Origin of the sequence: Streptomyces sp. NPDC057271 (assembly GCF_042668715.1) — a bacterium.
In the GTDB taxonomy this organism is placed as follows: domain Bacteria; phylum Actinomycetota; class Actinomycetes; order Streptomycetales; family Streptomycetaceae; genus Streptomyces.
On sequence record NZ_JBHUYJ010000018.1, the window covers coordinates 40289 to 95709 of the forward strand.

At 71.3% G+C, this 55421-nt stretch carries 52 protein-coding genes, 3 tRNA genes and 3 pseudogenes; 21 read left to right on the top strand and 37 right to left on the bottom strand.

Annotated elements, in window-relative coordinates; genetic code table 11:
- Together ACFUJR_RS11715 and ACFUJR_RS11720 are read right to left on the bottom strand one after the other, a co-directional pair.
- A partial coding sequence (locus ACFUJR_RS11715; RefSeq protein WP_383450344.1) for a PAS domain-containing protein occupies positions 1 to 2432 on the bottom strand: 2432 nt, incomplete at its 3' end.
- 161 nt (positions 2433 to 2593) lie between these two features.
- Entirely contained in the window at positions 2594 to 3034 is a 441-nt protein-coding gene (locus ACFUJR_RS11720; RefSeq protein WP_383163745.1) for an SSI family serine proteinase inhibitor, read from the bottom strand.
- A gap of 206 nt (positions 3035 to 3240) precedes the next feature.
- Between ACFUJR_RS11720 and ACFUJR_RS11725 the strand changes: the two genes are divergently transcribed.
- Together ACFUJR_RS11725 and ACFUJR_RS11730 are read left to right on the top strand one after the other, a co-directional pair.
- Positions 3241 to 3331, top strand: a tRNA-Ser gene (locus ACFUJR_RS11725).
- A gap of 349 nt (positions 3332 to 3680) precedes the next feature.
- Positions 3681 to 3753 (top strand) — tRNA-Arg (locus ACFUJR_RS11730).
- 88 nt (positions 3754 to 3841) lie between these two features.
- On the opposite strand, the pseudogene ACFUJR_RS11735 reads toward ACFUJR_RS11730, so the two are convergent.
- Positions 3842 to 4195, bottom strand: a pseudogene (locus ACFUJR_RS11735) (site-specific integrase); the annotation flags it as partial.
- Between the two features lie 161 nt (positions 4196 to 4356).
- Positions 4357 to 5292, bottom strand: a pseudogene (locus ACFUJR_RS11740) (transcriptional regulator); the annotation flags it as partial.
- On the opposite strand from ACFUJR_RS11740, the gene ACFUJR_RS11745 reads away from it, so the two are divergent.
- From ACFUJR_RS11745 to ACFUJR_RS11800, 12 genes are all read left to right on the top strand, one after another.
- Positions 5179 to 6504, top strand: a complete 1326-nt coding sequence (locus ACFUJR_RS11745; RefSeq protein WP_383177609.1) for an asparagine synthase-related protein — start codon at positions 5179 to 5181, stop codon at positions 6502 to 6504. The pseudogene ACFUJR_RS11740 and the gene ACFUJR_RS11745 overlap by 114 nt on opposite strands.
- A 26-nt stretch (positions 6505 to 6530) precedes the next feature.
- Positions 6531 to 7241, top strand: coding sequence for a class I SAM-dependent methyltransferase (locus tag ACFUJR_RS11750; RefSeq protein WP_383177612.1), 711 nt, complete (start codon positions 6531 to 6533; stop codon positions 7239 to 7241).
- Between the two features lie 87 nt (positions 7242 to 7328).
- Positions 7329 to 7640, top strand: a complete 312-nt coding sequence (locus tag ACFUJR_RS11755) for a hypothetical protein (RefSeq protein WP_383177615.1) — start codon at positions 7329 to 7331, stop codon at positions 7638 to 7640.
- Between the two features lie 167 nt (positions 7641 to 7807).
- Positions 7808 to 8650: a DUF2797 domain-containing protein gene (locus ACFUJR_RS11760; RefSeq protein WP_383177639.1), complete on the top strand. Its 843-nt coding sequence runs from the start codon at positions 7808 to 7810 to the stop codon at positions 8648 to 8650.
- 108 nt (positions 8651 to 8758) lie between these two features.
- Positions 8759 to 9094 (top strand): antibiotic biosynthesis monooxygenase family protein, encoded by a 336-nt coding sequence (locus tag ACFUJR_RS11765; RefSeq protein WP_383177618.1) that lies wholly within the window; start codon positions 8759 to 8761, stop codon positions 9092 to 9094.
- Positions 9081 to 9974 (top strand): amidohydrolase family protein, encoded by an 894-nt coding sequence (locus ACFUJR_RS11770; RefSeq protein WP_383177621.1) that lies wholly within the window; start codon positions 9081 to 9083, stop codon positions 9972 to 9974. The genes ACFUJR_RS11765 and ACFUJR_RS11770 overlap by 14 nt, the downstream gene beginning before the upstream one ends.
- A gap of 40 nt (positions 9975 to 10014) precedes the next feature.
- On the top strand, positions 10015 to 10752 hold the full coding sequence (locus ACFUJR_RS11775) for a response regulator transcription factor (RefSeq protein WP_383177624.1): 738 nt from the start codon (positions 10015 to 10017) through the stop codon (positions 10750 to 10752).
- 110 nt (positions 10753 to 10862) lie between these two features.
- Positions 10863 to 12467, top strand: a complete 1605-nt coding sequence (locus tag ACFUJR_RS11780) for a sensor histidine kinase (protein ID WP_383177627.1) — start codon at positions 10863 to 10865, stop codon at positions 12465 to 12467.
- A gap of 26 nt (positions 12468 to 12493) precedes the next feature.
- Positions 12494 to 13753: a glycosyltransferase gene (locus tag ACFUJR_RS11785; protein WP_383177630.1), complete on the top strand. Its 1260-nt coding sequence runs from the start codon at positions 12494 to 12496 to the stop codon at positions 13751 to 13753.
- Positions 13750 to 15990, top strand: coding sequence for an ArnT family glycosyltransferase (locus tag ACFUJR_RS11790; RefSeq protein ID WP_383177633.1), 2241 nt, complete (start codon positions 13750 to 13752; stop codon positions 15988 to 15990). Before ACFUJR_RS11785 ends, ACFUJR_RS11790 begins: the two co-directional genes overlap by 4 nt.
- Positions 15991 to 16063: 73 nt before the next feature.
- Complete coding sequence (locus tag ACFUJR_RS11795) at positions 16064 to 17575, top strand: MFS transporter (RefSeq protein ID WP_383177636.1); 1512 nt, start codon at positions 16064 to 16066, stop codon at positions 17573 to 17575.
- Positions 17576 to 17618: 43 nt separating this feature from the next.
- Positions 17619 to 18404 (top strand): TetR/AcrR family transcriptional regulator, encoded by a 786-nt coding sequence (locus ACFUJR_RS11800; RefSeq protein ID WP_383177642.1) that lies wholly within the window; start codon positions 17619 to 17621, stop codon positions 18402 to 18404.
- A 212-nt stretch (positions 18405 to 18616) separates the two neighbouring features.
- Here the strand turns inward: ACFUJR_RS11800 and ACFUJR_RS11805 are convergent, their stop codons facing one another.
- Together ACFUJR_RS11805 and ACFUJR_RS11810 are read right to left on the bottom strand one after the other, a co-directional pair.
- On the bottom strand, positions 18617 to 20248 hold the full coding sequence (locus ACFUJR_RS11805; protein ID WP_383170485.1) for an MDR family MFS transporter: 1632 nt from the start codon (positions 20246 to 20248) through the stop codon (positions 18617 to 18619).
- A 15-nt stretch (positions 20249 to 20263) separates the two neighbouring features.
- On the bottom strand, positions 20264 to 20707 hold the full coding sequence (locus ACFUJR_RS11810; protein WP_383170483.1) for a MarR family winged helix-turn-helix transcriptional regulator: 444 nt from the start codon (positions 20705 to 20707) through the stop codon (positions 20264 to 20266).
- A gap of 236 nt (positions 20708 to 20943) precedes the next feature.
- On the opposite strand from ACFUJR_RS11810, the gene ACFUJR_RS11815 reads away from it, so the two are divergent.
- Complete coding sequence (locus ACFUJR_RS11815) at positions 20944 to 21177, top strand: hypothetical protein (RefSeq protein WP_383170481.1); 234 nt, start codon at positions 20944 to 20946, stop codon at positions 21175 to 21177.
- Positions 21178 to 21260: 83 nt separating this feature from the next.
- Here the strand turns inward: ACFUJR_RS11815 and ACFUJR_RS11820 are convergent, their stop codons facing one another.
- Both ACFUJR_RS11820 and ACFUJR_RS11825 read right to left on the bottom strand, forming a co-directional pair.
- Entirely contained in the window at positions 21261 to 23249 is a 1989-nt protein-coding gene (locus ACFUJR_RS11820) for a calcium-binding protein (RefSeq protein ID WP_383170479.1), read from the bottom strand.
- A gap of 164 nt (positions 23250 to 23413) precedes the next feature.
- A complete protein-coding gene (locus ACFUJR_RS11825; RefSeq protein WP_383170477.1) occupies positions 23414 to 24091 on the bottom strand; it encodes a formylglycine-generating enzyme family protein in 678 nt (225 codons plus the stop codon).
- A 108-nt stretch (positions 24092 to 24199) separates the two neighbouring features.
- On the opposite strand from ACFUJR_RS11825, the gene ACFUJR_RS11830 reads away from it, so the two are divergent.
- The gene (locus ACFUJR_RS11830) at positions 24200 to 24538 is read left to right on the top strand and encodes a DoxX family protein (RefSeq protein WP_383170476.1); all 339 of its coding nucleotides are present in this window, start codon (positions 24200 to 24202) and stop codon (positions 24536 to 24538) included.
- 30 nt (positions 24539 to 24568) lie between these two features.
- On the opposite strand, the pseudogene ACFUJR_RS11835 reads toward ACFUJR_RS11830, so the two are convergent.
- Together ACFUJR_RS11835 and ACFUJR_RS11840 are read right to left on the bottom strand one after the other, a co-directional pair.
- Positions 24569 to 24673 (bottom strand): annotated as a pseudogene (locus ACFUJR_RS11835) (DUF397 domain-containing protein); the annotation flags it as partial.
- A complete protein-coding gene (locus tag ACFUJR_RS11840) occupies positions 24642 to 25589 on the bottom strand; it encodes a Scr1 family TA system antitoxin-like transcriptional regulator (protein WP_383170474.1) in 948 nt (315 codons plus the stop codon). The pseudogene ACFUJR_RS11835 and the gene ACFUJR_RS11840, both read right to left, overlap by 32 nt.
- A 117-nt stretch (positions 25590 to 25706) precedes the next feature.
- Here ACFUJR_RS11840 and ACFUJR_RS11845 point away from each other — a divergent pair, with 117 nt between their 5' ends.
- Positions 25707 to 26108 carry a hypothetical protein gene (locus ACFUJR_RS11845; RefSeq protein WP_383170471.1) on the top strand — a complete coding sequence of 134 codons (402 nt, stop codon included), beginning with the start codon at positions 25707 to 25709 and terminating at the stop codon, positions 26106 to 26108.
- On the opposite strand, the gene ACFUJR_RS11850 is transcribed toward ACFUJR_RS11845, so the two are convergent.
- The 9 genes from ACFUJR_RS11850 to ACFUJR_RS11890 all read right to left on the bottom strand — a co-directional run bounded on the left by ACFUJR_RS11850 (position 26089) and on the right by ACFUJR_RS11890 (position 31563).
- Positions 26089 to 26850 carry a hypothetical protein gene (locus tag ACFUJR_RS11850; protein ID WP_383170470.1) on the bottom strand — a complete coding sequence of 254 codons (762 nt, stop codon included), beginning with the start codon at positions 26848 to 26850 and terminating at the stop codon, positions 26089 to 26091. The two genes, ACFUJR_RS11845 and ACFUJR_RS11850, sit on opposite strands and share 20 nt — an antisense overlap.
- A gap of 50 nt (positions 26851 to 26900) precedes the next feature.
- Positions 26901 to 27803, bottom strand: a complete 903-nt coding sequence (locus ACFUJR_RS11855; protein ID WP_383170468.1) for an RNA polymerase sigma factor SigF — start codon at positions 27801 to 27803, stop codon at positions 26901 to 26903.
- Between the two features lie 235 nt (positions 27804 to 28038).
- Complete coding sequence (locus ACFUJR_RS11860) at positions 28039 to 28914, bottom strand: RNA polymerase sigma factor SigF (protein ID WP_383170466.1); 876 nt, start codon at positions 28912 to 28914, stop codon at positions 28039 to 28041.
- A 190-nt stretch (positions 28915 to 29104) separates the two neighbouring features.
- On the bottom strand, positions 29105 to 29398 hold the full coding sequence (locus tag ACFUJR_RS11865; protein WP_383170464.1) for a Dabb family protein: 294 nt from the start codon (positions 29396 to 29398) through the stop codon (positions 29105 to 29107).
- Between the two features lie 23 nt (positions 29399 to 29421).
- Positions 29422 to 29586 carry a hypothetical protein gene (locus ACFUJR_RS11870; RefSeq protein WP_175439350.1) on the bottom strand — a complete coding sequence of 55 codons (165 nt, stop codon included), beginning with the start codon at positions 29584 to 29586 and terminating at the stop codon, positions 29422 to 29424.
- 380 nt (positions 29587 to 29966) lie between these two features.
- A tRNA-Ser gene (locus ACFUJR_RS11875) sits at positions 29967 to 30051 on the bottom strand.
- A 68-nt stretch (positions 30052 to 30119) separates the two neighbouring features.
- Complete coding sequence (gene tadA, locus ACFUJR_RS11880) at positions 30120 to 30548, bottom strand: tRNA adenosine(34) deaminase TadA (protein WP_383170489.1); 429 nt, start codon at positions 30546 to 30548, stop codon at positions 30120 to 30122.
- Positions 30549 to 30607: 59 nt separating this feature from the next.
- Positions 30608 to 31135, bottom strand: coding sequence for a hypothetical protein (locus tag ACFUJR_RS11885; protein ID WP_383170462.1), 528 nt, complete (start codon positions 31133 to 31135; stop codon positions 30608 to 30610).
- A gap of 215 nt (positions 31136 to 31350) precedes the next feature.
- Positions 31351 to 31563 carry a hypothetical protein gene (locus ACFUJR_RS11890; protein ID WP_383170461.1) on the bottom strand — a complete coding sequence of 71 codons (213 nt, stop codon included), beginning with the start codon at positions 31561 to 31563 and terminating at the stop codon, positions 31351 to 31353.
- Positions 31564 to 31649: 86 nt separating this feature from the next.
- On the opposite strand from ACFUJR_RS11890, the gene upp reads away from it, so the two are divergent.
- Positions 31650 to 32285 carry a uracil phosphoribosyltransferase gene (gene upp, locus ACFUJR_RS11895; protein ID WP_361435637.1) on the top strand — a complete coding sequence of 212 codons (636 nt, stop codon included), beginning with the start codon at positions 31650 to 31652 and terminating at the stop codon, positions 32283 to 32285.
- A 19-nt stretch (positions 32286 to 32304) separates the two neighbouring features.
- Here the strand turns inward: upp and ACFUJR_RS11900 are convergent, their stop codons facing one another.
- The 8 genes from ACFUJR_RS11900 to ACFUJR_RS11935 all read right to left on the bottom strand — a co-directional run bounded on the left by ACFUJR_RS11900 (position 32305) and on the right by ACFUJR_RS11935 (position 40428).
- Positions 32305 to 32937: a LytR C-terminal domain-containing protein gene (locus tag ACFUJR_RS11900; protein ID WP_383170458.1), complete on the bottom strand. Its 633-nt coding sequence runs from the start codon at positions 32935 to 32937 to the stop codon at positions 32305 to 32307.
- Between the two features lie 106 nt (positions 32938 to 33043).
- On the bottom strand, positions 33044 to 33340 hold the full coding sequence (locus ACFUJR_RS11905) for a type II toxin-antitoxin system VapB family antitoxin (RefSeq protein ID WP_260230859.1): 297 nt from the start codon (positions 33338 to 33340) through the stop codon (positions 33044 to 33046).
- Between the two features lie 237 nt (positions 33341 to 33577).
- Complete coding sequence (locus tag ACFUJR_RS11910) at positions 33578 to 33703, bottom strand: hypothetical protein (RefSeq protein WP_383170491.1); 126 nt, start codon at positions 33701 to 33703, stop codon at positions 33578 to 33580.
- 88 nt (positions 33704 to 33791) lie between these two features.
- Positions 33792 to 35354, bottom strand: coding sequence for a M28 family metallopeptidase (locus ACFUJR_RS11915; protein WP_383170457.1), 1563 nt, complete (start codon positions 35352 to 35354; stop codon positions 33792 to 33794).
- Between the two features lie 115 nt (positions 35355 to 35469).
- Positions 35470 to 36072, bottom strand: a complete 603-nt coding sequence (locus tag ACFUJR_RS11920; protein ID WP_383170455.1) for an HhH-GPD-type base excision DNA repair protein — start codon at positions 36070 to 36072, stop codon at positions 35470 to 35472.
- 96 nt (positions 36073 to 36168) lie between these two features.
- Positions 36169 to 37314: a hypothetical protein gene (locus ACFUJR_RS11925; protein ID WP_383170453.1), complete on the bottom strand. Its 1146-nt coding sequence runs from the start codon at positions 37312 to 37314 to the stop codon at positions 36169 to 36171.
- A 95-nt stretch (positions 37315 to 37409) separates the two neighbouring features.
- The gene (locus tag ACFUJR_RS11930; protein ID WP_383170451.1) at positions 37410 to 37970 is read right to left on the bottom strand and encodes an RBBP9/YdeN family alpha/beta hydrolase; all 561 of its coding nucleotides are present in this window, start codon (positions 37968 to 37970) and stop codon (positions 37410 to 37412) included.
- Between the two features lie 157 nt (positions 37971 to 38127).
- Positions 38128 to 40428 (bottom strand): ATP-binding cassette domain-containing protein, encoded by a 2301-nt coding sequence (locus tag ACFUJR_RS11935; RefSeq protein WP_383170449.1) that lies wholly within the window; start codon positions 40426 to 40428, stop codon positions 38128 to 38130.
- Positions 40429 to 40527: 99 nt separating this feature from the next.
- Here ACFUJR_RS11935 and ACFUJR_RS11940 point away from each other — a divergent pair, with 99 nt between their 5' ends.
- Complete coding sequence (locus ACFUJR_RS11940; RefSeq protein WP_383170447.1) at positions 40528 to 41328, top strand: TetR/AcrR family transcriptional regulator; 801 nt, start codon at positions 40528 to 40530, stop codon at positions 41326 to 41328.
- Here ACFUJR_RS11940 and ACFUJR_RS11945 read toward each other — a convergent pair.
- A complete protein-coding gene (locus tag ACFUJR_RS11945; RefSeq protein ID WP_383170445.1) occupies positions 41288 to 42061 on the bottom strand; it encodes a TetR/AcrR family transcriptional regulator in 774 nt (257 codons plus the stop codon). The genes ACFUJR_RS11940 and ACFUJR_RS11945 overlap by 41 nt on opposite strands.
- Before the next feature lie 173 nt (positions 42062 to 42234).
- Here ACFUJR_RS11945 and wrbA point away from each other — a divergent pair, with 173 nt between their 5' ends.
- Entirely contained in the window at positions 42235 to 42843 is a 609-nt protein-coding gene (gene wrbA / locus ACFUJR_RS11950; protein ID WP_383170443.1) for an NAD(P)H:quinone oxidoreductase, read from the top strand.
- Between the two features lie 238 nt (positions 42844 to 43081).
- Here the strand turns inward: wrbA and ACFUJR_RS11955 are convergent, their stop codons facing one another.
- From ACFUJR_RS11955 to ACFUJR_RS11980, 6 genes are all read right to left on the bottom strand, one after another.
- Positions 43082 to 45145: a TerD family protein gene (locus tag ACFUJR_RS11955; RefSeq protein WP_383170441.1), complete on the bottom strand. Its 2064-nt coding sequence runs from the start codon at positions 45143 to 45145 to the stop codon at positions 43082 to 43084.
- 165 nt (positions 45146 to 45310) lie between these two features.
- Positions 45311 to 46519, bottom strand: a complete 1209-nt coding sequence (locus ACFUJR_RS11960; protein WP_383170439.1) for an RNA polymerase sigma factor — start codon at positions 46517 to 46519, stop codon at positions 45311 to 45313.
- 2 nt (positions 46520 to 46521) lie between these two features.
- Complete coding sequence (locus ACFUJR_RS11965) at positions 46522 to 46947, bottom strand: YciI family protein (RefSeq protein WP_383170437.1); 426 nt, start codon at positions 46945 to 46947, stop codon at positions 46522 to 46524.
- 492 nt (positions 46948 to 47439) lie between these two features.
- A complete protein-coding gene (locus ACFUJR_RS11970; protein WP_383170435.1) occupies positions 47440 to 48495 on the bottom strand; it encodes an aldo/keto reductase in 1056 nt (351 codons plus the stop codon).
- Positions 48496 to 48557: 62 nt separating this feature from the next.
- Positions 48558 to 49454: an alpha/beta fold hydrolase gene (locus ACFUJR_RS11975; RefSeq protein WP_383170433.1), complete on the bottom strand. Its 897-nt coding sequence runs from the start codon at positions 49452 to 49454 to the stop codon at positions 48558 to 48560.
- The gene (locus ACFUJR_RS11980; protein WP_383170431.1) at positions 49451 to 50482 is read right to left on the bottom strand and encodes a DUF5937 family protein; all 1032 of its coding nucleotides are present in this window, start codon (positions 50480 to 50482) and stop codon (positions 49451 to 49453) included. Before ACFUJR_RS11980 ends, ACFUJR_RS11975 begins: the two co-directional genes overlap by 4 nt.
- A gap of 71 nt (positions 50483 to 50553) precedes the next feature.
- On the opposite strand from ACFUJR_RS11980, the gene ACFUJR_RS11985 reads away from it, so the two are divergent.
- The gene (locus tag ACFUJR_RS11985; RefSeq protein WP_383170429.1) at positions 50554 to 51744 is read left to right on the top strand and encodes an MDR family MFS transporter; all 1191 of its coding nucleotides are present in this window, start codon (positions 50554 to 50556) and stop codon (positions 51742 to 51744) included.
- Between the two features lie 135 nt (positions 51745 to 51879).
- Here the strand turns inward: ACFUJR_RS11985 and ACFUJR_RS11990 are convergent, their stop codons facing one another.
- The 3 genes from ACFUJR_RS11990 to ACFUJR_RS12000 all read right to left on the bottom strand — a co-directional run bounded on the left by ACFUJR_RS11990 (position 51880) and on the right by ACFUJR_RS12000 (position 55307).
- Positions 51880 to 54165, bottom strand: a complete 2286-nt coding sequence (locus ACFUJR_RS11990) for an FtsX-like permease family protein (RefSeq protein WP_383450348.1) — start codon at positions 54163 to 54165, stop codon at positions 51880 to 51882.
- The gene (locus tag ACFUJR_RS11995; protein ID WP_383170427.1) at positions 54162 to 54821 is read right to left on the bottom strand and encodes an ABC transporter ATP-binding protein; all 660 of its coding nucleotides are present in this window, start codon (positions 54819 to 54821) and stop codon (positions 54162 to 54164) included. Before ACFUJR_RS11995 ends, ACFUJR_RS11990 begins: the two co-directional genes overlap by 4 nt.
- A 66-nt stretch (positions 54822 to 54887) precedes the next feature.
- Positions 54888 to 55307, bottom strand: coding sequence for a hypothetical protein (locus tag ACFUJR_RS12000; protein WP_383170426.1), 420 nt, complete (start codon positions 55305 to 55307; stop codon positions 54888 to 54890).
- Positions 55308 to 55421 lie beyond the last annotated feature (114 nt).

Below are 55421 nucleotides of genomic sequence, written 5' to 3' on the forward strand. Positions count from 1 at the left end.
GGTTGGGGGGGGGGCGGGGCAGAGGGCGCGCTGGGGACCGTCGCGGCTGCCGTGATGAATGCGGGAGCTGGGAGGTCTTCGTGGGGGCGGCGCCCGGTGGGCTGCGGCGCGCCCGTCTCCTCGCCGCCCGCCGCGGGCAGGGCCCTGGCCAGCGCGGGAGCCTCGGCGGGAGCGCCCTGGGCGGGCACGGGCACACCCTGCGGGGGCACGGCGGCGCCCAGCGCGGCCCGGCCCTGCGCGCCCTCGGCGGCGGTCACCACGGAGCCCTCGGCGGGCCGGCCGCGGCGGCGCCCGGTCGGCTCGACGGCCCCAGGGGTTCCGGGGGTCCCAGGGGTCGCGAGGGTCCCAGGGGTCCCAGGGGTCGCGAGGGTCCCAGGGGGCGCGGGGGTCCTGGGGGCACCAGAAGCCCCAGCGGTCCCGGGGGCCGTGGTACCGCTCTCGGCCGTACCGTCCGCCGTGCCCGCGTTCTGGGCCGGGATCAGCTCGGCGGGACCGGCCGGAGCCTGCTCCGTACGACCTCGGCGCCGGCCGGTCGGCTCGACGGCGCCGGCGTTGCCGCCCTCGGCGGTCACCGGACTCCCCAGGAAGGCGTCGGTGGACGCCCGCCGGGCGCGCCGCCGTCCGCCGCCGTTCGTGTCCGAGGCCTGCGCGGGCAGGGCGAGCGCGGCCCCGTCGGACGGCGCGGCCTCCGGCTCGGAGGCGGTGGAGGCGGAGGCGGCGGAGGCGGAGGCGGCGGAGGCGGGGGTGGCGATCGAGGCGGGGATGGCGGGGGTGGCGGGGGTGGCGATCGCGGCGGACGAGTCAGGCACAGCGGAGGGCGTGGGCGGGGCGGGCGGGGGCGTGATCGTCCCCTTCCCGGCGCCCAGCGGCACCTCCAGTACGTACGCGCTGCCACTCATCCCCGGCACCTCGTGCGTCTGCACCACACCGCCGTGCGCGGCCACGATGCCGCGGACGATGGGCTGGTGGACGGGGTCGCCGCCGGCGTAGGGTCCGCGGACCTCGATCCGTACGACGTCACCGCGCTGCGCGGCGGCCACCACGATCGTCGAGTCGGCGTACCCGGCACCCGGTACGACGCGGGCCTTGCCGGTGGAGTCGACCCCGGCGACGTCGGCCACGAGATGCGCGAGCGCGGTCGCGAGCCGGCCCGCGTCCACCTCGGCCTCGATCGGCGGGGCGTGCACGGCGAACTGCGCCCGGCCGGGCCCGATGAGCTCCACGGCCCCGTCGACGCCGGCCGTGACGACCGCGTCGAGCAGGGCGACGGACTTGCCGAGCGTCTCCGTCCCGGCGTCCAGCCGCTGGTAGCCGAGGACGTTGTCGACGAGGGTGGTCATCCGGGCGTACCCGGCGGCCAGGTGGTGCAGGAGCTGGTTGGCCTCGGGCCATAGCTGTCCGGCGTCGTCGGCGGCGAGGGTGGAGAGTTCGTTCCGCAGCTCCTCCAACGGCCCGCGCAGCGACTCGCCGATGACGGCCGTCAGCTGCTCGTGCCGGGCGGCCAGCGCCTCGTACCGCTCCTTCTCCGCCGCCGCCCGCTCCTCGTGGCTCTTCTTCAGCTCGGCGAGCTCGGTCGCGTGCTTCGTGGCGAGCGTGGCGACCTCGGTCGCGCGCTCCTCGGCGAGCTGCTCGTACGGCCGGCGGTCGGTGAAGGTCATCACCGCGCCGACGAGCTGGTCCCCGTCCCGTACGGGCGCGGTCGTGAGGTCGACCGGTACCTGGGAGCCGTTCTTCGCCCAGAGCACCTGGCTGCGGACGCGGTGCTTGCGTCCCGACTTGAGGGTGTCGGCGAGGGGCGACTCCTCGTACGGGAAGGGCTCGCCGTCCGCGCGGGAGTGCAGGATCAGCGGGTGCAGTTCCTTGCCGCCGAGGTCGCTCGCGCGGTAGCCGAGGATCTGCGCGGCGGCGGGGTTGACGAGGACGACCCGCCCGTCGGTGTCCGTACCGACGACACCCTCGGCGGCCGCGCGCAGGATCATCTCGGTCTGACGCTGCGAGCGGGCGAGCTCGGCCTCGGTGTCGAGCGTGCCGGTGAGGTCGCGGACGACGAGCATGAGCAGCTCGTCGCCGGTGTAGGCGGTGTACGAGTCGTAGGCCTCGCGGCCGTCCTCCAGGCTGGCGCTGGTCACCTCGACGGCGAACTCGCCGCCGTCCGTCCGGCGCGCGATCATCCGGGTCGGCTTCGTACGGCCCTGTTCGTCGGTGCCCTCGGGGCGCCGCATGGAGCCGGGGATCAGGCGTGAGTCGAACCCCGGCAGCAGGTCGAGCAGCCCGCGTCCGACGAGAGCGGTGCCGGGGGTCTCGAACATGCCGAGGGCGATGGTGTTGGCGTTGACGACCGTGCCGTTGCAGTTGACGAGCACGAGACCGTCGGGGAGGGCGTCAAGTATGGCTGCGAGGCGAGCAGCGCCTCGGGATGGCCTGCTGCTCACGACGACGCTTCCTCCCTGACCACTGCACCTTGCCCGGCTGGCCGGCCCCATCTTGCCCTCCGGACCGCAGCCTGTCACTGAGAGGGAGTCTAAAGGCAGGCCCGGCGGTCTCGGGGTGCGGTCGCGTGCCCCGGCGACATCCCGACGGCATCCTCACCTCATCACCGCACGTGGGGCAGTACGGGCTCCAGGTTCTCCCACCGCTCGATCTCGCATCCGTCGGCCCGGGAGAAGCGGGCGTCGACGGTGCGGCCACGCCACTGTCCGGTGATGCGGGCCGTGGCGGGGCCGCCGTGCTGGAGGGAGCAGATCCGGTCCTTGGCGACGGGCGCGAAGGGGTTCCTCCCCGCCTCGGCGTGTCCGTCGAGGCGGGCACAGGCGCGCGCGGCGGCCGGGTGTGTCCCGCCGGGCTTCTCGCCGCACTCGAGCTCGAAGGTGCCGTCGGCGTTGCGGTGGCCGCTCCTGGTGATCGTCACGGTGAGCGTGTCGGGCGAGGAGAGCAACGGCAGGGACGGCAGGGGCCCGAGGCCGCCGACGCCACCGAGGCCGGCGGCGGTGGTCGTGGTGGCGGCGAGGGTGGCGAGGACGAGGCTGTGCAGCATGCGAACTCCAGGAAGGCGGATGGGGGCCGTCTGGCGCGGGCCCGTCTTCTCTAACGCTCCGTACTGCCGTTCGTTGCGCAACCGGGGTGCGCCGAGGGGCTTTGCTCTCCGCCCCGGAGGGCTAGTACGGTGAGAAGCGATTGGTGACACCAGGCTCGGCTGTGTCATCATCTGCACGCACCACTCACGCCCGCGTGAAGGTGCATGGAGGCGTCGCCTAGTCCGGTCTATGGCGCCGCACTGCTAATGCGGTTTGGGCCTTAAAGCCCATCGAGGGTTCAAATCCCTCCGCCTCCGCCCCACCCCGAAGCCCCGGCCCCACAGGCCGGGGCTTCGGCCGTTCCCCGGGCCGGCGCCACGGCCCCGGGCTTCGACCGTTCCCGGACCCGGCGCCACGGCCCGGCGCTTCGGCCGATCCGAGCCCGGGCCCCGCGCTCCGGACCGCGGCCGTTCCGGGACCCGGATCGACGATTCGTCGCGGATCGGAGGTCCCCCACCTGGCGGTACCGCGGAACGGAGGGAACCCCTCAGGATGGCGTTTCCGCAGGTCAGAGTGGGTCTGGCTAATGGATTTCGCGCTACGGCGCAGGTCATGTAATGTTGTCCACGCAACGCCGACCGGCAAGAAAAAAGCCGAGAAGCACAAGCACTCGTAGCTTAACGGATAGAGCATCTGACTACGGATCAGAAGGTTGCAGGTTCGAATCCTGCCGAGTGCACAGCAGGCAAGAGGCCCGGACGAGAGTCCGGGCCTCTTGCGTTTCCGGGCCGTACAGCAGCGAAGTACAGCAACCGCGCTGATCGCCGTCAGCCGGTGGTGCCGCCCATGGCATCGGACAGCTTGCCGATCGCGGCGCGTACAGCTTCCTCGCTCGCCTCGGCGCAGACCTCCATCGTCGTGGCGATCTGCGAGTGCCGCAGGATCCGCTGTGCCACCTTCGGGTGGACCTTGAGGACCACCAGGAGCGAGCTGCACGTGTGCCGGGTGTTCCGGAGCGGGATCACACGGAGTCCGGCGCGGCGGGCCCGCAGGGCGAACATGCGGGTGAGGTTGCCGGGCCCGATCGGCGTCCCGTACTTCGTCGTGAAGATCAGGTCACGGCCGTCCTGCCAGAGCTCCCCGGCAGCATTCCGGTCGCCGAGCTGCTGGGCGTGGCACATCAAGACGAGGCCGGCGGCAGCGCTCAGGATGAAACGGAGCCGAGGCCGTGACGGATTGGGGGCCGGTGGGTGGTTGCTGGAAACCCACGGCGGCGGGTGCTCGGCCGACGCACCCGCCGCCGTGGCTGACTTTCGGTGGCTGGAGTCGCCAACGGTCCGAGTCAGCTGACCAGAGAAGGCGGCGCGATCGTTCGTGCGCGGTCGTAGAGGTCCCTCGTGATGGCGTTCTTGAGGTGGGGGCGGAGGAGGCCGAACATGGTTCTGATCCGGTCGTCGGCTCGGCCGGACTGCACCATGGGGTAGTCGTCGAGCGCCTGGTGCCAGGTGTCGCAGGCCGCTTCCAGGTGGCCGATCTCCAGTTGCCGTTCGGCCAGCACGGCGCGGTGTCGGACGCGGGCGCGGCGGTAGACGCTGTAGCGCACCTTGTCGGACTGCCGCATGGCTTCGATGGCGCCGGAGACATCGCCGAGTTCGTAACGAACCTGGCTGATGTGGTAGTTGAGCGACGCCGGGTCGTACGAGCCGAACGCCTTGCCGCGGGACTCGGCACGGTCCATGGCCGTCTCGGCCTCCCGGATGTATCGCAACGCTCGAGTCCGGTTCCCGGTCTGTGCGGCGGCGTGTGCTTGCTGGCCGGCGAGGAAGGCCAGCATGCGAGGGCCTGCCTTGGGGGAGGCGGCTGCTGCGGCGTCTGCCAGTTCCATGGCCTTCGCCCCGTGGCGAAGGTCGATGGCCTGGACGCTCATGCCGCGCAGGGTGGTGCAGTAGGTCAGGTGATCATCGGCGGCGCCTGCCAGCTCCAGCGCCTTGACGTAGTAGCGCTGCGCCAGGCCGTGCAGTCCCTCGTCCACGGCCATGTAGCCGGTTAGGTACAGCATGTCCGAGGCTGCGGAGAGCATGGCCTTCCGTACGTCGTCGGGGGCGTCGGCGCGCAGGTAGGACGCCACGGTGTTCACCATGAACGAGGCGGCCATGGGGCGTGCGTGGCGACCGCCGAACTGGTCGTCCAGTTCCGAGACGCGCTCGGTCATGGCGATGACCATGTCCACTTCGTCCATGCCGATCCGGCGGGCGTCTTCGGCACGGCCCCGCTGTACCTGCTGGAGAAGGCCGGCGAGCTGCACGCGTCATGGGACGTGACAGCACTGGGTCCGCATCTGTCGACTGATCGCCTGGCACCGCGTGTCGTGGCGCGGACGCTGACCAGGCAGCACCGCTACACGTCCGAGACGCTGTTCAAGGGTGTCTATCGCCTGACTGAGCGGGCGTCCGCCACGTTCACCGCTTCCGGACTCGGCATCCACTACCCGGATCCCGCCGAACACGTCCTGGAGCCGCGCACGCTACGTCCCGGTGTCGATCCACTCGCCATGCTCGACGAGTTGCTGACCGACGTGATCCGTGAAGCGCCGAGCGCTACGGGGTGTGTGGGCGTCGAACTGTCGGGCGGCGCGGACTCCGGGAACGTCGCCCTGGCCGTGAAGGCAGCGCGCTTTGCGCACGTGCACAGCTTCGGCTTACTGGTCGGGGGAAGCACCGGCAGGCAGCAGCGCGAGCGCCGCCAGGCGTACGCGGATCACTGCAGCTTCCGAGACGTGGCCATTCCCGCTGTGCAGCACCCGCCGTTCTGCCCCGGTGGCGTGCGCGCTGTGCGCCGACCACATGATCCGGCGGGGGCGTTCTACCAGGAAGCCTTCGACGTCGTACGCGAGCAGGCAGCCGCCCGACGGTGCGACGTCATGTTCACCGGCAGTGGAGGGGACGAGGTGAACGCTCACCACTCCAGGACGGATGCGGAACTACCGCCCCCGGAAACCGTTCCGTGGCTCGGGCCGAAGGCGGTCCGGGCACTGGCCGAGGTGAACCAGCACCTGGCGCCCATCCCCGTCCTGCCGGTGCCGACCCTGATGGCGTTCGGGATGCACAACCCCGGCTTCCTGCGGGCCGGCGTCTGGCCGGTGAGCCCGCTCGTACACCCGCGGATCGTCCGGTTCATGGAGCAGCTGCCGCACGAGTACAAGCGAGGCAAGGCGCTGTTCCGTGCGCGGATCAGGTGGGCGGGACTGCCGGAGCCGGTGGCGGCGCCGGCCGAACCGGAGAACTTCCTGGCCGTCCTGGAGAAGGGGCTGCGCTCCTACGGCTTGCCAGTGCTGGACGACATGCTGGAGGAGTCCGTCCTGGTCGATCTCGGCTACGTTGACGGCAAGGCACTCGCTCAGGCCCGCAAGGACGCCGATGCCGCTTTGACCGTCCCTGACCTGCTGTGCGATGTCCTCGCCCTTGAGGTCGGACTGCGGAGCCTCATGTGATCAGCCACGACACGGAAGCGGAACCAGTGGAAGCGACGAACCTCCTCTACCGGGACCCGGCCCTGTACGACGTGATCCAGTCCGACAGCACCGGCGCCGGGGTGTGTCAGACCCTGATCGAGACGCACCGGCCGGACGGGCGGACGCTGGTCGACTTCGGATGCGGCACCGGCAGGGACCTGGAGATCCTGGCCAAGCGCTTCGAGTGCATCGGCCTGGACCTCCAGCCCGGCATGGTCGACTACGCCCGCCAGGTCCGGCCGGAGCTGGACATCCGCATCGGAGACATGCGTACCGCCCGACTCCGGCGGTGCATGGACGTGGTGACCTGCATGGGCAACAGCCTCGCCTACGTCCACGACAACAACGAGATCACCCAGGTCTTCGCCACGTTCGCGGCCCACGCCCAGAGGGGCAGCCTGCTCATCCTGTGCTCCCCCGTCGCACCCATCACGGGGACCGATCCGATGACCGCCACGGTCGACACCCCTAGCGGCCCCGCGACCGTCACGATCCGCCACGAGTGGGACCTGCGGACCCAGATCAACATCATGCACCGACACTGGGCACTCCCCTCAGGGGACGAGGCCCAGGACGAGATCCGCAGGCGTGTCCTCTTCCCGCGCGAGCTCGAACAGTACGCGGAGCGGGTCGGCTTCGAGATCCTGGACATGACCGACGGCTCCGGAGCCAGCCTCACCGGGCCGACGGCGTACACGGTGGCCAGGTACACCTGACTTGATCAACGGGGGTCGAGAAGCTGACTGGGCCGATTCCTACGGTTCACCGCACCAGCCCCGAGCTGTGGGTGGTGTGATGGCTCCATGCGACCTGAGCACTGTGTGACCAGGAACCACATCGAGGTGTGGCATGAACGGGTGCTGCCGTCCGGTCCAGAACGGATCAGGTTCGGGACGGTGTTGCACGGCTCGCTCCTGCCGATCCTGGTCTGGGCCGGCGTCGCGTGCTTTGTGTACTTCGTCTACAACCCGGTCGTAGCGATGGTCCTAGGCGGGCTCTTCGCGTTGTCGTTCGCCGTGGGGTTCGCGCTCCGCCGCAAGGCGAGGCACTCGGTCCGATGCAGCGCGTACGGTGCGCTGGGCGGAGTGCTCGACAAGTCCATGGCCGGGTTCTGAGGCGGTTGCGGTGGAGGCGGCCCAGGCCGCACCGCTCCCGGGCGCCGGCCGCGTGGATGTGAGACGTCACGGCGTCCCCCGGCCGAGAACCCCGCCCTGAGAACCGCGGTGCCCTGGTTGTCAGTGCCTCGGAGCAGACTGGTTCCGTGACGTGGCGGTGTGTCGGGATGCGGTGGAGCGGCGGTGTGCCCGGCCTCCGCTGGGACGGTGGGCGCGTGTCCGTGCTCGCGTACGGGCAGCAGGTCGCCTTCCGGGTCGTCGGGCCGCGGCTCTGCCCGGGCGCCCGCGGGAACCCCTGCCCGCTCGACGCGACCGTGCCCGCCCGTGCCACCGGCGGGCAGTGCCCCGAGTGCGCGCGACTCGACCGGGCCCACTCGGTCGCCGCCGACACGATCGCCGACGACCCCCGGACGTACCGCGTCTATCTCGCCTGGTTCGGGCCCGGGATGACCAAGGTCGGGATCACGGCCGAGGAACGCGGTGCCGCCCGGCTCCTGGAGCAGGGGGCCGTCGCCTTCGGCTGGCTCGGGCGCGGGCCGCTCATGGCCGCCCGCCGGACCGAGGAACTGCTGCGGCACGCCCTGAAGGTGCCCGACCGGATCCCGTACGCCCGTAAGCGCGCCGTACGGCACGACCTGCCCGGCCCCGACGCGCGCCGCCGCGAGATCGAGGAGCTGTACGGGCGGGCCACCGGGCTCGCCGGCTGGGCCGAGACCCTGGAGCGGGTGGAGTTCCAGGCGTACGACCACGCCGAGGCCTTCGGGCTCGACGGCCTGCCCCCGCTCTCCGGCACCGTCACCGAGCTCGTCGACGCCGGTGTCGTCGCCGGGCGCCTCCTCGCCGCCGCGGGGCCCGACCTGCACCTTCGCGACTCCGCGGGGCGCTGCCTCGCCGTCGACACCCGTGTCGTCCGCGGGTGGGGGCTCGTCTCCGCGGACCCCGGCCACCCCGTCACCGTGCCCGTGCGGAAGGCCGACACCGACGTCCAGGACGAGCTGTTCCCCCTGTAGCCCTCCGGCGCAGGGGGAACAGCTCGCAGCGCCCTGTACGTAAAGACTTGGATCCCTTCCGGCGGCCCTTATGGACACGCCCGCCCCGCCCGACGGAGGGTGATCCACATGACCCCGAAACTGGTGGCGGGCCTCGAACCGCCTTACTACACCGCTGTCTTCACCTCGATCCGTCCCGACGATCCCGAGGGATTCGCCGAGACCGACGCCCGCATGCTGGAGATCGTCAGCGGGCTTCCCGGCTTCCTCGGTGCCGAGGGCGCCCGCACCCCGGGCGGCCTCGGCATCACCGTCGCGTACTTCCGCGACCTCGCATCCCTCGACGCCTGGCGGGACAATGCCGAGCACCAGGCCGCGAAGCGTCACGGCAGGGAGCACTGGTACGAGAGTTACAGCGTCCACATCGGCAGGGTCGAGCGGAGTTACGGTTTTGAGCGCGGCTGACGCGACGCGACAGCTCGCCCGGCGACTCGGGATCCCCGGGCTCGTCGACGTCCACACCCACTTCATGCCCCAGAACGTCCTCGACAAGGTCTGGGCCTACTTCGACGCCGTCGGCCCCCTGACCGGTGTGGAGTGGCACATCACCTACCGCGAGGAGGAGGACCGGCGGGTCGCCCTCCTCCGCGAGTTCGGGGTCCTCGCCTTCACCTCGATGCTCTATCCGCACAAGGCCGGCATGGCCGAGTGGCTCAACAGCTGGGCCGCCGGCTTCGCCGCTCGTACGCCCGACTGTCTGCACACCGCCACGCTCTTCCCGGAGCCGGGCGCCACCGGCTACGTCCGGCACGCCCTCGACGCCGGGGCCCGTGTCTTCAAGGTGCACCTCCAGGTCGGCGGGTTCGATCCGAACGACGAGCTGCTCGAAGACAGTTGGGGCGTCCTCGCCGAGGCCGGCACGCCCGTCGTGGTCCACTGCGGCTCCGGACCGACCCCCGGCAGGTTCACCGGACCCGCGCCGGTCGGGCGGGTGCTCGCCCGTCATCCACGGCTCCGGCTGGTCGTCGCGCACATGGGCACGCCCGAGTACGGGGACTTCCTCGACCTCGCCGAGCGGTACGAGGGCGTCCACCTGGACACCACCATGGCGTTCACCGATTTCAGTGAACGCCTGGCGCCCTTCCCCACCGCCGAACTCCCCCGGCTGCGCGCGCTCGGCGACCGGATCCTCCTCGGCTCCGACTTCCCGAACATCCCCCATCCGTACGTCCACCAGCTCGACGCCCTCGAACGGCTCGGCCTCGGGGACGACTGGCTGCGCCGCGTCCTGTACGAGAACGGGGCCGCGCTCTTCCCCCAGGTTTCTCAGGGAATTCACAGGTAGGGGAAAGGGAGCTCTCAGTACCCCGGGTCAGCGTGGCGGTATGACTGCCACGAAGCCCCGCGGGCGCACCGACATGCGCCGGCCCGACGGTTCCGCCGTCCGCGTCCTCGTCGTGGACGACGAGGCCTCGCTCGCCGAGCTGCTCTCCATGGCCCTGCGGTACGAGGGCTGGCAGGTGCACAGCGCCGGCGACGGGGCCGGAGCGCTGCGCGAGGCCCGGGAGTTCCGGCCCGACGCGGTGATCCTCGACGTGATGCTGCCCGACATGGACGGACTCTCCGTGCTCGGCCGGCTGCGCCGCGAGCAGCCGGACGTGCCGGTGCTGTTCCTGACCGCCAAGGACGCCGTCGAGGACCGGATCGCCGGGCTCACGGCGGGCGGCGACGACTACGTCACCAAGCCGTTCAGCCTGGAGGAGGTCGTGGCGCGGCTGCGCGGGCTGATCCGGCGGTCCGGCGCGGCGCAGGTGCGGAGCGAGTCGCTGCTCGTCGTCGGGGACCTGACGCTGGACGAGGACAGCCACGAGGTCACGCGCGGTGGCGAGTCGATCCATCTGACCGCGACCGAGTTCGAGCTGCTGCGCTACCTCATGCGCAATCCGCGCCGGGTGCTCAGCAAGGCGCAGATCCTGGACCGGGTGTGGTCGTACGACTTCGGCGGCCAGGCGAACGTCGTCGAGCTGTACATCTCCTACCTGCGCCGGAAGATCGACGTGGGGCGGGCCCCCATGATCCACACCCGGCGCGGGGCGGGCTATCTCATCAAGCCGGGGGAGTAGACCGACCCATGCCAGGCCCTCGCTCCGAGCCGGCCGGCCTGCGTTCCCGTACCCGGTTGCGAGGCCTTCGCTCCCGTACCCGGTTGCGAGGCCTTCGCTCCCGTACCCGGTTGCGAGGCCCTCGCTCGTGGTCGCTCCGTACGCGGCTCGTCGTCTCCGCCGTCACGCTCATCGCGATCGTCGCCACCGTGATCGGGGCGGTGACGACGATCGCGTTCCGGTCGTACCTGTACGACCAGGCCGACGGGCAGCTCCAGGGTGTCGCCAACCGGGCCGCCGGGCCGCCGCAGGACATGCCGGGGCCCATCCCCGGCGGCACCCCCTTCGAGGTGCTCGGATTCCTCACCGGTCCCGGCGCCCCGCTCGGCACCGTCGGCGCGTCGGTCGTGGACGGCGAGCTGCGGGACGCCGCCGTCTCCGAGGAGGAGGAGCAGGGGACGTACGGCCCGAAGTACCGCGCACGGACCCTGGACGCGGCCCAGCGCGCCGCCCTCGCCGCCGCTCCGCGCGACGGCGCGCCGCACACCGTCGAGCTGCCGGGCCTGGACGACTACCGGGTCGAGTACGCCTCCGGGAGCCGTGGGGACTATCTCGTCGGGATCCCGCTCTCCGACGTCCAGGACACCCTCTCCACCCTGATCCTCGTCGAGGTGAGCGTCACCGGCGCCGGTCTCGTCGCCGCCTCGCTCGCGGGCTCGGCGCTCGTCGGGATCGCGCTGCGCCCGCTGCGGCGGGTCGCCGCCACCGCCACCCAGGTCTCCGAACTGCCGCTGCACAGCGGCGAACCGGCCCTTCACCACCGTGTCCCCGAGGCCGATCCGCGGACCGAGGTGGGGCAGGTCGGCGCCGCCATCAACCGGATGCTCGACCACGTCCACTCCGCGCTCCACTCCCGTCAGCAGAGCGAGACCCGGGTGCGGCAGTTCGTCGCGGACGCCAGCCACGAGCTGCGCACGCCGCTGGCCTCGATCCGGGGGTACGCGGAACTGACCCGGCGCGGCCGGGAGGAGTGCGGGCCCGACACCCGGCACGCGCTCGGGCGGATCGAGTCCGAGGCGACCCGGATGACGGGTCTGGTCGAGGACCTGCTGCTGCTCGCCCGACTGGACGCCGGACGCCCGCTCTCGTACGAGAGCACCGATCTCGCACCGCTCGTCGTGGACGCGCTCTCGGACGCCCGCGCGGCGGGACCCGAGCACCACTGGCGGCTCGAACTCCCCGACTCCGCCGTGTCGGTACGGGCGGACGCGGCACGCCTCCACCAGGTCCTGGTCAACCTGCTCGCCAACGCCCGTACCCACACCCCGCCCGGCACGCACGTCACCGCGCGCGTACGGACGGAGGGTGGCCGAGGCCAAGGCCAAGGTCAGGGCCAAGGTCAGGGCCAAGGTCAGGGCCAAGGCCAAGGCCAGAGCCACGTCCACGGCCGCGCCCTCGTCGAGATCGAGGACGACGGACCCGGCATCCCGGCCGGGCTCCTGCCCGTCGTCTTCGAGCGCTTCGCCCGCGGGGACGCCTCCCGCGCTCGCCGTGCCGACGGCAGCAGCACCGGGCTCGGGCTCGCCATCGTGCGGGCCGTGACGGTCGCCCACGGCGGTGAGGTGACCGTCAGGAGCCGGCCGGGAGGGACCGTCTTCACGGTGGCCCTCCCGCTGGAGAACCAGCACGTCCCGCAGGACTCACAGGCAGGGCACAGGCTCATCACACAGCCGTGACAGCCGCCCTGGAGAGGGTCTGTGCCATGCGAACCCAAACGATCGCGGGCACCCTCCCCGCCCGGGACCACCTGCCCGTGGGGACGGCCGGGCGGCCCGTCCTCGATGTGGTGATCCCCGTCTACAACGAGGAGAAGGACCTGGAGCCGTGCGTGCTGCGGCTCCACGACCACCTCTCCCGCACCTTCCCGTACGGCTTCCGCGTCACGGTCGCCGACAACGCCTCCACCGACCGGACCCCCGAGGTGGCGACCGCCCTGGCGGCGAAGCTGCCCGAGGTGCGTTCGGTACGGCTGGAGCAGAAGGGCCGGGGCCGGGCGCTGCGCACCGTCTGGTCGCACTCGGACGCACCGGTCCTCGCCTACATGGACGTGGACCTCTCCACCGACCTCAACGCACTCCTCCCGCTCGTCGCGCCGCTCATCTCGGGCCACTCGGACCTCGCGATCGGCTCCCGGCTCTCCCGCTCCTCGCGGGTCGTCCGCGGGCCGAAGCGGGAGTTCATCTCGCGGGCCTACAACCTGATCCTGCGCGGCTCGCTCGCCGCGCGGTTCTCCGACGCGCAGTGCGGCTTCAAGGCCGTACGCGGTGACGTCGCCGAGCGGCTGCTGCCGATGGTCGAGGACACCGGCTGGTTCTTCGACACCGAGATGCTGGTCCTCGCCGAGCGCGCCGGGCTGCGCATCCACGAGGTGCCCGTCGACTGGGTCGACGACCCCGACTCCACCGTCCACATCGTGCGGACCGCCACCGACGACCTGAAGGGCGTCTGGCGCGTCGGCCGGGCGCTCGCCACCGGCTCGCTGCCGCTCGACCGGCTCGCCCGTCCCTTCGGGGACGATCCGCGCGACCGGCAACTGGCGGGCGTGCCCGGCGGGCTGGCCCGGCAGCTCCTCGGCTTCTGCGTGGTGGGCGCGCTGTCCACCCTCTTCTACCTGGCGCTGTACTCGGCCTTCCGGCTCGGCATGGGCTCCCAACTCGCCAACGCCGCCGCACTCCTGGTCTCCGCCGTCGCCAACACGGCGGCCAACCGGCGCCTCACCTTCGGGGTGCGCGGCCGGGACCGTGCCGTACGCCACCAGGCGCAGGGTCTCGTCGTCTTCGGCATCGGTCTCGCCCTGACAAGCGGCTCGCTCGCCGCGCTCGGCGCGGCCACCGGCCAGGCCGCCCACTCCACCGAACTCGCCGTTCTGATCGTGGCCAACCTCGCCGCGACCGTCGTGCGGTTCCTCCTCTTCCGGCTCTGGGTCTTCCCGGACACCTCGCTCTCAAGGGACACGCGATGACCACGACCACGACCCCGTACGACCCGGCGCCGCCCGCGGCGGCCCACGGCGCGCACGCCGCGTCGCCTCCCGTCGGCCGTCTCGCCCGCGTCTGGCGCGGACGGACCGAGGACGCTCCGTGGGTGCGGCCCGCCTTCCTCGCCCTCCTCGCCGTCACCACCGCGCTCTACGTCTGGAACCTGAGCGCCTCCGGCTACGCCAACTCCTTCTACTCCGCAGCCGTCCAGGCCGGCAGCGAGAGCTGGAAGGCCTTCTTCTTCGGCTCGCTCGACGCCGCCAACGCCATCACCGTCGACAAGCCGCCGGCCGCCCTCTGGCCGATGGCCCTTTCCGTGCGCGTCTTCGGGCTCGGGTCCTGGCAGATCCTGCTTCCCGAGGTCCTGATGGGCGTGGCGACCGTCGGCGTGCTCTACGCGGCGGTACGGCGCCGCTTCGGCGCGGGCGCCGGGCTGATCGCGGGCACGGTCCTCGCACTCACGCCGGTCGCGGCGCTGATGTTCCGCTTCAACAACCCGGACGCTCTGCTCGCGCTGCTGATGACGGTCGCCGTGTACTGCGTGCTGCGGGCGCTGGAGGACGCGAAGAGCGGCACGAAGTGGCTGGTGTGGGCCGGGGTCGCCTTCGGTGTCGCGTTCCTCGCCAAGACGCTCCAGGCGTTCCTGATCCTGCCGCCGCTGGCGCTCGTGTACGCGGTGTGCGCGCCGGCCGGGTTCGGCCGCCGGATGGGCCAACTGGCCCTCGGCGGGCTCGCGATGATCGTCTCGGCCGGCTGGTGGGTGGCCCTGGTCGAGCTCTGGCCGACGTCCTCGCGCCCGTACATCGGAGGGTCGCAGAACAACAGCTTCCTCGAACTGACCTTCGGCTACAACGGCCTCGGCCGGATCAACGGCAACGAGACCGGCAGTGTCGGTGGCGGAGGCGGGGGCCGCGGTGGCGGAGGCTGGGGCGAGACCGGCATCGGCCGAATGTTCGACGACGCCGTCGGCGGCCAGATCTCCTGGCTGCTGCCCGCCGCGCTGATCCTGCTCGCGGCCGGTCTGGTGATGACCTGGCGTGCGCCCAGGAAGGACACGGCCCGTGCCGCGTTCCTGGTCTGGGGCGGTTCGCTGCTGATCACGCTGGCCGTGTTCAGCTTCATGGCCGGCATCTTCCACGAGTACTACACGGTGGCCCTGGCCCCGTACGTCGCGGCGCTCGTCGGCATGGGCGCGGGCGTCCTGTGGGAGGAGCGGGGCCGGTTCGCCGCCTCGGCGGCGCTCGCGGTGACGGTGGCGGCGACGGCGGTCTGGGCCTACGTGCTGCTGGGCCGGACGCCGGACTGGCTGCCGTGGTTGCGTTGGACGGTCCTGGTCGCCGGCTCGGTCGCCGCGGTCGGGCTGCTGCTCGCGGGCCGGCTCGACCGGCGGATCGGGCTCGGGATCGCGGGGCTCGGTCTGGCGGCGGGGCTGGCGGGTCCGTTCGCGTACACGCTGGAGACGCTGGGCACGGGCCACCAGGGCTCGATCGTGACCGCGGGCCCGGCGGGCGGGGCGATGGGCGGCCGGCCGGGCGGCGGCATGCGGATGCCCGACGGCCCGGGTCAGGGTCAGGGGCAGGCGCCCGGGCAGGGGCAGGCGCCCGGGCAGGGGCAGGCGCCCGGGCAGGGCCAGGGTGGCCGGGGCCCCGGCGGCCCCGGCGGTCAGGGTCAGGCCCCCGGCGGCCAGATGCCCGGCGGTCAGGCCCCCGGCGGTCAGATGCCCGGCGGTCAGGCCCCCGGCGGTCAGGCCCCCGGCGGTCAGATGCCCGGCGGCACCCCGCCCCAGGGCATGGAGCGCGGTGGCACGGTTGGTGGCGGCGGGATGGGCGGCCTGCTCAACGGCGCGACCGTCGGTTCCGAGGCCAAGGCCACGCTCCTCGCGGGCGCCGACGACTACACCTGGGTCGCGGCGGCCATCGGCGCCCAGAACGCCGCCAGTTACCAGCTCGCCACCGGAGAGCCGGTGATGGCGATCGGCGGCTTCAACGGCAGCGACCCGTCCCCGACCCTGGCCCAGTTCAAGCAGTACGTCGCCCAGGGCAAGATCCACTACTTCGTCAGCGGCGGAGGCGGCATGGGCGGCATGGGTGGCATGGGTGGCGGAGGCGGCATGGGAGGCCGCATGGGTGGCGGCTCGGAGATCTCCTCCTGGGTGACGGCCACCTTCGAACAGGTCACCGTCGACGGCTCCACCTTCTACGACCTGACCCGCCAGAAGTAATCGCTATACAGCGTAAGGGAGACCCTTGTACGGTGTACGAGACCAAGTCCCGTACACCGTACAAGGGGGAACCATGACGGCGACGACCGCCGCCTCCTCGCCCACCACCACCGGTGGGCACCCGCAGCGCTGGCTGATCCTCGGCGTCATCTGTCTCGCCCAGCTCACCGTGCTGCTCGACAACACCGTCCTGAGCGTCGCGATCCCGTCGCTGACCTCCGAACTCCACGCGTCCACCACCGACATCCAGTGGATGATCAACGCGTACTCGCTCGTCCAGTCCGGCCTCCTGCTCACCGCGGGCAACGCCGCCGACCGCTACGGCCGCAAGAAGCTCCTCGCCGTCGGCCTCGCGCTCTTCGGACTCGGCTCGCTCGCCGCGGGACTCGCCGGCTCCACCGAGCAGCTCATCGCCGCCCGGGCCGGCATGGGTGTCGGCGGCGCGCTCCTGATGACCACCACGCTCGCCGTCGTCATGCAGATCTTCGACGACTCGGAGCGGGTCAAGGCCATCGCGCTCTGGTCCACCGTCAGTTCGCTCGGCTTCGCAGGCGGCCCGCTGATCGGCGGGGTCATCCTGAACCACTTCTGGTGGGGGATGATCTTCCTCGTCAACATCCCGGTGGCACTGATCGGCCTGGTCGCCGTCCTCAAGCTCGTACCGGAGTCGAAGAACCCCCATGGTGAGCGCCCCGACCTGCTCGGCGCGCTGCTCTCCACGATCGGTATGACCGCCGTCGTGTACGCGATCATCACCGGGCCCGAGCACGGCTGGACCTCCGCCGAGGTGCTGGTCCCGGCCGCTGTCGGTGCCGCCGTCCTCGGTGCCTTCGCGCTGTGGGAGCTGCGCACCCCGTACCCGATGCTCGACATGCACTTCTTCCGCAACCAGAAGTTCATCGGCGCCGTCGGCGGCTCGCTGCTCGTCGTCTTCGGCATGGGCGGCTCGCTCTTCCTCCTCACCCAGCACCTGCAGTTCGTCCTCGGGTACGAGCCGCTGGAGGCCGGTCTGCGGATGGCGCCGCTCGCGCTGACGATCGTGGGCCTCAACCTGACCGGTCTCGGCCCCAGGCTCGTGATGAGGATCGGCACCCCGATGGCCGTCCTCGTCGGTATGACACTCGTCTCCGGCGGCCTCACCTCGATCGCCGTGCTCGGCGGGGGCACGGACGGCAGCTACGGGGGCATGCTCCTCGGGCTGGTCCTGATGGGCGCCGGTATCGCCGTCTCGTCCCCCGCCATGGCCAACGCCATCATGAGCGCGATCCCGCCGGAGAAGGCGGGCGTGGGCGCCGGAATCAACGGCACCCTCGCCGAGTTCGGCAACGGTCTGGGCGTCGCCGTCCTGGGCGCCGTGCTCAACGCCCGGTTCGCCGCCCTGGTCGCCGTCACCGCGACCTCGCTGCCCGCGGCCCTCGCGGCGGCCGGAGGCGACGCCGAACGGGCGGAGATCTCCGACGCCTTCGCCTCCGGCCTCCAGACCAGCCAGCTGGTCGGCGCGGTCGCCGTCTTCGCGGGCGGTCTGGTCGCGGCCGCGCTGCTGCGCAGGGCGGAGCGGTCCGAGAAGAGGGACGCGGCTGCATAGCATGGTGAAGGACCGCTGACAGGTGAGCGCACGGAGGAACGTGATGGTCAAGGCCGCCGACCGGGCCAAGAACCCGGCGGGTTCCAGCGTGTGGCTCGAAAAGCGGGCCCCGCGCGGCGGAGGCGGGCCGGCCGGTCTCGACCGCGACCGGATCGTGGCGACCTCGATCCGGATGCTGGACGAGGACGGCCTGGCCGGTCTCTCGATGCGCAAGCTCGCGACCGAGCTGGGTGTCACGGCGATGTCGCTCTACTGGTACGTGGACACCAAGGACGACATCATCGAGTACGCCGTCGACTCGGTCTACGGCGAGATCGACCTCGCCGCGGTCGACGCCGCCGGGGAGTGGCAGGACCGGGTCCGCGTCCTCGCCCTGGACTACCGGCGGATGCTGGTGCGCCACCCGTGGATGTCGCCGAGCGCGGGCCGATACCTGAACATCGGCCCGCACGCGATCGCCGTGGGCGCCAAGATCCAGGAGGCGATCGGGGACACCGGTCTGCCGATGCGACGGCAGCCGAGCGCGATGTCCGCGGTCTTCCAGTTCGTGTACGGCTACGGCACGATCGAGTCGCAGTTCGAGCGCCGGGCGGCCGAGGCGGGCATGTCCCAGGACGACTTCTACGGTGAGTCGATCAAGGCCTTCCGCGACGATCCGCAGTTCACGGAGGTGCTCGAACCGATCGCGGAGATCCTCGACGAACGCGCCTCGCACGGCAGCGTCAGCGCCATCTGGGAACGGGACTTCGCGTACGCCCTCGACATCCTGGTCGCGGGCATCGAGGTCATGGTCGCCCGCGAGGGCGTGGGCCCCGAGCAACCCCGGTAGCCGTACGAGCGCGGGCGGTAGCCGGTACGAGCCGGACGGGGGCCGGTACGAACACGGGCGGGGGGCGGAGTCAGAGGCCGGCCCCCGCCCGTACCGGAGAACTCCCCATCCGTGCCCTCACTCTCCCCGTGGAACAACGGGGCGGCAGGCCGTCCCCTGCCTGCCGCCCCGGACCCGGCCGCGCCTCCGCTCGGAGCGCGGGCGGGAGTCGGTCACTCGCCCGGGCGGGCGAGTTCGCTCTCGTGGCCGTCGGCCTGCGGGGCCGAACCGCTCTTCAGCGCGACCTCCTTGATGAACAGCGTCACCAGGAAGGCGAGCAGCGCGAAGGGGGCCGAGTAGAGGAAGACGTCACCCACACCGCGGCCGTACGCGTCCTCCATGACGGTACGGATCGGGGCCGGCAGCCTGTCCATGTCCGGGATGCCGCCGCCCGTGCCGCCGCTCATGCCCGCGGCCTTCGGGCCGAGCGCGGCCATGCCGTCCTGGACGTAGTCCGTGACCCGGTGGGCCAGGACCGCGCCGAGCGCCGAGACGCCGACGGCGCCGCCGAGCGAGCGGAAGAAGGTGACGACGGAGGAGGCGGAGCCGAGGTCGGCCGGGGCCACCTGGTTCTGCGTGCAGAGCACCAGGTTCTGCATCATCATGCCGAGGCCGAGACCCATGACGCCCATGAAGAGCGCGATGTGCCAGTACTCGGTGTCGTAGCGGATGGTGCCGAGCAGGCCGAGCCCGCCGGTCGTCAGGGCACCGCCGCTGACCAGCCAGGCCTTCCAGCGGCCGGTCTTGGTGATGACCATGCCGGAGACGGTCGAGGAGACGAACAGGCCGGCGATCATCGGGATCGTGAGGACGCCGGACATCGTCGGCGACTCGTTGCGGGCCAGCTGGAAGTACTGGCTGAAGAAGACCGTGCCGGCGAACATCGCGACGCCCACGAAGAGCGAGGCGACCGAGGCGAGGGTGATGGTGCGGTTGCGGAAGAGGCACAGCGGGATGATCGGCTCGTCGGCACGGGACTCGACGAGGACGAAGAGCGCGCCGAGGACCACGGAGCCGCCGACCATCGCGGCCGTCTGCCATGACATCCAGTCGTACTTGTCGCCCGCGAAGGTCACCCAGATCAGGAGGAGGGAGACGGCGGCGCTGATGACGAAGGCTCCGGCCCAGTCGACCTTGACCTTGCCCCCCTGGCCCTCGGCTCGGGGGACCCCGACGACCGGGAGCTTCAGCGTCTTCTGCAGGACGAGGAGCGCGATCAGCGCGAAGGGCACGCCGACGTAGAAGCACCAGCGCCAGCCGAGCCAGTCGGTGTCGGTGATGACGCCGCCGAGCAGCGGGCCGCCGACGGTGGCGACGGCGAAGGTGGCGCCGAGGTAGCCGCTGTACCGGCCGCGCTCCCGCGGGGCGATCATGGCGGCCAGGATGATCTGGGAGAGGGCGGTCAGACCACCGACGCCGACGCCCTGGACGACACGGCAGGCGATGAGCATGCCGGTGTTCTGGGAGAGGCCGGCGACGACCGAGCCGGCGACGTAGATGAGCAGTGCGATCTGGACGAGCAGCTTCTTGGAGAAGAGGTCCGCGAGCTTGCCCCAGAGCGGGGTGGTCGCGGTCATCGACAGAAGCGCGGCCGTGACGACCCAGGTGTAGGCGGACTGGCCGCCGCCCAGGTCGGTGATGATCTGCGGGAGGGCGTTGGAGACGATCGTCGACGACAGGATGGCGACGAACATGCCGAGCAGCAGCCCGGCGAGCGCCTCCATGATCTGCCGGTGCGACATGGGCGCACCGGCAGAGGTGTGGCCGCCCGCCTGCGCTGGCGGGGCGGGTGTGGTCGTGGCCATGAACGTCCTTTGCTGTTACGCGTGGTGGGCCCGGCAGTCCCCGAAGGAGTCGCGGAGACGGGCGAGCAGGTGGGTGAGGAGTTCGACGTCGTCGTCGGACCAGTCCGCGAGGTTGCGGGTGAGCATCGCGGTCAGCCGGCGGTCCAGCTCGCCGAGCTTCTCCCTGCCCTCGTCGGTGAGGTGCAGGATGCGGGAGCGCTTGTCGGCCGGGTCCGGGAGCCGCTCGACCCAGCCGCGGTCGACGGCGTGGGAGACGTGGCGGCTGCTGACCGACATGTCGACGGCCATCCGCTCCGAGATGCGGCTCATCCTCATGTCCCCGTCGTGCTTGAGCAGGGCGAGGACGATGGCCGATCCGCTGGGGCAGTCGGCGGGCAGTGAGCGGGCCATCCCGCGCTTGACCGCGCCGATGGCGCTGACCTGCCGGGCGAGGTTCTCGTACCGGTTCGGCTTGTCCACTGTGACCCCATGACCCGATGCATCTTGTTGCTTAGGGCAACCATAGAGATGGATGGTTGCTTCAGGCAAACTAAATCGGTCAAACGGCGCTAAAGAATCGGCAAAGGGGAGGGGGCGGGAGGGGAAGGCCGGGGGGAGGGGCAGGGGGTAAGGGTGCGGGGGATCAGTGCTGGAGCGGTGCCCGGACCCTGCCGGGGCTTGGGGCAGGAAGCGGGGGTTCGCTAGGGTCCTGGCTCATGGCACACAACCCCCAAGCTCCGTACGGTCAGGGCCCCGGCCCCGAGGGCAACTACGACCCGGCCGGCAGCACCCAGATGTTCCGCGCCTTCGTCGACGAGGGCGCCCCGCAGGGCGGCGGCCGCCAGGCCGCGGCGACTCCCCGGTCCTCCGGCCCCCGCGTGGGCCTCATCGTCGGCGTGATCGCGGCGATCGTCGTCGTGGCGGCGGTGGCCTGGCTGGCCCTGGGCTGAGCCCGGGCCCCGCGTCCGGCGGACACGCGAACCGGCACCGGAACCCTCCGCGGGCTCCGGCGCCGGCTCCGTCCGGCGCCCCCCTACGGGCAGCTGCTGCGGAAGTCCGCGGGGTCGGTGGAGCAGGTGTCGAAGCCGGTTCCGCCGTAGGCGGCGTCGTTGCCGGTGACCCCGTCGCGGGTGTCGAGGTTGTCGTTGCCGGCGTCGCCGTTGAGGCGGTCGTTGCCGCTCTGGCCGATGAGCCGGTCCGCGCCGTTTCCGCCGTTGACCAGGTCGTTGCCGGGTCCGGCGTACACGGTGTCGTTGCCTCCGCGGCCGTTGACGGTGTCACTGCCGCTGAGGGCGCAGATGACGTCGTTGCCGAAGGTGCCGTTGAGCGTCTCGTAGCTGCTGGTGCCGATGATCGTGCAGCCGCGGGCGTTGTCGACCGTGGTGGCGGCGTTGGCGTTGTTGTTGCCGGGGGCTGGGTCGGTCTCGACGGCGGCGGTGGCGACCCAGTCGGTCAGGGTGCCGGTGGCGCGGGGTTCGGCGACCACGGTGACGGTGGCCGAGGCGCCCGGGGCGAGGTTGCCCAGCGGGCAGGTCATGGTGGTGGGGTTGACGGTGCAGGGGCCGCCCTGGCTGGGTGTGGCCGACAACAGGGTCCCGGAGCCGCCGGTGAGCGTGTCGGAGACCGAGGCCGCGGTGGCCGTCGCCGTGGTGCTGTTGTTGGTCACCCGGATCGTGTACGTGGCCTGGTCACCGATGCTGATCGTGCCCGGCCCGGTCTTCGTCACCGACACGTCCACGGAGGGCGGCGTCGGGGCTCCCCCGCCACCTTCGTAGCGGGCGACCGCGAAGTCGGTGTTCGGCCCCCCGGTGCCCGCCGCGACGATCTTGCCGTCGGACTGCAGCGCCACCGCGTTGGCGATGTCGGCGCCGTCGAACGAGGTGGTCACCCGGCCGTCGGCCCCGAAGCCGGGGTCGAGCGCACCGTCGGGGTTGTAGCGGATCAGCCCGAAGTTGCCGCCGGTGGCGCCGCCCCTGCCCGCGACGAGGATCCGGCCGTCGGACTGCACGACCCCGTCCCTGGCCGCTCCACCGGCGGTGGTCACCCTGCCGTCACCGCTGAAGGTCGTGTCCAGGCTGCCGTCGGCGAGATACCGGGCCACCGCCGCGTCCGCGTCGGTGTTGCCGATGGCGACGATCTTGCCGTCGCCCTGCACGGCCACCTCCTCGGCTCCCTCGTACGCGCCGAAGTCGGTCCGCACCATGCCGTCACCGCTGAACCCGGTGTCCAGGCTGCCGTCGGCGTTGTACCGCAGCAGCATGAAGTCGAAGCCGGTCGTGCCCACCTCGCCGCCGACGACGACCTTGCCGTCGGTCTGCAGGGCGAGGGATCGGCCCGATCCGCCCGCCTCCGGACTCGGGTCAGGGTCCGTGGCGACCAGACCGTCGCCGTCGAAGGTGGCGTCCGGGGTGCCGTCCGCGAGGAGGCGGGCCACCGCGAAACGGCCGCCCGCGTAACCGGCGGCGACGATCCTGCCGTCGGGACGCACCGCCACGTCCTGCCCTGCCGCGGGCTGGCCGAACGCGGTGAGGAACACGACGCCGCCGTCGCCGAACGTCGGGTCCAGGCTGCCGGCGGCGGTGTAGCGGGCCACCGTGAACGTGCAGCACGTCTCGAAGTCGGTCGCGGCGCTCCCGACCACGACGATCTTGCCGTCGGCCTGCACCGCTGCCGCCTCCGCGGTCTCGATGAAGCCACCGTCGGTGGACACCCTTCCACCGTCGCCGAAGGTGGAGTCCAGACTGCCGTCCGCGAGATAGCGGACCAGCGCGTAGTTTCCGAACGAGTCGGTCGCGTCGGTGCCGACCACGACGATCTTGCCGTCGGGCTGCACCAGCACGTCGTTGCCCGACTCCTCACCTCCGGCGTCGGTGAGGACGGTGCCGTCGCCCCCGAAGCCGGGATCCAGATCTCCCGGGGCGGCCAGCGCGGCTCCGGGAAGGGCGAGCACCAGCGCCAGACTCGCGGCGGCCGCGAGTCCTCCGCGCCCCAGGGCTCTTCGCAGACCGGTGAATGTGGACATGGGGGAGACCTCCCGGATCGGGCCGTCCTGCGTGACGGTCCACAGACTCCGGCCCCGTCCGGCGCCGAGGGGCCGACGGCTCGGCCCCGCTGAGCTGCATGGACGGTGTGATCCACTCACCTGGGTGAGGACGGGGCCGGGCCTCCCCCACCGACGTGCTCCGGTCAGCGACCGGCGGACCGCGCGAGGCGGAATCCGACGTCGTCGACGCGGAACGTGGGGTGGCTGCGGCGCCTCACGGAAGCCCGGCAGCTCCAGTGCTCGTCGAACCAGCCGCCGCCACGCAGGACGCGGTAACCGCCGTAGACCTCGGCGTCGTAGACGTCCCAGCACCACTCCCAGACGTTGCCGAGCATGTCGTGGAAACCCCACGCGTTGGGCCGCCGGCCGCCCACCTCGTGGATCCGCTCCTCCGAGTTGCCGCGGTGCCAGGCGATCTCGTCGAGGGGCCCGTACCGAGGCCCGGCCGTCCCGGCCCGGCAGGCGTGCTCCCACTCCGCCTCGGTCGGCAGCCGGTAGCCGTCGGCCGAGGCGTCCCACCTGACGTCCTCGCCGTCGTCCGACGGGATCACGTAGGCGGGCGTGAGCCCCTCACGCTCGGACAGGGCGTTGCAGAACCGGGCCGCGTCCCACCAGGACACGCCTTCGACGGGCAGCTCCTCACCGCGGAAGGCGCCGGGACACTCCCCGGCGACCTGCGCGTACAGGGCCTGGGTGACCGGGTACGCCGCGATCAGACAGGACGCGACCTCGACCGTCCAACTGCGCTGTGTCCGGCGGTCCGAGAGCGCTACGGGCCCCGCCGGGACCGCGATCATCGCGTGCTCCGCACTTTCATCCATGCACGCGACCCTATTTCTCAGCCCGAACCGGTCACACAGGGACGGTGCGCTCCGTCAGTGGGGTGTACGAGCGAGCAGCGCTCGCCGCCCCGAACCGAGGAGCCCGAGATGACCACCACCTACATCGTCGTCACCGCCGTCGCCGCGTTCATGGTCGGCTTCTCGGCGCTCTCGGTCTTCATCAAGGCCCCATGGGTGACCCAGCCGCTCACCGAGTACGGCGTCCCCCGGTCCTGGTGGACCTGGCTCGGCCTCGCCAAGGCCGCCGGAGCGGTGGGCCTCGTCGTCGGCCTGTGGATCCCGGCGATCGGCCTCGCGGCCGGCATCGGCGTGGCCCTGTACTTCACCGGGGCCCTGGTCACCGTGATCCGCGCCCGCTCGTACGCGCACGTGGTCTGGCCGATGATGTACGCGGCCCCGGCGGTCGCCGCGCTCTTCCTCGCCTGAGCGCGGGCGCGTACCGCTACGGTTCCACGGTCACAGGGCACCCACGAACGAGTCCCACGCCCGGCGGCCGAAGACGAGCGCGGGCCCCTCGGGAGCCTTGCTGTCACGCACGGGGACGAGGCCGGGGAATCCGGGGGCGACTTCGACGCAATCGCCGCCGTTCGCGCCGCTGTAGCTGCTCTTCACCCAGGTCGCCGCAGTCAGATCGTGCATCTGCATGGTGGCCGTACCCTTCCATCAAGTCGCTGATCAGAGCGGCAGATTCGCGGGCCGACAGCGAGTCCGCCCTGAGCACATCATAGGTCCGGGCGTGCCGCCCATAGAGGGTCGGATCGTCGCTGAGGTGGCCTCTGTCGAGCGACTCCGAGTACACCCATTCTTGCCCGCCCGGCAGCTGGATCAGCGACATGGAAGCGTCGGGGCGGTCGATCTCGGGTCGGCTCGACGGTGCGATCTGGACCCGGATGTTGGTCAGTTGGCCCACGGCCAGCAGATGGGCGCACTGGTCGCGCATCACGAGGGGACCTCCCACCACGTTGCGCAGACAGCTCTCGTCCAGAACCGCGATGTACATCGGGCCGTCCGCGGCGAGGAAGCGCCGCTGGCGGCTCAACCTCGCTCTCACTCGGTCGGCCACCTCCTCCGCAGAGGTGAGTCGCCGGGCGAACAGGGCGGTCGCGTACTCCGGAGTCTGCAGCAGGCCCGGCATCACCTGCGTCTGGTACGCCCTGACGGCCAAGGCTTCCGCGTCCATTCGAGCCCGCCGCTCGAACCAGTCCGGGTGTTCCACTGTCGGATACCAGTCGATCCGGCCCCACAGCCTCAGTAACACCCCACCCGTATCCAGCAGTTCGTCGCACGCCTTCGCGAACGTGTCCTGCGGGACCCGCGTCCCCGCCTCCACCCGGGCCACGTGCGAGCGGTCGCAGGGGATCTGGCGGGCCAGGGCGTCCTGGGTGAGGCTCGACGCCTCCCGGTAGTGCCGTAGGACCTCGCCGAAGACACCGGCCGTCGTCGCGGCCGTACCCCCGGTGGCGTTACGTCGGCTCACTCCATCCCCCTTGTGACAGTGGGCCCTTGGCACGCGTCGAGCGTTGTGGCCGCCCTCTCCATTGAGCAACGCTTTAGCCACTGAGAGTAGTCGCCCGATCGGGTGAGGAGCTGTGGAATGGCAGGGCAGATGGAGTGCGGAGGGTTCGTCTACGATCCCGCCGCCCGCAAGGTGGGCGAGTACCGGGGCGAGGCGGGGCCGTACGCCATGTTGCGGCCCGTCGGGGGCGGGCGGGAGTGGCAGGCCGATCCGGCGCGGGTGCGGCCCGCCACGGCCGCCGAGCGGCTCAGCGCGGGCGTGCGGGCCGCGAACGAGCGCGCGGAGGCGGAGTACGAGCTGAGCCGGCCGCCCGTTCCCGTGCCGGGGTGCGCGGACTGCGCGGAGCTCGCCGCGCGGCGGACGGCGGCGCGTGTCCGGTTCGACTGGAGCGCGGAGACCGATGCCAACGTGCTGATGCGCCGGCACCGTAGCGAGCATCACGCCGTGGACGGTCCTCCGGTCACTTCCACGTCGCCGTGACCCTCTGGGTGTCGACGTGCATGCCGAGCGGAACCCTCCAGGAGTCCACGCAGACCGTGTACGTCTGCGTCCTGGCCGCTCCCGCGGCGATCGGGGCCGGCAGGGGCTGGGCCGATTCGATCGTCGCCCAGTCGACGCCCAGGGCGCCGATGATGTGGGTGGCGAAGGTGACCGTGCCCGAAGTGGCGGCCGTACCGCCCGTGTTGCGGAAGGTGACCGTCACGCGCTCGCACCACCGCTTGTCGGCGTCCGCGAGGACCGGGGCGGAGAGGGTGAGCGCGGCGGGGGTGGCGGGGGTCGCCGGTGGTGGGGTGGTCGTCGTGCCCGGGGCCGGCGCCGTCGTGGTGCGCGGCGGGGTCGTGCCCGGCCGGGCGGGTGCCGTCCCGGGGCGCGGGGTTCCGGGGGTCGTTCCCGTTCCCGTACCCGTACCTGCGTCCGTGCCTGTGTCCCCGCCCGTGCCCGTACCGCCCGCGCCCGTACCGCCGGTGGACGGTACCGGGGTCGGGCCGGGGGTCGTGCCCGGGGGGCGCGGTGAGGGGGACGACGTACTCGATGTCGTACCGCTCGCCGACGGGGAGTCCAGGGGGAACAGTGTGACCGACCCCGATGGCCGTACCGCGTCCTTCGGGCCGGAGCCCGCGCCGACCGCCGCGTAGCCCTCGCCCTCGCCGCCGCCGCACGCGGTCAGCGCTCCGCCGAGGCAGAGCGCGACCACCGTCAGAAGTGACCTCTGTCGCCGCATGGCGTCAGTGTTGCTGACGCCATGTCAGTTGGGAACCGGAACGGCGAACTTCAGTCGTCGATGAGGCCCTGGCGAAGCTGTGCCAGCGTCCTCGTCAGGAGCCGCGAGACGTGCATCTGCGAGATGCCGACCTCCTCGCCGATCTGCGACTGCGTCATGTTGGCGAAGAAGCGCAGCATGATGATCTGCCGCTCCCGGGGCGGGAGTTTGGCGAGCAGGGGCTTCAGCGACTCGCGGTACTCGACGCCTTCGAGCGCCGCGTCCTCGTACCCGAGCCGGTCCGCGAGCGAGCCCTCGCCGCCGTCGTCCTCCGGGGAGGGGGAGTCGAGCGAGGAGGCGGTGTACGCGTTGCCGACCGCGAGGCCGTCGACGACGTCCTCCTCCGACACCCCGAGCACGGCGGCGAGTTCGGGGACGGTCGGCGAGCGGTCGAGCTTCTGGGCGAGTTCGTCGCTGGCCTTCGTCAGGGCGAGCCGCAGCTCCTGGAGCCGGCGCGGGACGCGCACCGACCACGAGGTGTCGCGGAAGAAGCGCTTGATCTCGCCGACGACCGTCGGCATCGCGAACGTCGGGAACTCCACGCCTCGTTCGCAGTCGAACCGGTCGATGGCCTTGATCAGGCCGATCGTGCCGACCTGGACGATGTCCTCCATGGGCTCGTTGCGGGAGCGGAAGCGGGCCGCCGCGTACCGCACGAGCGGCAGGTTGAGCTCGATGAGGGTGTCGCGGACGTACGTCCGCTCCGGGCTGTCCGCGGCGGCGCCGGCGTCGTCCAGGGCGCGCAGCCGCAGGAAGAGGGAACGGGAGAGCGTGCGGGTGTCGATGGCTTCCGGCATGACAACAAGCGGCGCGGCGGGCTCGGCACTCTCGGCCGTCGGCTGGACCGGCATCGGTACATGCGTCTGCGCGGGCGTGAGCGTGAGCACCTTCGAGCTGCCCTGTTCTGCGGACATGCCACCCCCTTGAGGTCGCGGACGGTCGCGGCGGCCACGACCATCGGAGGAACGCAGCCTCCACCTGAATACCGGAGGCGGGGCTGCGGCAAACGCGGTTCCAGCAGAATGTCACATGTCGGCAACACGCTGTAGTGACTTGTCGACATGGAGTGGGTGAATATCCGCAGGAAACAAGGGGTGTACGGCATTTGGGCCGCCGTGGAACTGCTCCGAACCGGTCTACCCGTTTCGGTTACACCTCGATCCTGTTTGCGGATCTCAATCGGGCGAAGCTCCGGGCGAGGAGTCTTGACACATGCATCTGCGAGACGCCCAGCTCCTGGCTGATCTGGGACTGCGTCAGATTGCTGTAGTAGCGGAGCATCAGGATCCGTTGCTCGCGCTCGGGAAGCTGGACGAGGAGATGCCGTACCAGATCCCGGTGTTCGACCCCGGCGAGCGCGGGGTCCTCGTAACCGAGCCGGTCGAGCAGTCCGGGCAGTCCGTCACCCTCCTGGGCCGCCTCCAGGGAGGTGGCGTGGTACGAGCGCCCGGCCTCGATGCAGGCCAGTACCTCGTCCTCGCCGATCTTCAGGCGCTCGGCGATCTCGGCGGTGGTGGGGGAGCGGCCGTGGGCCGTGGTGAGGTCCTCGGTGGCCCCGTTGACCTGGACCCAGAGCTCGTGGAGGCGGCGCGGCACGTGCACGGTGCGGACGTTGTCGCGGAAGTACCGCTTGATCTCGCCGACGACGGTGGGCATGGCGAACGTCGGGAACTGCACGCCGCGGTCCGGGTCGAAGCGGTCGATGGCGTTGATCAGGCCGATGGTTCCGACCTGGACGACGTCCTCCATGGGCTCGTTGCGGGAGCGGAAGCGGGCCGCCGCGTACCGCACGAGCGGGAGGTTCGCCTCGATCAGCGCCCCTCGGACGCGGTCGTGTTCCGGGCTGCCCGGCTCAAGGCCCTTGAGCTGCCCGAAGAGCACCTGGGTGAGCGCGCGGGTGTCGGCGCCGCGGGTGCTCTGGGGGCGGGTGCTCTGGGGCCGGTGGCTCTGGGGTCGGGGGCGTGGGGTGTCCGGGTCGCCGGCCTCGTTCTGGGGCGGGACCTGAGGCGCTGTACTGGCCGGCACGTTCACGCCACCCCTTTTGCTGGTCAACTACGGTCAACTCATCCGTCAAAAGCGGTCATAGCATCACAAGACATGTCCACTGTGTGCAAGCACCGCATAGCTACGTGTTGACGGCGTCGGGGTGGACGCAGACAGCCGGAAGGCCCCCCGCCATGACGGCGGGAGGCCTTCCGAAAAGAGCCGAACGTGTCTAGAACGCGTAGTCCGCGATCACCCACGTGGCGATCTCGCGCCACAGCGCGACGCCGGCCTGGTGGGCGGGGTGGTCCAGGTAGCGCTGGAGCGCATCGGTGTCCTCGACCGCCGAGTTGATGGCGAAGTCGTACGCGATCGGCCGCTCGGAGATGTTCCAGCCGCACTCCCAGAAGCCCAGCTCCGGGATCTCCTTCTCCAGCCCGTCGAACGCCTCGGCGGCGGCGACGGCACGCGGGTCGTCCTTCGTGATGCCCTCGTTGAGCTTGAACAGGACCAGATGGCGGATCACAGCAGGACTCCTCGTCGGTGGTTCTAGTTGACGAGCTCGGTCATGAACTCGCCGACGCCCTGTGCGGCGGACGATATGCCCTCGAACCCTACCTGGACGAGATCGGCCGCCCTGTCCGGGGAATTGATGATCGTGTACAGCACGAAGACCACGAGCGCGTAGAGCGCGACCTTCTTCGCTTGCGCCATCTGCCGCGCCCTCCCCTGTCTGCACCCCTGCGTGGACGCGTGAGTCTAACCGAGCCACTTCAGCCACTTCACCGGACCTTTATGGACCAAGGGCCTGGTGATCGGGGTGCTTTGCCGCCCCTCCCGGAAGGGTGACGGCGGAGCAGCATGGATGTCGAGCCCGGCGGATCCGGCGGGAAGCCGCCGGGGTCGAGGCACCGGCCCGGCCCGGCGGGTCGGCCGGGCCGTCGTTGTCGAAGTCGTGGAGGGCGGAGGTGGGGGTGCCGGCGTGCGCGGGGATCCGGACCGTCGGCCGGGCGCGTGGGTTGTACGGCAACCGGGATGGGCCGGAAACGAGACGAAGGGCCGGTCCCTTTCGGGACCGACCCTTCATCTATCAGCGGTAGCGGAGGGATTTGAACCCTCGGTGACTTGCGCCACACTCGCTTTCGAGGCGAGCTCCTTCGGCCGCTCGGACACGCTACCGAGAGAGAGCTTAGCCCAAAGAGGCCCCCGCGATGAAATCCGTATCTCCGCGCAGGTCGGCGAAGGGGTCAGCGGGTCCGGAAGAAGGCCGTGAGCTGCGCCGAGCACTCCTCGCCGAGGACGCCGTGGATCACCTCGGGACGGTGGTTCAGCCGCCGGTCCCGTACGAGATCCCAGAGCGAACCGGACGCGCCCGCCTTCTCGTCGAGCGCGCCGAACACCAGCCGGTCGACCCTGGACTGCACGAGCGCGCCGGCGCACATCACGCAGGGCTCCAGGGTCACGACGAGCGTGCAGCCGGTCAGCCGCCACTCCCCGGTCCGCGCCGCGGCCCGGCGCAGGGCCAGGACCTCGGCGTGGGCGGTGGGGTCGCCGGTCGCCTCGCGCTCGTTGTGCCCGAGGGCGAGGACCGTGCCGTCCGGGGACAGCACGACCGCGCCGACCGGTACGTCACCGGCCGACGCCGCCTTCTCGGCCTCGGCGAGGGCGAGGCGCATGGACTCCCGCCAGGGGTCCCGGACGGGATCGGGATCGGGATCGGGTACCGCTTCGGTCACTAGCGCACGGTCTCCAGAACCTCCGCGGCGCCCAGCGCGTCCGCGATCTCGGCGAGCGCGTCGCTGTCGAGCTCCTGCAGCTGGCTCTCGGACATGCCGAGGTCCGCGAGGAGCAGCCGGTCGCCGACCGGTGCGGCGGGCACCGCGTCGACGGACGCACCCTCCTCCTCCTCGTCGTCGCGGTCCAGAGGCTCGCCGTCCTCCGTGCCGTCGAGGTTCAGGTCGTCCAGGGTGTCGGCGTCGTCCAGGTCGTCCCCGAGGATCTCCTTGGTGAGGATCTCCCCGTACGAGGAGCGGGCGGCGGCCGCCCCGTCCGACACGTAGATGCGAGGGTCGTCCTCGCCCTCGATCCGCAGGACGCCGAACCAGGCGTCCTCCTGTTCGATGAAGACGATCACCGTGTCGTCGTCGATCGAGGCCTCGCGGGCCAGATCGATCAGATCCGACAGGGTCTCCACGTCGTCGAGCTCTGTGTCGCTCGCTTCCCACCCGTCTTCGGTGCGCGCGAGCAGTGCGGCGAAGTACACCGTGACTCTCCCACTGATCAGAGGTGAACGATCCGGCGGCGCGCTTCCGATGCCCCGCCCAATCGGCATCGTGGCAGAAACAGCGGCTTCAGGAGAGGTCTTCGGCTCTTGCGTCGTGCATCAGTCTGATCCGGACGCCCATCGGGTGGGTGCGCAGACCCGGCGCACGGACCGGCGCACGGGAGGCGCACGGCGCCGGCCCGGCGCCGTGGCCCTCACCAGCGAAAGGTCCGCATCCGCATCTGCTGGCGCATCCGGGCCGCCCGCGCGCGCCGGGGCTGTACACGGTCGCGGAGCGCCTTCGCCTCGTGCAGCTCGCGCAGGAACTGGGCGCGGCGCCTGCGGCGCTCCGCGTCCGTCTCGGGCGGCTTCTCGCCGCCCTGGTTCCTGGCGTCCTCCGGCTGCGCCGGGTCTGCCGGGTCGGGCATGGGCCACACCACCCCACGACTGGGTCCTGTGCCCCCACCTTCCCTCCAGGGCATGGGTTGATGCCAGTGCGGGCTACTGTGTGACCATGCGTCTCCACGTCGTCGATCACCCGCTGGTCGCCCACAAGCTCACCACGTTGCGCGACAAGCGCACCGACTCCCCGACCTTCCGCCGGCTCGCCGACGAGCTGGTCACCCTGCTCGCCTACGAGGCCACCAGGGACGTGCGGACCGAGCAGGTCGACATCGAGACCCCCGTCACGCCGACGACCGGCGTGAAGCTGTCGTACCCGCGGCCGCTGGTGGTCCCGATCCTCCGCGCCGGCCTCGGCATGCTCGACGGCATGGTCCGGCTGCTCCCGACCGCCGAGGTGGGCTTCCTCGGCATGATCCGCAACGAGGAGACGCTGGAGGCGTCGACCTACGCGACGCGGATGCCGGAGGACCTCTCGGGCCGCCAGGTGTACGTCCTGGACCCGATGCTGGCGACCGGCGGCACGCTCGTCGCCGCGATCAGGGAGCTCATCAAGCGCGGTGCGGACGATGTCACCGCGGTCGTGCTGCTCGCCGCCCCCGAGGGCGTCGAGATCATGGAGCGCGAGCTGGCGGGCACGCCGGTGACCGTCGTGACGGCCTCGGTCGACGAGCGCCTGAACGAGCACGGGTACATCGTCCCGGGCCTCGGCGACGCGGGCGACCGCATGTACGGCACGGCCGACTAGCCGAGCGGACGGCGGACCTTCAGCACTTCCCGGCGGGCGGGGCCTTGGGCTTGTTCAGAGCGACCAGGGCCGCGTCCGCCGTCGCTTTGGGGTCCAGGTTCTTGAAGGCCGTCCCGATGATCAGGTCCACGTCCGCGGTCGCGCGGGTGTCCGTCTTCGTCGTGATGCCCTTCAGCTGCGTGCCGAGGACCGGGAACGCGCCCTTGGTCGCCCCGGGAGCACCGAGCAGGACCCCGGCGCCGGCGACCTTCTTGTCGTACGCGGCGGGGGCGTTGCCGATCTTGCCGATGAGGAAGCCGCGCTTCTTGAGCTCGTCGGCGGTCGCCTTCGCGAGCCCGCTGCGCGGGGTCGCGTTGTAGACGTTCACCGTGATCTGAGCGGGCTTGGGCAGCGCGGCGACGGGTGCCGTCGTCGGCTTGGGGGCGGGCTTGCAGTCGGTGCGGTGACCGGCCGTCGTCTTCGTGTCCTCGTCACCGCCGGAGAACACGTCGACAAGCTGCACGGTCCCCCACCCGGCCGCGCCGAGCACGACCACGGCGGCCGCGGCCGCGAGGACGATCCTGCGACGGTGCCGGGGGCGGCGCATACGGGGGTACTTGTCGCCCGTGATGCGGTATTTTCCGCCCATTCCGGGGGGAGTGAGCATGCTCATGGACGCAGCGTAATGCCGTCCGTCGAGGTTGGATACTTGACGATCATGTGATCGCGTCCGGATGGACGGGCAGAGCCCCCGAAAGGGTCAGAGCGGCGCGTCGGCGCTAGTCCATCTCCAGGACGCGGGCGTGCAGTACCTGGCGCTGCTGGAGCGCCGCGCGCACCGCGCGGTGTAGTCCGTCCTCGAGGTAGAGGTCGCCCCGCCACTTCACGACGTGCGCGAAGAGGTCGCCGTAGAACGTGGAGTCCTCGGCGAGCAGCGTCTCCAGGTCCAGCTGGCCCTTCGTGGTGACCAGCTGGTCGAGACGGACCGGGCGCGGGGCGACGTCCGCCCACTGCCGGGTGCTTTCCCGGCCGTGGTCGGGGTACGGCCGGCCTTGTCCGATGCGCTTGAAGATCACACGGAAAGCCTACCGGGCAAGCGGCTCCCGGCGCAGCCACGCGGGGCCGGTGCCTTGCTGGGGCAAACCGCCACGATTCCGGAGCTAGGGGTCCTGTCATGAGCGTGAGTGAGCAGTCCCCGACCGGCGAGATCGCGGCGGGGTACGCCTTCTCGGGACCGGCGCTGGAGCTGGGCGCGCTGCTGTGGGACGGGGAATGTCACCCGGACGCGGGTATCCGCGTCCCGCTGCCGATGCTCAACCGGCACGGCGGACGCGGCCGCCGAAGGAGGACGAGTCGCTCGTCGGGCAGGTGGTGGACAGCGGCGTGTTCACGTCGCCGGCGCGGTTGGGGCGGGAGATCTCCAGGTCGCTCTTCGGCACGGCACGGCGGAGGCGATAGGGACGGGGCGGGGCGGGATGTCTCTCCCGCCCCGCCCTTCGTGCCGTGGTGCTCCGGAGTTGCTCCGTGCTACTCCGTGACCTCGTGGTCGTGGTCCTCGTGGAGGCCGCCGCCGCTGCCCGCGTCGCCCTCCGTCGGGACGGTGACGACCGGGCGCTTCAGGGAGCTGATGTCGTGGGCGTACGTGCCCACGGCGTTGGCGATGACGTCGATGTTGGCGTCGAAGGCCGTCATGTTGATGTTCGACAGGTCGTCACCGGCCGCGTGGTAGTTCACGTCGTACGCGACACCCGCCGTCCCGCCGAACTTGGCCGCCTGCGCGGCCGTCTTGATGCCCTCGGCGCCGGTGAACGTGCCGCCGGAGGGGATGCCGATCTCGATGAACGGGCCGTAGTCCGAGCGGCCAGTGAAGTCGGTGCCCTCGTGCGGCAGACCGCGCCTGTCCATGAAGTCGGTGATGTCCCGCTCCAGTTGGGCGGAGCCCTCGGGACCGGCGCCCGCGCCGACGTTGTCGGAGTCGTCGCCGTCGTAGACGAACAGACCGTAGTTCGGCGAGGCGATCATGTCGAAGTTGAGGTAGAGCTTGACTTCCTTCTTGTCCAGCTCGCTCATGTTCGCGACGTAGTGCTCGGAGCCGAGCAGCCCGTTCTCCTCCGCCGACCACCACGCGAAGCGGACCTTGTTGCGGACCTTGGCCTTCGACTCGGCGAGCTCCAGGGCGGCCTGGAGCAGACCGGCGGAGCCGGAGCCGTTGTCGTTGATGCCGGGGCCCGCGGTCACCGAGTCCAGGTGCGAGCCGAGCATCACGGTGTTGGCCGCGTTGCCGCGCTTCGTCTCCGCGATGACGTTGTTGGTGGAACGCTTCTCCTGGAGCTGGCGGATCTCGAACGAGATGTTCACCGGCCCCTTGGCCAGGTCCGCGGCGAGCTTCTCGCCCTCGGCCTGGGTGACGCCGCCCGTCGGGATCTTGCCGGCGGCCGGGTCGCCGAGGGTGCCGGAGAGGGCGCCGTCGGTGTTGTTGTAGATGATCGCGCCGACGGCACCGGCCGCGGCGGCGTTCTCCTGCTTGGCGGCGAAGGTGCAGCCACCGCGCTTGACCAGCGCGATCTTGCCGGTGAACGTGCCCGACGCGAAGTCGCCCGGCTCACAGCCGGTCGTGCCGTCCGCGTCGACCGGGACGGCGGCGAGGTCGGCCTTGATGCCGCCGACGGGGGTCGACTTCGTGTACGTCATCGCCGAGATCGCGATGTCACGCGGCGCGGGGGAGACGACCGACGCCTTCTCGGCCAGCGTCTGCGTGTAGAGGAAGTCGAACTTCTGGTACGAGACGTTGTAGCCGGCCTTCTTCAGCTGCTGGTAGACGTACGCCGCCGAGGCGTCGTGCCCGAGCGATCCGGCCGCGCGGTGCCCGCCGGCCGAGTCGGCTATCGCCTGGAACTTCTGCAGGTGCTTGTAGGCGTCTTTGCCGGACGTCTCGCGGACCAGCTTCTTCGCCAGCTGCGCTGCGTCCCGGGCGGGCTTGGCCCCCGGGTCCGCGGTGGCGGTGGCGGGGGAGGCGGTGGCCAGCAGGAGCGGGGTCGCGAGTGCGGCTGCGGCCAGGGTGGCCGCGGCTCTGCGAGAGGATGCGTTCACAGAGGTCCTTCCCGATTCGGACGAGGTTGAGGGGAAGTTAGCGATCTCTGATGGCTCCTGTGAACAGCTCCGGCACAATTCATGTCGGATTTAGCAGGATTGACATTCGGAGCGTTCAATTCCCGGCTGATTTCTGTGCTTTCGCCGCCTTTGCGGCGGCCTTCGCCTCCTGCTTGAAGGCACGAACTTTCGCCAGCGACTCCGGACCGGTGATGTCGGCCGCCGAACGGTACGAGCCCTGCTCCCCGTACGCCCCCGCCGCCTCCCGCCAACCGGTGGGCCGGACGCCGTACCGCTTGCCGAGCAGCGCCAGGAAGATCTGCGCCTTCTGCACCCCGAAACCGGGCAGCGCCTTCAGCCGCGCGAGCAGCTCCGCCCCGCTCCCCGCGTCCGCCCAGACGGCCTCGGCGTCACCGCCGTACTCGTCGACGAGGAACTGGCAGAGCTGCTGGATCCGCTTGGCCATCGACCCCGGATAGCGGTGCACGGCGGGCTTCGCGGAGAGCAGCGCGCCGAAGGCCTCGGGGTCGTACGCGGCGATCTGCCCCGCGTCGAGATCGTCCGCGCCGAGCCGCTGCGCGATCGTGTACGGCCCGGAGAACGCCCACTCCATGGGCACCTGCTGGTCGAGCAGCATGCCGACGAGCGCGGCGAGCGGTGAACGGCCGAGCAGCTCGTCGGCCTCGGGCTGCTGGGCGAGGTGGATCTCGGTGGTCATGATTCGATGATCGCGCCCGAGCGCTCTCCCCGCACGGCCTGACAGCCGATCCGGTCACGGGCCCGGGCTCGGGCGCGCACACGGCCGTCACCCGTGTCAGGGGTTCCGGTCGGCCGTGCGCGAGAGCGTCCAGACGTAGTACCAGGAGTTCTCGCGGAGCGTGCGCGGGCTGTTGTCGGCCCCCGCCTGGAACGCCCCCCACAGCCCGCCGGCCGCCCCGCCCACGACGGCCGTGAGCGCCGACTGGAAGGCGGGGCCGTAGACGGCGACCAGGCTGGCCGTGACCGTGCCGACGACCGCGCCGGTCACGGCGACGGCCCGTTTGCGGCGGACCTGGTTCATCTGGGCCTGCATGCCCCGGACTCCGTCCTGCATCCGGAGGCCGATCTTCATCAGCTCCTTCTGCCGCGCTTCCGCGTCGAGCGCGCTGTCGACGTTGGCCAGCTCCATCCGCATCCATCCGCGATGGGCCCGGTAGGCGTCGAACTCCCCGACGGTGATCTCGCTGAACTGCTCCAGCGAGACACCGTCGATGAAGGGCAGTTCCAGTTCCTCGACGACCGGGATCACGAGCTGGCTGAGCACGGCGGGGGTGTGGCTCTGGGCGACGACCCGGCGCCCGGTGGCCGCGAAGTCGAGCAGGCCCGGCACGGCGGATTCCGTCACAGGGTCGGAGTGATGCTCATAGGTGGGGTCGATCGGCTCCCCCGCGTATCCGTAGTGGGTGGTGTGACGGGACATCGAGTACGTGGGGAGGTACCAGGCGCAGCCCGCGCGCAGCAACGGTTCGGTCTGCAGCAGCCAGCGGCCCAGCCGTTCCGGGTCCGGGCAGTGCATGTACAGGTCCACCGTCGTGCTCGTCCCGGTGGGCAGGACGCCCGAGCGGTCCTCCTCCTCGGTCCGGGGAATGAACGAGCCGCTGCTCGAGAGCTGCCGCACGTAGTGGCGGTGGCTCGACCGGTTGTGGGAGAGCAGCAGGGTGTCCGAGACGAGCACGGCCCGCTTGGTCAGGTCGGCGAAGTCGTCGGACGCGACGCCGATGCCGACATGGAAGCGCGAGGCGGCGAAGCGCTTCTGGTCCACGAGCCTGCGCCGCCGCCGGTGGAAGAGATGCTCGCCGTACGCCTGGGCCACCAGCCGGGGGTCCTTGCGGGTCTTCGCGGACAGCCCTCTGAAGAAGCTCCGCATCTGCCCGGCGACGACGGCGTTCTCGACTGCTCCTGCCCTGTTGAACCACCTCATGGCTCGCCACCCTAGGCAGCACTCACGGGGCCGCGGGTGGACTCCGTGACGGTTCGCCCGGGAGAGCGACGGCCGGTCCCGGCCCTCTGCCGGTTCTACCGGGGGCCGAGCCTGGTCTCCGGGTTCTCGCACCACTGGAGGACCGACGGCCACGCGCCGTACCCGGAGTCCGGGGTGAGGTGCTCGCCGCCCGGGATCAGGTCCATGTCGAGGCCGAGCGGGGTGCCGTAGGGGACGTCGGCGCCCTCGGGGCAGTAGGGGTCCCCGGCGGCGTAGACGAGCCGCGCCGGCGCCTTGAGCCGTACGGAGTCGAGGTCGAGCCCTTCGGCGAACGCGGCGATCTCCGGGATCGAGGCCGTCACCGCGGGGGAGGGCGGGGCGACGAGCAGGACCCGGTCGACGTCGGGCGAGGCGGCTCGCAGCCAGAGGAGGACGGAGAGGCTGTGCGCGATCACGACGAACTCGCCCTCGGCGGGACGGTGGAGCTGCGCGTGCAGCGCCGCCGTCCAGTCCTCCAGCACGGGTGCGTCCGGCTCGGGCAGCTGCGGGTAGCGCACCTCGTGCCCGCGTTCGGCGAGCTGTCCGGCGAGCCAGTGGTGCCAGTGGCCGGGCGGGCGGTGGTTCTGGAAGCCGTGCAGGATGAGGAAGGTCGCCATGGGCGTGATGGTGCGCCGCGGCCGGGGGCCGGGTCCAGATCGTTCCAGGGTGTGGACGGTGAGCCCGGACGCGGCGGGTGGCCCCCCTGCGCCATGGTGGGGCTCAGGCCCGCGGGTGCGGGAGGCGTGTCGGTGGCCCCCCGCCCCACGGCGGGGCTCAGGCGCCCACGTACTCCCGCAGATGGCGCGCCGTCAGCGTGTCGCCCTTCTCGACCAGGTCCGACGGCGTGCCCTCGAAGACGATCAGGCCGCCGTCGTGGCCCGCGCCCGGACCGAGGTCGATCAGCCAGTCGGCGTGGGCCATGACCGCCTGGTGGTGCTCGATGACCACGACCGTGTTGCCCGCCTCGACCAGCCGGTCCAGGAGGGCGAGGAGCTGGTCGACGTCGGCCAGGTGGAGGCCGGTCGTCGGCTCGTCGAGGACGTAGACCGCGCCCTTCTCGGCCATGTGGATCGCCAGCTTCAGGCGCTGGCGCTCGCCGCCCGAGAGGGTGTTCAGGGGCTGGCCGAGACGGAGGTAGCCGAGGCCGACGTCCTTCAGGCGGCCGAGGATCGTCCGGGCCTGGCCCTTCGCCGTGAAGAAGTCGTACGCCTCCTCGACGGACATCGACAGGACCTCGTGGATGTTCCTGCCGTCGAGCGTGTAGGCGAGCACCTCGCTGGTGAAGCGCTTCCCCTCGCACTCCTCGCAGACCGAGGCGACGCCCGCCATCATCGCGAGGTCGGTGTAGACGAGCCCGAGGCCGTTGCACTTCGGGCAGGCGCCCTCCGAGTTGGCGCTGAAGAGCGCCGCCTTGACCCCGTTGGCCTTGGCGAAGGCGGTACGGATCGGGTTGAGCAGTCCCGTGTACGTCGCCGGGTTCGAGCGGCGCGAGCCACGGATGGGGGACTGGTCGGCGACGACGACCCCTTCCCGGCCCGGCAGGTTCCCGTGGATCAGGGACGACTTGCCGGAGCCGGCGACGCCCGTGACGACGGTCAGGACGCCGGTCGGGATCTCGACGCTGACGTTCCGGAGGTTGTGCTGCGTCGCGCCCGTGATGGAGAGCGCGCCGGTGCGGGGCCGTACCTCGGGGCGGAGCTTCGCCCGGTGCGTGAGGTGCTCGCCGGTCAGCGTCCCGGAGGCGCGCAGGCCCGGCACGTCGCCGGAGTAGCAGATCTCGCCGCCGTTCGTCCCGGCGCGCGGGCCGAGGTCGACGACGTGGTCGGCGATCTCGATGACCTCCGGCTTGTGCTCCACGACCAGGACGGTGTTGCCCTTGTCGCGCAGCCGCAGCAGCAGGTCGTTCATACGGCGGATGTCGTGCGGGTGCAGTCCGGTGGTGGGCTCGTCGAAGACGTACGTGACGTCGGTGAGGGAGGAGCCGAGGTGGCGCACCATCTTCACGCGCTGCGCCTCGCCGCCCGAGAGGGTGCCGGAGGCCCGGTCCAGGCTGAGGTAGCCGAGCCCGATCTCGACCAGGGAGTCGAGCAGTTCGCGCAGACCGGCGAGGAGCGGGGCGACGTTGGGGTGTCCCCCGCTCGAAGAGCCTGGGGAAGGGTCCTCGAGCCGGCGCACGAACCGGGCGAGGTCGCTGATCTGCATCGCCGAGCACTCGGCGATGTTCACACCGTCGATACGGGAGGAGAGCGCGGCCCGCGTGAGGCGGGTGCCCTCGCACTCGGGGCAGGTGCGGAAGACGACGGCCCGGTCCACGAAGGCGCGGATGTGGGCCTGCATGGCGTCCCGGTCCTTGGAGAGGACGGTCCGCTGGAGCTTCACCACCAGACCCTCGTAGGTGAAGTTGGTGCTGCCGACCTTCACCTTGCAGGACGGCCTGTGGAGGAAGTCCTCCCACTCCTGCTCGGCGAAGTCCGCCAGCTTCTTGTCGGGGTCGTAGAAGCCGGACTGGGCCATGATCTGCCACATCCAGGAGTCGACGGCGTACCCCGGCACGGTGATGGCGCCCTCGTTGAGGGACCTGGTCCGGTCGACCAGCTCGTCGACGTCGATGTCGGTGACCTGGCCGACGCCCTCGCAGCGCGGGCACATGCCCTCGGGCAGGTTGAAGCTGAAGGCGCCGGAGGTGCCGACGTGCGGGGTGCCGAGACGGCTGAAGACGATGCGCAGCATCGTGTACGCGTCGGTCGCCGTGCCCACCGTGGAGCGGGAGTTGGCGCCCATCCGCTCCTGGTCGACGACGATCGCGGCGCTGAGGTTGTGCAGTCCGTCCACGTCCGGGCGGCCGAGGGCCGGCATGAAGGACTGGAGGAAGGCGCTGTAGGTCTCGTTGATCAGGCGCTGCGACTCGGCGGCGATCGTGCCGAAGACGAGCGAGGACTTTCCGGAGCCGGAGACGCCGGTGAAGACGGTGAGGCGGCGCTTCGGGAGGTCGACGTCGACGTTCCTGAGGTTGTTCTCGCGGGCCCCGCGGACCTGGATGACGTGGTGGTTGTCCGCTGCGGCGGGGGTGGTCATGGCTGCGCCCTCCGATGGTGGTCCCAGTACCGTAGCCACGTTACTCTATACAGCGTACAAAGTAATGGGAATTAGGTCTGACCTGCGAGAATGGGTGTCATGGCGAAGGAGCGGAGCAGCGGCGCGGGTGATCCCGCGCGGACTCTCGAACTGCTGTGGCGGGACGGTTCCCCACCGCTCGCCGGGGGCCGGCGCGGACCCCGGCAGGGGCTGACCGTCGACGGGGTCGTCGAGGCGGCGATCGCCCTGGCCGACGAGGGCGGGCTCGACGCGCTCACCATGCGCGCGGTCGCGCAGCGCCTCGGTGTGACCCCGATGACCCTCTACACGTACGTCCCCGGCAAGGCCGAGCTGCTCGACCTGATGCTGGACCTGGTCTTCCAGCGGATGCCCCGGGCCACCTTCGTACCGGAGGAGTCCTGGCGGGAGCGGGTGACGGCGGTCGCCGACGAGAACCGAGCGCTGTATCTGCGCCACCCCTGGCTGGCGGAACTGCGGGTCCACCGGCCGCCGCTCGGGCCCGGGGTGATGACGAAGTACGAGCACGAACTCGGCGCCTTCGAGGGGCTGGGGCTCGACGACGTGGCCATGGACTCGGCGCTGACGCATCTCCTCGGGTTCGTGCAGTCCGCCGCCCGTGCGGAGCTGGACGCGCGGGCCGTCGACCGGGAGAGCGCGATGTCCGACCACGAGTGGTGGGACGCCCACGCGCCGCTGCTGGCCCGGATGTTCGACGCGGAGCGGTTCCCGCTGGCGTCACGGGTGGGGGAGGCGGCGGCCGTCGCGTACCAGGGCATGTACAGCCCCGGCCACGCCTACGCCTTCGGTCTGGCGCGCGTCCTGGACGGACTCGCGGCGCTCATCCCCCCAGGTTCAGCAGCTCGTCGACCCCGGCCTTGAGCTCCTCGGCGGAGAGCGCGCGCTCGACGGTGAGGTGATGCATCAGGCTCGGCGAGAACGGGGCGAGCAGCAGATGCGCGAGGAGCGCGGGGCGGGCCTCGGACCGGAGGCGGGAGAGCAGCATCGCGACGTGGGTGTGCATGGCGAGGTACGCCCCGCTGGTGTAGCGCGCACTGGGAGCGGCGGCCTGGGCGGCGAGCAGCAGCTCGCGCTGCTCGATGACCCGGTCGACGAGGGCGTCGAGGAAGGCGCGCAGGCGCTCGTCGTCCGGAGCGCCGGGACCGAGCGGCGGCGGGCCGCTCAGGTACGCCTCCTGGAACTGGCGCTCCCGGTCGTCGAGGAGTGCCCACAGGAGCTGGGCGACATCGCCGAAGCGCCGGTAGACGGTGCCGACTCCTATCCCGCTGGCGTGGGCGACCTGGTTCATGGTGACGGCCTCGGGCCCCACCTCGGCGACGATCCGGGCGGCGGCGTCGAGGATCTTGCGCCGGTTCCGCGCGGCGTCGGCCCGCTCGGCCACGACCGGCGCTCCGGCGGCGGGAAGCAGGGTGACGGCGGGGGGTGTACCGCCGAGGACCCGGGGGGTGGCGGAGGCCTGGGGCGCGGCGGAGGGCTGGGGTGCGGGTGCCGTGGCGCCGGGCGCGGGGCCCGCAGGTGGGTTACGAGTCGGCTCGGGCTTCTGGCCCGCCGGTAGTCCGCGGCCCGCTCCGGTGGTGTCCTTCGTGCTCGCCATGTCCGTCTCCGCCTCCGCCTGCCTGCTCGCTCCGATCCCCGTCGGTCGGCCCCTGCCATCGAGCATAACGGAGCGCTATCCGGTTGTTCGGCGATCCCCCTTGCAAAGTGGATGGCTATCCACTTACGCTCACGATGTCGAAGCGGAAGAGAATCCGGTTGAAGGGGTACGCCATGTCCGTCAAGGTCGCCGTCATCTATTACTCGTCCACCGGCAGCGTGCACCAGCTCGCCCAGGCCGTCGCCGAAGGCGCCGAGAAGGCCGGCGCGGAGGTCCGGCTGCGTCGGGTGGCCGAGCTCGCCCCCGATGCCGCCATCGACGGCAACCCGGCGTGGCGTGCCCACGTGGAGGCCACCGCTGATGTCGAGACCGCCACGCTCGACGACCTGGAGTGGGCGGACGCGTACGCGCTCGGCTCGCCGACCCGGTACGGCAACATCGCCGCCCAGCTGAAGCAGTTCATCGACACGACCGGCGGCCTCTGGTCACGCGGGGCCTTCGCGGACAAGCCCGCGACGGCCTTCACAAGCGCCCACAACGTTCACGGAGGCAACGAGTCCACGCTGCTGGCGCTCTACAACACGTTCCACCACTGGGGATCGGTCATCGTCTCCCCCGGCTACACGGACGCCTCCGTCTACGCCGCGGGCGGCAACCCCTACGGCACCTCGCACCCCGCCGCGAACGGCGCACCGGACGAGAACACCCTTCAGGCCGCCCGCTACCAGGGCGCCCGCCTCGCGAAGATCGCCAAGCGGCTGAAGGGTCTGGCGACCGACTGACCCGCGGCGGCGACGCCCCGCTTCCGCGTCCTCCCAAGGCCGGGCCTCCGTACGACGGAGGCCCGGCCCGCGCCACGTGGGTGATGGAACGGCAGGTCCGCCTCGCCGCCGGATCCCTGATCCTGACCGGCCTGGCCCCGCGGACTGCTCGTGTACCAGGCCTGGCGGCTTTCGGCGGCCGTCGCGGCGGCACCCTGCCCTGACGGCGGCGAGCGCGCGTGGCGCGGTGGAACTCAGCTCACAGGGCGGCCGGCTGCTCCACGCCGGACCGTTGGCGGGGTGCGCGGCGCTCGAACTGGCCGAGGTGCGTGACGACCGTCCCGTAGAAGCGGTCGACGGCGTCGTCGACACTGCGGATGAAGCCCGACTCCGTGCTGCCGCGGCTGCCGCCCATGCCCTTGAAGAGCGTGAGCCGGAACCCTGAGATCGGGGCTCCGTCCTTCGGCAGCAGGTCTCCGGGTTCGGGCCGCAAGCGCTCCAGTGTGCCGCGAGGCCCGTTCCCGCCGTCCACGAGCGTCTGGACGTGGAGGTCGGCGGGAGCCTCGGCCAGAACGCGGACGAGCCGCTTGGCGATCGTGAGCGGGTAGCCGCTCTCCGGTGCCGGAAGGTCCACCGACGCGCGCAGCTTCCCCGTCCGCAGATCCGCGGTGATCGCGACGATGCCATGCGTCCCGTCCACTCGTACCTCCGCGGACAGGCGGCCCTCCTCGCACAGCCGGTCCGCGAGTTCCACACGTCGCGACGTCGGGTCCGTGCCGCGCTTGGCCCGCTGGACCGGCAGGGCCTTCTGCCCGAGCTCACCCCCGAGGCGCAGGCAGACCTGACGGATCAGCCGCTCCCAGCTCTCGACGACCTCGACTGCCTGTCGGTCGCCCCGGCAGAGCGTCTCGGCGTCGATTCCGTTGCGCACGGGGACCCACGAGGGCCCCATGTTCTGGAAGCCGTGGCAGCCCGAGTTCTCGTGCTGGAGGTAGTGCAGCAGTTCCTCCAGCAGCCAGGCGTGCGCGGCATTGCCGACGCCCTCGTGCCGGATCAGCATCTGGGCCTGATGGGCCACTTCGGCCCAGGAGAGGTGCCAGAGCGCGACCTTGTGCTTGCGTCGTCCGTCGATCTTGACGTCGACGAGCGGGCTGCCTTCCAGAGCCACGTCGTTGGAGAGCGTGATGACCGCTTCGTAGCCCCGTCGGGTCGCGATGTCCATGTAGTTCTGGACCTGTTCCGCCTTCAGCGGATTTCCGTTGGTCTTCGTCTCGACGAGAGCGGTCCAGAGCTTGCCGGCCCGCTCCACCCTGATCACCCCGTCGGGCCGCTTGGGGCTGTCGCCGTGAGGGAGGGAGACCTCGGAGAACGTCTGCATCCGCCCGGCCGGGGCGCCGAACCCGGCCGTGAGTCGACGCCCGAATTCCGGGACCTCCGCCATCACCGAGAGGAGCACCGAGGTCGCCCGCACCTCCCGTTCCCTGTCGCTCTTGTACGACGGGACGGGGAAGAGGCGCGCCGGCTTCCAGGAGTCGCTCTCCGCGAGGGACTTCCTGGCCGCCCTGGGGAGGGTGACCTTCTTCTTGGCCGTACGCGGGCCACGGCGTCCGCGGACAGGCGCAGGCGTCGTCGTGGCGGCCTCCGGTGCCGGGCCGGTGCGGTCGGTCCTCGGTGCGGGCTGCGCCGGAACAGCGTCGAGCGGGCGTTCGGCCGCAGGTTCCACGGCCATCGACGGTTCGGTGCCCTGTGCGCCGGGGTCCGTACCATCCGCCTCTTCGTCGTCGACGACATCGATGCCGAAGTCGGTGGCGAGACCGGCCAGTCCGGTCTCGTAACCCTGTCCTACGGCGCGGAACTTCCATTCCTCGTTGCGCCGGTACAGCTCGCCGAAGATGAACGCGGTCTCGACCGTGGCGTCCGTGATGGAGAAGCCGAGGAGGGGTTCGCCCGACCGGTCGGAGACAGTCATCCGGAGGTCGTCGAGGGCCCCGAAGGTCGTCGCGCCGTACTGACTCGCCGCGACGACGATACTCGTCACATCCGGGGGTACGGCGGTGAGGTCCAGGCCGATGCGGTCCTCGCTGCCGTTCTCCGTCGGTGTCTTGCCCAGGAGCTGTACGCTGCCGTCGGCGGCGGCGGGGTGGTTGTAGAAGTAGAAGTCGGCATCGCTGCGAACCTTGCCACCGCTGTCGAGAAGCAGGACGGACACGTCCGCGTCGCCGTCCCCCGCCGCGCTGCTCCAACTCAGGCCCACGAACACGGAGCTGGCGTCCTCGCTCAGCGAGGCCAGCCCGACATTGGCTCCCTTGGACATCTCGCGCATATGTCCCCCCACGGACACGCGGCCGTCGTCGGAGAGTGCGAACGGTCGCGAAGGATCTGGTTCCGGATGTACGCCCCATGGGGAACCGTAGCCTTCGAGGCCGGAGTATGAGGACGAGACGTGAAATTCAGTGCATATTCACGAAACGAACGGCCGAGTCCACACTCATCGGCCGAGGCGGGCGGCCTTGGTGCGGAGGTAGTGGCGTTCCGGGAGGCTGAGGGTGAGGGCGGCGGCCTGCTCGTAGGCGGCGCGGGCGGCTTCGGTCGCGCCCGTGCGGTCGAGGAGGTGCGCGCGGACCGCCCAGAGTCGGTGATGGTCCTTCAGGCGGGGTTCCAGGGCGGAGAGTTCGGTGAGGCCCGCCTCCGGGCCGTGGGCCATCGCGACGGCGACCACGCGGCCGAGTTCGGCCATCGGATCGGGCCAGTCGGCGACCAGGACGTCGTACAGGGCGAGGATCTGCGGCCAGTCCGTGTCCTCGGGGACGCGGGCCTCGTCGTGGAGCGCGGAGATCGCCGCCTGGAGCTGGTACGGCCCCGGCGGGCCCTCGGTCAGGGCCTCCTCCACCAGGGCGGTGCCCTCGGCGATCGCGGCCCTGTCCCAGAGCGACCGGTCCTGCTCGTCGAGCGGGACCAGCTCGCCGTGCGCTCCCGTGCGGGCGGCGCTGCGGGCCTCCGTGAGGAGCATCAGGGCAAGGAGGCCGGTCACCGTGGCCTCGCGGGGGAGCAGCCTGCGGACGGCCCGGGTCAGCCGGATCGCCTCCTGGGCCAGGTCGGCCCGGCGGAGGGCGGCGCCGGAGGTGGCGGTGTAACCCTCGTTGAAGATCAGGTACAGCACCTGCAGGACCGTGGCCAGGCGCGCGTCCCGGTCGTCGGGGCCGGGCGGACGGAAGGCGTGGTCGCGCAGCTTCGCCTTCGCCCGGCTGATCCGCTGCGCGATCGTCGCCTCCGGTACGAGATGGGCCCGGGCGATCTCCGCCGTCGTGAGACCGCCGACCGCGCGCAGCGTCAGCGCGATCCGGGCGGCCGGCGCGAGCGCGGGGTCGCAGCAGAGGAAGAGCAGCGTCAGGGTGTCGTCGTCGGAAGGCGCGGCCCGGCTCTCGCGGGGTTCCAGACGCGCCGCTGTCTCCTCCCGCCGGGCCCGCGCCTCGTCCGCACGCAGCTGGTCCGTCAGCCGCCGCGAGGCCACCCGGATGAGCCAGCCGCGCGGATTCGCGGGGGTCCCGGACTCCGGCCACTGCCGGGCCGCGGCCAGCAGAGCCTCCTGCACGGCGTCCTCGGCGGCGTCGAAGTTCCCGTACCGGCGTACGAGCGCGCCGAGGACCTGCGGCGCGTGCCGGCGCAGCAGGTCCTCGACCGTCTCCTTCTCGTCCACGCTCAGCCGGCGAGCATCTCGGACTCGGACCGCTCGTCGATCTGGCGGATCACCACCGGGTACTCCGGCGCACCGGCGGGCTGCGGGCACCGCGCGACACGCGCCGCGATCTCCGTGACCCGCTCCAGGCTCGCGCAGTCGAGGACCCAGTAGCCGGCGAGCAGCTCCTTCGTCTCGCTGTACGGCCCGTCGGTGATCACCGGCTGCCCGGCCTTGTCGACGGAGACGAACCGGGTCCTGGCCGGCTCGACGAGCCCCTGCGCGTCGACCAGCTCGCCCGACTCCGCGAGGTCGTTGTTGATCGACTCCATGTGCTCGAACATCGCCTTCATGTCCTGCTCGCTCCACGCGGGGCCCTGCCCGGTGCGCTTGCCGCTCATCGTGTCGTAGTCGGCCTGGGACCCCTGCACCATGACGAGGTACTTCATGACGTTCTCCTTCGGAGGTGGTGGCTTCACCCGTTCCCGGATGCCTTTCACAGGGGACGTCGGAGCCGTGTGCCGATTCTCGACACCTCGCCGGGAGCCGGAGGGGGTTTCTTCGGGATTCCACCCGGGGGAACCACGGGACGCCGGGTGGGACGCACCGGGGGGTACGCGGGACGCCGGTGTGCACGGGCTGAGGCGTGCCCGCGAGCCCCCGTTCCGGCGGCGTCCGGAACCGGGGCGTCACCAGGACGCCCCCGGGACGTTCCCCAGCCGGCCGGTGGCGCAGGGGCGAGGCGGGCACGGCGTCCGTATGCGTCGATACGGCGGCGCATGTGCGGCTCCGGCACGGTCGCCCTACGGCGCGACGGGCTCGCGTCGACCCGTCGCGTAAGCCCCTCGCGTCGGCCCGTCGAGTCGGCCCGTCGGGTCAGCTCATCGTGTCGGCCCGTCGCGTAAGCCCCTTGCGTCGGCCCGTCGCGTCGGCCCGTCCTGTCAGCCCGCCGCGCGGTCCGCCGTCGGCCTGCGCCGCAGCGACACGTCCGTCAGGGACTCCGGCTGCCAGGCGCCGTCCGCCCGGTAGAGGTCCGTCCCCGGCGGGACGATCTCGTCGATCCGGTCGAGGACCTCGTCGTCGAGGACGAGCGACGCGCCCTTCAGCAGCCCCTCCAGCTGTTCCCCCGTCCGGGGCCCGATGATCACGGACGTCACCGCCGGGTGCGCCGTCACGAACGCGAGGGCCAGCTCGGGCAGCGAGCAGCCGATCTCCGCGGCCAGCGCGACCAGTTGCTCGACGGCGTCGAACTTGGCTGCGTTGCCGGGGAGTTCCGGGTCGAAGCGGTGCGGGGTGAGCGCGGGACGCCCGCCGGTCAGGTCGACCGGCCGGCCCTTGCGGTACTTCCCGGAGAGGAACCCGGAGGCCAGCGGGCTCCAGGTCAGCACACCCATCCCGTACCGCCGCGCCACCGGCAGCACCGAGGCCTCCACGCCGCGCGCGAGCAGCGAGTACGGCGGCTGCTCGGTACGGAAGCGGCGCAGGCCGCGGCGCTCGGCGACGGCGTGCGCCTCGACGATCTCCTCGGCGGGGAAGGTGGAGCAGCCGAACGCCCGGATCTTGCCCTGGGCCTGGAGGTCGCCGAGGACGGAGAGCGTCTCCTCGATGTCCGTACGGTGGTCGGGCCGGTGGACCTGGTAGAGGTCGATCCAGTCGGTGCCGAGCCGCGTCAGGCTGTCCTCGACCGCGCGGGTGAGCCAGCGCCGGGAGAGCCCGCCGCGGGCCGGTCCCTCGCCCATCGGGAAGTACCCCTTGGTCGCGAGGACGGTCTCGGCGCGGCGGCGCGGGTCGCGCAGCGCCTTGCCGACGATCTCCTCGGACTCGCCGGTCGAGTACATGTCGGCGGTGTCCACGAAGTTGATGCCCTGGTCGAGCGCGGCGTGGATGACCCGTACGGAGTCCGCGTGGTCGGGATTGCCGACGGCACCGAACATCATCGTGCCGAGGCAGTACGCGCTGACTTCCATGCCGGTTCCGCCGAGTACGCGATAACGCATGCTTCTCATCTCCCCGTTGGGCGTGCGGGCTCTGTGGGCCCGGCCGCTTCGCGCGACGCACTCTAGAAGCTGGAGTGGACTCCAGCGCAAGGGCCGGTTCCGGCGGCACCGTCCAGGGCGTCCGCGCGCTCCAGGTCGCCGAGGAATGCCACGAGCAGCTGGTGGAGTGCGTCGGGCCGCTCCAGATGGACGTCGTGCCCCGTGGCCGGGACGCTCGCGGTCCAGGTGTCGGGGCGCTCGCGGACCATGGCGTCGAACTCGTCCGCCGTGACGATCCCGTTCTGGGCGATCACCATGAGCTTCGGGCAGTCGATCGCCGCCCACTCCTCCCACCAGGCCCGGGTGGCGTTCTCGGCGAGCGAGCGCACCAGGACCCCGGGGTCGAACCGCGGCCACAGCCCGCCGCCGTCCCGTTCCTCAAGCCCGGCCGCCCACCCCTCGCCCACGGGGCCGCCGCCCAGGAAGCGCGCGGCCGCCTTCCGCGTGGGGAACGGCACCGGCCAGGACTTCAGCCACGCGCCGATGTCGTCGGCAACGCCCGGGTCCGCCTGCGCGGCCCCGGCCTCCACGAGCACCACGCCGCTCAGCAGGCCGGGGCGGGCGGCGGCGGTGAGCATGGCGGCGTGCCCGCCGAGCGACTGTCCGATCAGCACGGGCCGGGGAAGGGCGAGTTCCTTGATGACGGCGACGGCGTCGGCGACGTACGCGGCCCGTGAGGTGTCCTGCGGGAGGCGCTCGCTGAGGCCGTGCCCGCGCTGGTCGACGGCGACGACCCGGTGGCCTTCGGCCCGGAGCCGTACGGCGGTGGCGTCCCACTCGCCGGCGTGTCCGGCGAGCCCGTGCAGCAGGACGACGGCAGGCGAGGTCCCGTCGTCGTCGCCCGCACCGCCGTTCCAGTCCCGGCAGGTGAGCCGTACACCGTCGCGTATGACGACACGCTCGGACCAGGACCGGGTCATACGAGTTCCTCCGAGGGGGAGAGCAGGGCGTCCGCGACCGAGGTGCGGGCGTAGAGGACGGAGCGGCCGCTGCGGTGCGCGGTGACGAGGCCCGCGTCGCGCAGCGCGGTGAGGTGCTGGGAGACGGCGGCGGCCGACAGACCGCAGTGGGCGGCGAGCCACGTGGTGGAGGCCGGGGTGTCGAGTTCGGTGAGGAGCAGGGTGCGGGAGCGGCCGAGTACGGCGGCGACGGCATCGGTCGAGGCGGACGCGCGCGGCTCCCAGAGGTTGCCGATGCCGCGTGCGGGATAGGCGAGTTGGGGCGGTTCGGGTGTCACCGCGCGGGTCAGGACGCGAGGCCAGGCGAAGGCCGAGGGGACGAGCAGCAGCCCGGAGCCCGCCTTGTCGCGGGTCAGCGCGCAGTGGCGGCGGACCAGGTGCAGGGTGCCGTCGTCCCACCGTACGGTCTCGTGCAGTTCGCTCAGGACGCGCGCCGAGCCGTGCTCGGCGACCTGCCGGGCGCGGTGGAAGACGTCGGCTTCGAGGAGCCGGCGGATGCGGGCCCAGTAGGGGGCGAGGGCGAGTTCCCAGTACGCCTCGATCTCGGCGACGACCTTCTCCAGGGCCTCCTCGGGGGCCTCGCGTAGCAGTCGCATACGGGGGGAGGGGCGGCGTCCGGTGCCGTCCGGCTCCTTCGTGTGGAGGACGTCCACGTCCTTGCGCACCTGCTCGGGCGTGGAGGCGCGGATGGCGTCGAGTTCGACGGCGAGGCTGGGGAAGGGGGCGGAAGGGGTCGGGTTGAGGAAGTCGGCGAGGTAGCCGTGCCCGGGGATCAACTCGGCGAGCCAGCCGCGGTCGAGACCCGCACCGCTGACCCGGGGCCGTACCTGAGCGGCCCAACGCCGGTGCAGGGGCGGGTCGTCGGCTTCGCGGAGCAGCCGGAAGCTGGTGACGACCTCCCACATGGGGGAGACGGCGAACCGGGTCTGGGCCAGATCCGCCGCCGAGAAACTGAGCCCTGACTCCACGAGCGCCCCCTTGTATCCCATGTATCCCACAGTGGATTCGGCCTGAGCTTAATCAATGGTGGGGTCGGGTGTCCCGGGCGCATGGTCCTCGCATGCTCTCCTCCTTCCGCGGACTCCCGCCCACCGTGTGGACCCTCTTCGCCGGGACGGTCGTCAACCGCCTCGGCTTCATGGTCACCCCCTTCCTCGTCTTCTTCCTCGCCGCGCGCGACGTCACGGGCCCGGAGACGACGTACGTCCTCGGCGCCCTGGGCGCGGGCAACCTCCTCGGCCCGGCGGTGGGCGGCGTGCTCGCCGACCGCGTGGGCCGCCGCCCCACGATGCTGCTCGGTCTCATCGGCTCGGCGGCGGCGCAGGGCGCGCTGTTCGTGGCGCCGGGCGTGTGGACGATGGCGGCGGCGGCGCTGCTGATCAGTGCGATGGGGGCACTGGTCGGCCCGGCGGCGTACGCGCTGATGGCCGACGCGGTCGACGCGGATCGCAGGCAGCGCGCGTACGCCCTGTTCGGCTGGGGCGTGAACATCGGTACGGCGGTGGCCGGCGTCCTCGGCGGCTTCCTGGCGGCGGAGGGCTACTGGCTGCTGTTCGCGGTGGACGCGGGGACGATGCTGATCTACGCGGTGGTGGTGGCGACGCGCCTGAAGGAGCCGCGACGCACGGAGGCGGCACGCGGCGCGGGGGACGGCATCGGCTACGGAGTGGTGTTCCGGGACCGCCTGGCCCTGGCACTGCTCCCGCTCTTCGGGATCCAGCTCTTCGTCTACTCCCTGACGGAGGTGGCCCTGCCGCTCGCCGTCCAGGACAGCGGTCTGTCGCCGGCGGTGTACGGGGCGATGGCGGCGGTCAACGCCATCCTGGTGGTCGCGCTCCAGCCCTTCGTCACGGCGAGGCTGACCCGCCTGCCCCAGTTGTGGGTGCAGGCCGCGGGCAGCGTCCTGATCGCGGTCGGCGTGGCGTTGACGGGCCTCGCGGACGGGATCGTGGGCTTCACGGTGTCGGTGGTGGTCTGGTCGCTGGGGGAGGTCGTGGTCGCGGGCATCGCGGCGACGGTCGTCGCCAACCTGGCGCCGCCCCACGCCCGCGGCCGCTACCAGGGGGCTTTCAGCTGGACCTGGGGCGTCGCCCGCTTCACGGCCCTCACCGTGGGCGTCACGCTCTACACGGGCCTGGGCCCGTCGACCCTCTGGTGGACGGCCCTGGCAGGCGGCCTGACAGCGGCGACGGCGACCCTGGCCCTGACGAGCCGGGTCACGCGCCGAACGGCACACGCACTGGCGGCGTGAGGGCCGGGGGCGGGTATGGGGGGCGGGTCCGGGGCGGGTTCGGTAGGTGGTCCGGGCGCGGGTGCGGGGCGGGTATGGGGGGCCGGGGCAGGTCCGGGGGCGGGGGAGAGGGCGCCCCGGACCGCCGCCGGCCGGTCAGTCGCGCCGGATGTGCTCGGGGTCTACGTGACGCCGCACGAGGGGCAGGGAGGCGACCGCGGCGGCGACGAGCACGCCGAGACAGCAGACGAGGAGCAGGGGCAGCCCACTCCAGTCCCAGTGCACGGCCCCACCCCCGGTGATCAGATAACTCGACTCGGCGAGCCACCCGGTGACCACGGCGGCCCCGAGCCCCAGGGCCAGCGGCAGCACGACCTGCGCACACTGCACGACCCGCAAGGTCGCCGCCCGGGCCCCGAGCAACGCGAGCGCGGCGACCTGCGCCCGCCGCTCCATGGCCCGATCAGCGACGGACACGACGAAGGCGGCGACGCTGATGACGAGGCCGAGGACCATGCCGGCGGCGAGGAGGCTGCGGATGACGGTGAGTTGGGCGAGGGAGGTGATGACGATGCCGACGGGTTGGACGCGCGCGAGGGGGGCGATGGTGCCGATGCCGTCTAGGACGGTGCGGACGGTCTGAGGGTCGGAGGCGGAGGCGAGCACGAGATGCCCCTCTGCAGGAAGCGTGCCGACGGGAAGGAATGAGGGCGGGACGAGTACCTCCCCAGCACTCAGGTCGTAGGACGCGTACGTGGCAGCGGTGAGCAGCTCACGAGGGAGTGCGACGGAGAACTTCTGACCGTTGTCAAGGAGAATCGGGAAACTGCTGCCTGGCGTAGCGTCCTCATCCGGAGGGATGTCCGGACGGGCGAGGCGGAGGATCTTGCCCTCCACACAGCCCCGGGACGACTTGCTGAAGGCTGCGAGTTGAGCGCAGGTGGCAATGGTCACGTCGATATCAGGGTGGGACGCCTCGTCGGGAGGGGTCCATGAAGGTGTCCTGATGCCATAGCCCGTGACCCCTTCCACTTGCGCCAGCCTCTCCCGCTGCTGAGGGGTCAGGTCGGCCAGGCTGATGTCGTACTCCTGGACGGGCGAAGTGTTACGGCTCACCTGGCCGATTTCCACGAGCACGCCTTGTGTGAGCGAGGTGGCGTAGACGAGCAGCACGAGACCTGTGACGACACGCAGCGAGGCGCCAGGCTCAACCTCTGCGCGACGCATTGCGAGCGCCAGCGAGAGCGACTGAGTCGTTCGGGCGAGCCGACGGGCCAACCACGAGGTGATCGGCGGCAGGCCGAAGACCAGCCCAGCTCCGGTCAGCAGCACCGCGCCAGGGATAAGGATGGTGTTGGCGGAGCCGCCGGAGGGGTCTCTCCCCAGCACACTGAGGGCGCAGTACCCGCCAATGACGCCGAGTCCCGGAACAAGGAGAAGGCTTCCGAACATTTTGGGCTGTGTGCGCTCGGCGGTGCGACGGACGTTGAGTGGACTGCGTGCTGCTGTACGAGCGCTGCGCTGCCCAACGAACCAGGCGAGCGCCGGGCAGAGGATCAGGCACGCGACGAGGGTGGTGGCCTCGGGGCGGCCGTCGGCGGGATACCAGTGGAGACCAGGTAGACCGATCCTCGACATGATCTCGTTGACGACCAGGTAGCCGCCAACGCCGACCAGTGCCCCAAGGGAGGCGGCTGAGACCGTCTCGCCGGCGTTGACCCGCAGTGTGTCCCTGATACTCATCCCCACCAATCGCAGCGCTGCGAGTCGGCGGGCACGCGACTCGGCCGAGAGCCGGGCGCATACCGACAGGAATACGGCGAGGGGAAGTAGGACCACACAGGCGAGCGTGAACCGCAGGATGTCCAGCGTGGATTCTTCGACCACTTCGGTGATCGCGTACTGAGATCCGAAGTAGTCCACGCGCCGCAGACGTTCGTCACTCGGGAGCTGGCCATGGGAAGTTCCCACGTAGGCGTACAACTCGTCGGCTCCGGCCAGCCCCTCCGGACCGATCGTGCCAGTCACCTTGCCGGGCAGGAGCCCGGCGACGCCAGGCGACTCGGCCAAGACCTCGCGCAACCGGGGCGAGACGATTACTTCTCCGGCGGCGGGTAGTCTGTCGAGGCCCGGGGGGACGGGCGCCGGGCCGGAGACCGCGCGGGCGATGAACACGCGGCGGAGCGGCTGGGAGCCGTAGGCGTCCTGGTGGCTGCGTGCGATCGTGTCTGAGGTCGACCAGCCCTCATTCAGTTCGTAGTTGGTCTGCGGCTCACGGGCGGCGGACCGCGCATCGTGGGCGGCGAGGATCCCCGGAATCGTGAGCACGGCGGCAAGGCAGGCCACGCCGAGCGAGCAGCCGAACGTCATCAGGAGAAACCGGGCCCGGCCCCTGCGTCCACCGCGCCATACCAGCAGCATGCCGAGCAGGAAGGGGTTCACTTCAGGATCCCGTCGGTCATCGTGTACCGGCTGTCTGCGTGCTCGGCCACCGTCGCGTCGTGCGTGACGATCACGACGGCGGTGCCCTGATCCCGTGCGAGCCGTAGGAACTCTTCCAGTACGGCAGAGGCGTTGACGCTGTCGAGCGCGCCGGTCGGCTCGTCGGCGAAGACGACGTCCGGCCGGTGGACGAGAGCCCGTGCGACGGCGACCCGCTGGCTCTGTCCGCCGGAGAGCTGGGAGGTTCTGCGTTGCAGCAGTTCGGTCATCCCGAGCCGCCCGAGGACCTCCCCGGCTGCCGCATGCGCGGGCGCCTTGCGCTGGCCGGCGAGTCGCAGTGGCAGGGCGGCGTTCTCCTCGACCGTCAGCTCTGGCAGCAGTTCACCGTACTGGAAGACGAAGCCGAACCGCTCCCGCCGCAGCGTGCTCAGATCGTCGTCGGAGAGCGTAGAGAAGGCGGTTCCGTCGAAGGAGACAGAGCCGTTCGTCGGTGCCAACACCCCGGCCAGGCAGTACAGCAGCGACGACTTTCCGGATCCACTGCTCCCCATGATGGCCGTCACCTCCCCACGCCTGAGCGAGAAGTCCGCGCCGCTGACGGCCTTCTGCGTTCCGTAGAAGAGATCCACGCCCTCGGCGCGGAGAATGGCGTCCATCGTGGTGCGAACTCCCTTGCTGCGGGGGCCGCACGTAGGCAGCCCCCAGAACCGTCGTGCCTGCGACTACCGCTGCCTCGGACGCTCGCGGTACACGGTGTCGGAACAGTTGTCCGGGCGCAGGGATCCACGGTCACGACAGGCGCGGATCCATGCCTCGTCCGTGACCTGGGCGGCTCCGTCGTAGATCACCTTCTTCAGAGTGACGGTCTTCCTCTGCACTCCGTAGAGGCGGCTCCAGCTGTAGCCCTCGACCCGAGTCTCCACGTAGACGTTGTGGCCGTCATTGGGCTCCTCGTCCTTGAGCTTCACGTCGAAGTGGAACCCACCGCGGTTGTGGCCCCTGGGCTCCCACTTGTAGTCGCCCTTGGCGATTACGCCGTCGGTGTTCATCACCGGGAGCTTCTTCCACCCATCCGCAACCGCAACCCCCGCCCCGCCCAAGAACAGCCCCGCCGCAACCGCCGTCGTCATCAACTTCCGCACGTTTCCTCCATCTTGAGCACCCTCACCGGGTGTTGCGCAGAGTGTTTCAGTGATCACGCAGCGCACGCGCGGGCGTAACGTCTCTGCCGCTGCGGACCCCCCGAACCGGTGACA

Bases quoted from the DNA above. Each gene is read 5' to 3' on its own strand.
- ACFUJR_RS11935 (WP_383170449.1), bottom strand. From the start codon at position 40,428: ATGACCACCCCCGCCGCAGCGGACAACCACCACGTCATCCAGGTCCGC.
- ACFUJR_RS11820 (WP_383170479.1), bottom strand. From the start codon at position 23,249: ATGTCCACATTCACCGGTCTGCGAAGAGCCCTGGGGCGCGGAGGACTC.
- ACFUJR_RS11775 (WP_383177624.1), top strand. From the start codon at position 10,015: ATGACTGCCACGAAGCCCCGCGGGCGCACCGACATGCGCCGGCCCGAC.
- ACFUJR_RS11930 (WP_383170451.1), bottom strand. From the start codon at position 37,970: ATGGCGACCTTCCTCATCCTGCACGGCTTCCAGAACCACCGCCCGCCC.
- ACFUJR_RS11830 (WP_383170476.1), top strand. From the start codon at position 24,200: ATGACCACCACCTACATCGTCGTCACCGCCGTCGCCGCGTTCATGGTC.
- ACFUJR_RS11965 (WP_383170437.1), bottom strand. From the start codon at position 46,947: ATGAAGTACCTCGTCATGGTGCAGGGGTCCCAGGCCGACTACGACACG.
- ACFUJR_RS11995 (WP_383170427.1), bottom strand. From the start codon at position 54,821: ATGGACGCCATTCTCCGCGCCGAGGGCGTGGATCTCTTCTACGGAACG.
- ACFUJR_RS11870 (WP_175439350.1), bottom strand. From the start codon at position 29,586: ATGGCGCAAGCGAAGAAGGTCGCGCTCTACGCGCTCGTGGTCTTCGTG.
- wrbA (WP_383170443.1), top strand. From the start codon at position 42,235: ATGTCCGTCAAGGTCGCCGTCATCTATTACTCGTCCACCGGCAGCGTG.
- ACFUJR_RS11975 (WP_383170433.1), bottom strand. From the start codon at position 49,454: ATGACCCGGTCCTGGTCCGAGCGTGTCGTCATACGCGACGGTGTACGG.
- upp (WP_361435637.1), top strand. From the start codon at position 31,650: ATGCGTCTCCACGTCGTCGATCACCCGCTGGTCGCCCACAAGCTCACC.
- ACFUJR_RS11795 (WP_383177636.1), top strand. From the start codon at position 16,064: ATGACGGCGACGACCGCCGCCTCCTCGCCCACCACCACCGGTGGGCAC.
- ACFUJR_RS11855 (WP_383170468.1), bottom strand. From the start codon at position 27,803: ATGTCCGCAGAACAGGGCAGCTCGAAGGTGCTCACGCTCACGCCCGCG.
- ACFUJR_RS11920 (WP_383170455.1), bottom strand. From the start codon at position 36,072: ATGACCACCGAGATCCACCTCGCCCAGCAGCCCGAGGCCGACGAGCTG.
- ACFUJR_RS11825 (WP_383170477.1), bottom strand. From the start codon at position 24,091: ATGGATGAAAGTGCGGAGCACGCGATGATCGCGGTCCCGGCGGGGCCC.
- ACFUJR_RS11955 (WP_383170441.1), bottom strand. From the start codon at position 45,145: ATGCGCGAGATGTCCAAGGGAGCCAATGTCGGGCTGGCCTCGCTGAGC.
- ACFUJR_RS11985 (WP_383170429.1), top strand. From the start codon at position 50,554: ATGCTCTCCTCCTTCCGCGGACTCCCGCCCACCGTGTGGACCCTCTTC.
- ACFUJR_RS11845 (WP_383170471.1), top strand. From the start codon at position 25,707: ATGGCAGGGCAGATGGAGTGCGGAGGGTTCGTCTACGATCCCGCCGCC.
- ACFUJR_RS11925 (WP_383170453.1), bottom strand. From the start codon at position 37,314: ATGAGGTGGTTCAACAGGGCAGGAGCAGTCGAGAACGCCGTCGTCGCC.
- ACFUJR_RS11805 (WP_383170485.1), bottom strand. From the start codon at position 20,248: ATGGCCACGACCACACCCGCCCCGCCAGCGCAGGCGGGCGGCCACACC.
- tadA (WP_383170489.1), bottom strand. From the start codon at position 30,548: ATGCGCCTCGCCCTCGCCGAGGCCGAGAAGGCGGCGTCGGCCGGTGAC.
- ACFUJR_RS11940 (WP_383170447.1), top strand. From the start codon at position 40,528: ATGGCGAAGGAGCGGAGCAGCGGCGCGGGTGATCCCGCGCGGACTCTC.
- ACFUJR_RS11760 (WP_383177639.1), top strand. From the start codon at position 7,808: ATGCGGTGGAGCGGCGGTGTGCCCGGCCTCCGCTGGGACGGTGGGCGC.
- ACFUJR_RS11945 (WP_383170445.1), bottom strand. From the start codon at position 42,061: ATGGCGAGCACGAAGGACACCACCGGAGCGGGCCGCGGACTACCGGCG.
- ACFUJR_RS11850 (WP_383170470.1), bottom strand. From the start codon at position 26,850: ATGCGGCGACAGAGGTCACTTCTGACGGTGGTCGCGCTCTGCCTCGGC.
- ACFUJR_RS11800 (WP_383177642.1), top strand. From the start codon at position 17,619: ATGGTCAAGGCCGCCGACCGGGCCAAGAACCCGGCGGGTTCCAGCGTG.
- ACFUJR_RS11980 (WP_383170431.1), bottom strand. From the start codon at position 50,482: ATGGGATACAAGGGGGCGCTCGTGGAGTCAGGGCTCAGTTTCTCGGCG.
- ACFUJR_RS11890 (WP_383170461.1), bottom strand. From the start codon at position 31,563: ATGCCCGACCCGGCAGACCCGGCGCAGCCGGAGGACGCCAGGAACCAG.
- ACFUJR_RS11720 (WP_383163745.1), bottom strand. From the start codon at position 3,034: ATGCTGCACAGCCTCGTCCTCGCCACCCTCGCCGCCACCACGACCACC.
- ACFUJR_RS11755 (WP_383177615.1), top strand. From the start codon at position 7,329: ATGCGACCTGAGCACTGTGTGACCAGGAACCACATCGAGGTGTGGCAT.
- ACFUJR_RS11970 (WP_383170435.1), bottom strand. From the start codon at position 48,495: ATGCGTTATCGCGTACTCGGCGGAACCGGCATGGAAGTCAGCGCGTAC.
- ACFUJR_RS11785 (WP_383177630.1), top strand. From the start codon at position 12,494: ATGCGAACCCAAACGATCGCGGGCACCCTCCCCGCCCGGGACCACCTG.
- ACFUJR_RS11765 (WP_383177618.1), top strand. From the start codon at position 8,759: ATGACCCCGAAACTGGTGGCGGGCCTCGAACCGCCTTACTACACCGCT.
- ACFUJR_RS11900 (WP_383170458.1), bottom strand. From the start codon at position 32,937: ATGAGCATGCTCACTCCCCCCGGAATGGGCGGAAAATACCGCATCACG.
- ACFUJR_RS11790 (WP_383177633.1), top strand. From the start codon at position 13,750: ATGACCACGACCACGACCCCGTACGACCCGGCGCCGCCCGCGGCGGCC.
- ACFUJR_RS11815 (WP_383170481.1), top strand. From the start codon at position 20,944: ATGGCACACAACCCCCAAGCTCCGTACGGTCAGGGCCCCGGCCCCGAG.